The organism is Vibrio chagasii, from assembly GCF_024347355.1.
GTDB lineage: Bacteria > Pseudomonadota > Gammaproteobacteria > Enterobacterales > Vibrionaceae > Vibrio > Vibrio chagasii.
On sequence record NZ_AP025466.1, the window covers coordinates 173,015 to 230,685 of the forward strand.

Sequence of the window (57,671 nt, forward strand, 5' to 3'; positions counted from 1 at the left end):
AAGCGGTTTCAATTGGTGTAGCTGAAGTTGGCCTTTCTCTTGCTAAATACCAAACCTTTATGGGCCAACACATCTCTTTTGGTATTACTCCTAAGATTCAACGCATCTACACATACAACTACATTGCATCGGTTAACGATTACGATCTCTCTGACGTAAGAGAAAACAGCAATGGTGAAACTGCATTTAACATGGATGCAGGTGCGCTTTGGTTCTTCGGACCGTTCCGAGTAGGTGTTGCTGCAACCAACTTGTTCTCAAGAGATATTGAGACGAAAGATACAACCCGAACGTTAACTAGCAGCACAAGTGGTGCCACTCACCAAGTTGGTGGTAAATACGCTTATCAGCTTGAGCCAGTTTACACTGTAGGTGCGGGTATCGTGTCTGACTACTTCTCGTTAAGTGTCGATTACGATTTGAATGAAACTGAAAAGTTTACTTCGTTTGATGACAATGAGCAGATGATTCGTGTTGGTACTGAAGTTGACCTATTGCGTCAAATGCAGCTAAGGGCAGGGTACTACAAGAACCTCGCTTACTCTGATTCAGAAGGGACCATCACAGCGGGTATCGGTTTGTCGCCTCTTAATTTGTTTCAGTTAGATCTAAGTGCTAACTACACAAACGAAAATGCAATGGGTGCATCTATCAATTTCCTTGCTAGTTACTAACAGTCCTTATATAGTTCTGCTCCTAAACAAAGGAGCAGAGCATGCTAAACGACTTACCAACCCTTTCTCACGAAGAGCAACAGAAAGCTGTTGAGCGAATTCAAGAAATGATGACCCAAGGTGTCAGCACAGCACAAGCTATCAAAATCGTTGCTGAGCAAATTCGTGAAGAAATGAGTAATAAAGAAGAGTAGGGCATTAGCCCTTCTTTTTTACGCGTTTAATGCACTATAACTAAATATATTACACTGTAGTATATTCTCTCGTTCATACCAACACTTTATTCGTCCTGAATTTTCACCTATCCAAAACGCTTAAGTTAAGTTTATTCAGTAAGTTACATCAGAGTAATCAACTTTAAGGGCTTTTTGGGGTTTCTAACTGTAATTAAATTACAGTAAGATCTGAAAGTTAAACAACTGGCATGTCCGGTGTCAGCATTTATGTCACCAGGCATGGGTTGTTCAATATTCGAGCTTTTTCAACGATCGTGACGCTGTGAATTCAATTCTTAGCGAATAGATTAAGGTAAGCCTCATGAGTAAGGTTTTGTGGTTTGAATGTGGGAGTGTTTGTTACAAGCACCGATATTAAGATATTCAGCGACAGATCTGTGCATCTATCGCTGTTTAGACTTAAATACGCATACTTCAAGTGCAGCAGAACGCATTAGCTGAGGGGGCTTTAGTACGTCAAATACAAGGTTTGTGTTGAGGTGGATAGTGATTTATTTAAGTGTGTGGTTTGAACTTAAAACAAGTTGGTTCACAGCCACTAGAGTGAGCAGGTAGATTAGAAGACTTGCCATGCAAAAGTGACGAGCATTAAGGGACTTAGATACGCGCAGGTGAAAAACGAAGAGGTGGAATCAAAACGTCACGACTTGTTTTCGTCCGTTGTTCTTTGCTTCATACAGTGCTTTGTCTGCTCGTTTGATTGCAGAACGTATAGACTCATCCTGCTTAAGCTGTGTGACACCAGTAGAAGCTGTCACAGTTAACCCGTTCGGCCATGCCTTTGTGTCCATTTCAAGGTATAAGTTATCGATTGATTCGTGACACTGTAGCGTTGTTTGTTCTAGACAAACAAGTAGAAACTCCTCACCGCCCCAGCGATAAAGTAAATACTGTTCACCAAGGGTTTCGTATGTGGTAGCGACAAACTGAACGAGAACTTTGTCGCCTATTTCATGGCCGTGTTGGTCGTTGATTTGTTTGAAATGGTCTAAGTCAAACAACGCGACGTGAATCATTTTTCCTTGTTGTGCTAACCATTCGAAATCATAGAAGGTATCTAGCGCTTCGGTTCTGTTTCTGCAGCCAGTCAACGGATCTGTTGTGGCCTTTACCTTTAACTCTTCAATCTCTTGGGTTAGATGGCGTTGTTGCCGTGCTAAGCGCCTTTTGTTTCGTCGAGCGATATGTAGAGCACAACAGACATAGTAGACGGCATATATTACCCATAGCCCAACTAAAAGCTCACCGAGTAAAGCCTTGCTGATGATTTTACCGTGGAACACAATGCTCGAGATATTAAGTGAATGATGTCCAGCAAGCGTGCTAGCACCAAGCCCGAGTTCAACAGATACCGCGTTCGTGATGTCTACCGCGCTATCAGAGACAGGGCGGTTATAATGATCAATCCACCAGAAAGGGACATTGAAGTAGCCTAAGTCAATGTGGCTTGCGTCAGGTAGCGAGAAGTCTAAGCGATTGAACTTGTTAGACATGGCATCGCCTTTCACACTATAACCTTCGTTGTAGTTCCGAATGTAGAAGCGAAATCTTGGGTTTTCTTGTCCTTTGTAATCCATGTTAATGGTTACCGAGTCGTACGTAGAGAGATCTAACCCTTTTCCTTCTTTCGATATAACGAATTCAACCTCACAGAAAGGCTTGCTGTAGATTCGCTTAAAGTCACACTGTAACTCAATTCCGCTGTTTGATTGATATAATGAGGCCACCGTACCGCCATCATGATCTCTGTCTGTATTGGCGAGTGTAGGGTATTTGTCTGGACTAATGACGTAGCTCTTGTTCATTAGTTTATCAAAAGAGACTAGCGACAATAGGGTGATTGCCAAGCAAAAAATCGAGAGGAATATGTTGAGTTTGCGGAATGCTTTGGCGCTCATGATGTTAATCCGTACACGTGATTCGAACCTAATACGAAATGCCTTAGAGTTGGCGTAATCGAAGATTAGAGTATTAGTATCGTTGGAATTGCTATACCTAAAACTGTTCTAGAAGTGACGGTTATACAGCAAACTGCGCCATTAGACCAAGATGAAGTTTAAAAATTGAACTCAGAGCATTGATTTTGAATGTAATTTACTCAGCAAGTACCGTTTTTACGGGTAGATAAATTTAACTGTATAAATATACAGTTAAATTTTGAGTGGATTTGTTTGTCGTGATTAGAGCGAATCTACGTCCTTTATGAGCTCGCCAAGTAGCGGACCATCAGCAAACTGTTCATTAGTTCTAATTCAACAATGTTGCACTGTCACTTTTAGGGTGTGTAACTTTAGTGAGTAAGTAGAACGTATGAAGATAACCACTAAACAAACACCTGAATTGTTGGCACTTATACACGATCGGAGCCCGATTTTTGTAGATTTGAGCGCTGGTCACGTTGAACATAGAGCTAATAGCTAGTGATAAACGAGATTTGGTAATGGCTAGGTTAAAGATCTTAAGTCTCCGCAGGTTCATAGGTACAGGTAGTACGAAGCGCAGTTTGCCAAAGAGTGTGCTCAAACCTGTAGACTCAAATGTGCTCGTAGATAGCTTTGGTATAGGCGTCTCCGCTGTTAAAGCTTGAAACAACCAAGCGCAGGAAGCATTGCATCACAATGGATAAAATTAAGTACGTAGATTTTGTTATGTAGTTGAAGCATTCGTGTATGTTAAATCTGAAAGCACAACAGCAGGATAACTTACAAAGTTTGCACACAGGAATCTTTAGCCATTGTTGTAAGTTAGGAGGAATTAAACGTTTTAAAAATTCAGTGGTTAACATCAGATGAGAATTTCTTTTTCGTGAACAAAGCAATGCAATGGTTCTAACATTAGAAATTGGGTTAAAGGCGACTTGAACAGGTGCGCTGGGTTTAGAGCCTATAAGGTTGTTTTACTGGCGTAATGAAAATGGTGTGAATTATATGGAGCTAACGTGTATCCAAATTCAAAAGTGCTTAAACGAATGAAACTAAGCAGCGCGTATGTAAAATCTGCCAGGAATAAGGCACTGAACCCCCTCAGATTTTAATGTTTATTACTGCGTATTATGTACGTTATGTTAAATTGAATTCGTTGTTTACAAGGCAGGACTCTTTGTGTGATGCCCTGCCTTTGTATAGTGTCGGTATTCTTTAAATTATACTGTGTATTTAACCATACTGGTTATTTACCATAAAATACCTAATATCCAGTGATAATAATCTTCGATTTTACCCCTGATATTAGTTAGAGATTAACCGCCAGCAAATTTAACTTTATAGCCTTTCTTTTCAAGGTGCGCTTTGATCTTATCGCGCGCGTCGCCTTGAATTTCGATGTTGCCATCTTTTACTGAGCCACCACAGCCACAAACTTTCTTTAGTTCTGCTGCCATTAATTTTAATGGCGCGTCATCTAGATCTAAGCCAATTACCACAGAAACGCCTTTGCCTTTACGGCCTTTGGTTTCTTTTTGGATTCGAACGATACCATCGCCTTTTGGACGTTGGACTTTCTCTTCTTCAGGTTTAATACGACCTGTTTCTGTTGAATATACAAGGCTCATAATTTACTTCTTTTGTTGCTCGGCTTTTTGTTTAGCGATTAAGTAAGCTTCGATATGACGCTGTATTGCCGTTTTCCCGCCTTTGATAAGACGGCCGTTAAACATGCAATACCATGCGTTGGGTTCACCAGTGTCATTTTTGATTTGGTAACCATTGAAATTTTCAGTTTGGCCACCAGTCCCTCTAGACTTACTTAATGCTGTGAACTCTTTTGGGTCAATAATAGATGCAGTATCAATCCACCAATCGATACTCTTTTTTACGGCTGCTAAGTTACCTTGAATAACGTGGTTTTTTAATTTAGTACGCCAAATTGTGTTTGTGGAATCGGTCGATTGCAGATGGATCCCACGGTAAATTGAATTAGCCATATCAATTGATCATCTTTTTGTTTTCACTGCATTAATCATAAGTATACTAATAACGATAGCAAGCATAATATGGCAAAAACACCTGTCGAGGTACGGTAATTTGAGAAAAAATGTCCCTATTTTAACGGACTCTGCGATAATCAATTCGTTTGTTGAAAAATTAAACAGAGAAGCTTCGATTGATGTTATCGACGAGTTAACAGGTTATCAATATTCTCGTAATTCACTGTTGGGTATCTACAGTGACTGGAATCGCTACCATGCTTTCTGCACCAAGCTCCGCATCAATACACTCCCTGCGTCAATTACTGCAGTTCGTCGTTTTTTAGAAACTGAGTCTAATAATAGAAAGTTCGCGTCATTAAAACGTTACACTGCAACGCTTAGCTTGTTACATACTGTGTTTAACTTCCCCAACCCTATTAAGCATAGGCAAGTTCGCTTCACCCTGCTCCATTTACAAGCTCAAATGGCTGGTGACGCTAAACAAACAAACGCGATGACATCTTCACACCTTAGTCAATTAAACACCTTGCTTGCACATGAAAAGGCAACGCTAAAAGAGATCCGTGACATAGCGATTTATAACGTAATGTTCGAGTGTGTTTTAAAGCGCTCGGAACTTAAGTCATTATCATCGAGCGATGTTGAGAGTGTCGATGGTGTTTATGAAATCGCGATCAAAGACTCGCTTTACAAGCTTTCACCAGCTGCAAGTTCTTCACTTGAACGTTGGCTCAGTTTTACAGGGCTCGAAGATGGGTTAACTCTGTTTCGGGCAATTGATAAGCATGAAAATATTGGCCTTCAACCACTAGATGATTCATCAATCTATAGAATACTAAGGCGTGCTAGTGACTTACTCGGTTTGGCAGAAAATCATCACTTTTCAGGGAATTCGATACGAGTTGGCGCGGCGCAAGAGCTTTCTAAACAAGGGCTAAAGATAAGAGAGATTCAGGACTTTGGACGTTGGCTTAGCCCTGCAATGCCGGCCCAGTATGTAGGTTATTTGAATACGGCTGAAAGTGAAAAAATGAAGTTTAAGGCACTAACACCATGGCAGTAAGACATTGCAACTAGTCAATAGATTGAAAAGACGGAAGTAAAAAAGCGGCTTGGGAGTAATCCAAGCCGCTTTTTATTGTGAATTGGTTATACGAAACCTCAGAAAATCCCCTTAAGAAAGGCTGGTTCTTACGCAGTTTTCTAGGAACTGAGCGAACTTATGTCCGTTGTGTTCAACCATTTTAGGGAACATCGAAATTGGTGTCATACCTGGGAAGGTATTAACTTCGTTTAGGTAGATCTCGTTATCCTGCGTTAAGAAGAAGTCGATGCGAGACAAGTGGCGAAGCTTCATTTGTGTAAACACTTTGCGAGCGCTGTCCGCAATCAGTTGACGTTGTTCATCAGTAAGATTACTTGCTTCAACTTCTGTGATCGAGTGGCTATCTGCGCTGTATTTTTCTTCGTAAGAGTAGAATGCGCCATTCGGTGCAATCACCTCGCCTGGCTTGCTGATGTGCAGCTGGCCGTCGATTTCGTAAGCCGCAACTTCCAGCTCTCTTGGCACCACTGACTTTTCAACAAGCACTTGATCTGAATAAGTAAATGCTTTGTTGATCGCTTCACTCAAGTCTTCCATTTGATTGACTTGATAACAGCCAACAGAAGAGCCTTGGCGTGCCGCTTTCACGAATACTTTGCCCCACTTTTCAAAAGCTTGAGTTGCTTGTGAATGTGCTTCGTCTGTATTGTCAGATAGGAATAGATATGGCGTGTTTGGAATGCTCAGTGCGTCATACCAAAGCTTTGACGTAATTTTGTTGAAGCTGTTATTGCTAGCTTCAGAACCACAGCCTAAGTACGGGATTTTCGCCATTTCGAACAGTGATTGGATATCACCGGTTTCACCTGGGAAACCATGAATACATGGAACGATGAAATCAACTTTTGATTCTAGATCATCACCACGTAGCGTTTGATTATTGATATCAAGATATACTAATTCGCCCGAATCTAGACACCAGCCTTCGCTCTTAATCTCAACTCTTACAACGTTAAAGTCTTCAACGCTCTTAAGTTGATCAAAAAGGTAATTGGCTGAAACTAAAGACACTTCGTGCTCTGAAGATCCACCGCCGCATAGTAGAAGAATGTTTGTGGTGTTCATGGGTAAATTCGGTCCTTGAAACTAGGAATACTGACTTCAATGATAAACAAAAGTCGAAATAGGTACAGTGTTTTGATTGTTAAAATTGCGTCCGAAAGAACGAGCGATTAACTATTAGACAAAACGGTTCGTCTTAAAACAAAAGAAGGAGCATTTGCTCCTTCTTTATGATTCAAAACTTAGTTTAACTTGTTAAGCGTTGGGTATTCAGAGTTCTTGATGTCATCAATACTCTTCACGAATGGCTTCAAGTTTTTAAGTGAACTCGGTAGTGTTGAGATAGCCTTTTTCGCTTCTAAACGCGTTGCGTAGTCACCGTAAAGTACCGTGAACCACTTAGTGCCGTTGACCATCTTGTAGTTTTCCCAAACTGGCTGAGAAGTCGTTGGTAGCATTTTCACGAAAGAGTCGACTTTGCTTTGGCTGCCAACCGCAACAACTTGAACTGTGTAACCAAAACGCTGGTTCATGTCTTGTTGCTTCTTAGTTGGACCTTTCACTGCCGCAACTGCCTTAGCCTGAGTTGTTTGAGTGACTTTCTGCTCAACAGGTTCTGTTCTGATAACGTTAACAACATTCTCTTCAACAACGCCTGATTGCTGTGATTGAGACACAACTGGAGCTTCAACTTTGGCAGTTTTGTACTCTTCTTGATAACTATCTGAAGTCACATCCGTGATGTAGTTTTCAGATACACACGCAGCCAAGAGCAGTGGCAAAGTCGCAATTGCAATTTTTTTCATGGAAAGCTCTATATCCTTAATAATAATTACTATAAATCATGCCGATACGTCGGTTTAGAATCAAGTTAACTTTGAGATTATACACCATTAGTGGGTGACCTATTTCACAAACTTAATGCAGTGTTTGCTTATTCATCTTAATTCGGTGAATTTGCCATCAACCTGTCATCGAAAAGTAAGTTACGATGAACCTACGTGCATTGCTAGGATATGTCTATGAATCATCTTGATCCCCTACTGAAACCCCGTTCGATTGCCGTTGTTGGTGCTTCTCAGCGAGAAAATCGAGCAGGCTACATTGTTATGAATAATCTTTTGCATGGGGATTTTAAGGGGGCGGTAATGCCAGTTACGCCCAAATATGATTCGGTGGCGGGTGTACTTTCCTACAAAAACATTTTGTCGCTCCCGATCGTCCCTGATCTTGCGATTCTTTGTACCAACGCGACTCGCAATATAGCTATCTTTGAGGAGTTAGCGGAGAAAGGCATTGCGTCTGTCATTGTTCTATCTTCAGACATGCAACAGCCGATTGATAACGGTGAAACATACGATTCAAGATGCCTAGCGATTGCGAAAAAGCACAATATAAGAATGCTTGGTTCAAACAGTTTAGGCGTGATAATCCCTTGGCTTAATCTCAATGCATCCTTCTCTCCTGTTACCGCACTACCCGGCAAGATTGCGTTTGTTTCTCAATCTGCAGCGGTGTGTACCACGATACTTGATTGGGCGAATGATAAAGAGATCGGTTTCTCTGCTTTTATCTCAATTGGTAACGGCACGGATATCGAGTTTTCTGAACTGTTGGATTACCTGAGTACCGACTCCCATACTGAAGCGATATTGCTTTATGTAGATAGCATTAAAGACGCACGACGTTTCATTTCAGCTGCCCGAGCCGCCTCACGTAACCGGAGAATACTAGTGTTAAAAGGTGGCCGGACCGCCAAAGGCCGAGCTGCAGCAATGGTACATACTGGTGGTGCGGATACGCTCGATATTATTTACGACTCGGCTATCCGTCGTAGTGGCATGCTGCGAGTTAAGAACCTGCACGAACTGTTTGCTGCCGTAGAAACTTTGACTCACTCGGTCCCATTACGTGGAGAGCGACTGGCGATTGTCACGAATGGTGGTGGCCCTGCGATTATGGCTGTTGATACGTTATTCGAACGTGGCGGCAAACTCGCTGAGTTATCGGAAGAGACGCTTGAAAAGCTTAATAAAGTGCTACCTTCAAGTTGGTCACATAGCAATCCTATCGATATTGTGGGTGATGCAGGTGATCAACGTTATATTGATACGATTAACACACTGCTCGATGGTGATGAGGCAGATGCTATTCTCATCATGCATAGCCCTTCTGCTATCGCACACTCTGCTCAAACTGCTGAGCGCATCATCGAAGCGATTAAAAAGCACCCTCGCCATAAGCGATTCAATATTCTTACCAATTGGTCTGGTGAGCTTACGGCAAGGCCTGCTAGAAAGCTGTTCACTGAAGCTGGTATTCCAACCTATCGAACACCAGAGAGCTCTGTTGTCGCATTCATGCACTTGGTCGAGTACCGACGCAACCAACGTCAGCTTATGGAGACGCCAACCACGGCTGAGAAAGTCCATATTGAAGATTTAGCCGATGCCAGAAATTGGATAGAACGCCAATTACTGGATAAAGATACAGTTAGCCTTGATACCCATCAAAACAGTCAGTTTTTCAAACACTTCAACCTAGATGTGCTGCCTACTTGGATCGCTTCAGATCCTAGTGAAGCGGTACATATTGCAGAAACGATTGGTTATCCTGTCGCAGTTAAACTCCGCTCACCAGATATCGCGCATAAATCTGACGTTCAAGGCGTAATGCTTAATTTAAGAAACAGCAGTGAAGTCGCAAATGCGGCTCAAGCGATTCTTGATCGTTCTCAATTGTCGTTTCCTACAGCACATATTCATGGCTTGCTGGTACAAGGCATGGCGAAACTCGCAGGCGGACAAGAGCTTCGCGTGAAAGTTACAACCGATGAAACGTTCGGCCCTATTATTCTACTCGGTCAAGGCGGTTCCGAATGGGATGAGTCGATTGATGCGGCAGCTGCTTTCCCTCCGCTTAACATGACGCTGGCTCGTTACTTGATCATTCGAGCGATAAAGAGTGGCAAGATTCGCTTACAAAAGCTCCCTAATCCTATTGATATAGAAGGCTTGTCTGAGTTGCTGGTTCGTATTTCTCAAATGGTGGTTGATTGCCCTGAAATATACGATCTGGATATACATCCAGTACTTGCGAATGGCGATAAGTTCACGATATTGGATGCCGATATCATATTGAAAGCTTACGAGGGGGATCCACAAGAAAGACTGGCGATTCGCCCATACCCTGTAGAGCTTGAAGAACGTATCCAGTTAAAAGATGGCACAGAAGTACTGCTACGCCCTATTCTTCCTGAAGACGAACCACTTCATGCCGACTTCATTAACCGAGTCTCAAAAGAGGATCTCTACAAACGCTTCTTTAGTGATGTGGGTGAATTCAATCATGAAGCGTTAGCTAATTTCACTCAGATTGATTTCGATAGAGAGATTGCTTTTGTTGTGGTGCGTGAAGAGCAATGCGTACCGGCAATCATTGGCGTGTCTCGGGCTTTGATCAACCCAGAGAATACGGATGCCGAATTCGCGATATTAATTCGCTCTGATCTTAAAGGCGTAGGTTTAGGTCGAATTCTTATGACTAAGGTTATTGATTACTGCCGTGCCAAGCAGACTAAACAGATGTCGGGAATGACGATGCCAACCAATAGAGGAATGCTGACACTAGCTCAAAAACTTGGTTTCAAACTAGACATCTGTTTTGAAGACGGCACGGCAGATATGGTGCTTCCGTTACTTGAGTGACCATGTTTTTTTAAGGTGTTGTATGCACCATGATTTGGCGTCGCCCATTTTATTGCGTCGCCAAGCCATAACGATGTCGATTGGCTGGGGTTCAGTACCTTCGATCTGCTTTAAAACACCAGATTCAATTAATGGACTAGCAACACTACAAGGTAATGTGCCAATACCTAAACCGTTGGTTAATGCTTCGACTTTTGCCGGAAAGCTTGTCACCGTTAAACGCGGCTGCTTCTCTAATATATTGATGCTTAATGCTGGCTGATCGCGTGCCGTATCTGCGATCGCAATCACCCTGTAACTTTCTCTAGCCTTTTGGTCAAAATCGCCAGAACGCTTGTGAACATAATGATTGGATGCTGCTACCCAAACCATTTCCATTTTACCAATCACGTCACTTTTTAGGTCATTAGGAATAGTATCGACTTTCGGGCAAACAAGAAGGTCGGCGCGGCCATCTGAGAGTGACTCCCAACACCCCGCTAAGATCTCCTCTTGTAAACGAACACGCGTTTTACTGATTTTCCCTAGCTCATCGACAAGTGGGAAGAAATTAGCAATCGGGATAATGCCATCAAAAGCGATAGTTAAATCCAACTCCCACCCATTAGCTAGAATGCTTGCTTCGTTGACGAGCCTTTCTGTCGCACCAAGAATCACCCTACCTTGTTCAAGTATCAATTGACCGGCCTCTGTAAAGTTTGCGCGATGGCCAGAGCGGTCAAAAATCATGATATCTAAGTCTTGTTCAAGCTTTTGAATTTGGTAGCTGAGTGACGAAGGCGCGCGGTCCATTTCATTTGCTGCAGCAGCAAAACTTCCACGTCTATCGATGGCGTCTAGGATGTGTAACGCTTCAAGTGTTATTGGGCTATGCATCAGTTTTCTACTTTCTAAATGAGATTTTGATCACAAAAATGGAAGCATTCACCAGGTGAATGGAACCATTAAAGGTCGTTTAATACAATGAGTTATACGGTTTGTCCGAGCTTTTAATGATAAAAACACAAATAAATTGAAATGCAAATAATAGTAATTATCATTTAGATCCAATATTATCTTTCGCGAAATCAAGATAATACTATGGAATTAAGGTAACTATCAGATGTATAAGCAATCCCTACTCTCTGCTTCAATCGTTTTAGCGCTTTCATCAACCTCAGCCTTAGCTGAAAATTATGCCCTATTTGACGAGGTTGTTGTATCTTCGACTCGTACGAATCAAACACTTATCAATACTGCTGCTTCTGTCACCGTCATCTCTGATAAGCAAATTGAAGAGAATATGGCAAAAGACGTTAATGAGATTTTCGAATACACGCCAGGTGTTACGATGAACTCAAGCTCTCGCCAAGGTGCCCAAACGATTAATATCCGTGGCATGGAAGGTAAACGCGTTAAGATTCTTGTAGATGGCTCATCGCAACCTGGTTCATTTGATGGTGGTCCTTACGCCTTCATTAATTCTAGCGGTATTTCTATCGACCCTGATATGTTAAAAAGTGTCGAAATCATCAAAGGTGCTGCTTCAAGTTTACACGGAAGTGATGCAATTGGCGGTGTTGTTGCTTTTGAAACTAAAGATCCTTCTGACTTCTTGAAAGATGGCAAAGACTTCGGCGGTCAAGCTAAGCTCTCCTACTCTTCTGAAGACAATTCATTCAGTGAACATGTTGCATTAGCTAATCGTTTTGGCGATTTAGAAACTCTGGTTGCTTATACTCGCCGTGATGGTGAAGAGCTTCAAAACTTTCGTAACTCGGGTGATTTAGAGAACTACGCAGTAGAAAATCAAGACACATCAGCAGATAACCTATTGGTAAAACTTCAATACCAACTGAATGAAAGCCATCGCATTGAGTTTCTAGCAGAGCTTATTAAAGATACCTCTGATTCAGACATCTACCACTCTAGTTATGATAGCTACACTGGTGAAGATGACACTAAACAAACCCGATTCGCAATCAAGCACATTTGGTTTTCAGATGGCGCGATTGTTGACACTGTGACGAGCAAAGTATCGTACATTTCTAAAGAAGAGCATGGTGTAACGAAGCGCTTTAAACCTGCAGGCACGAATTGGATGGGTCGACCGACTAATGCGAATAACCAGGTTAAAGATTACGATTACACCGAAGATAAGCTTGAGATAGAGACTCAACTAGACAAAGAGATTAACAATCACTACCTAGTTTATGGTGCGACTTATACACATAGCGACATCAGTAACACCAATATGGAGTACAACTCAGATCCAGCGACTGACGATCAACTTTACGTGTACACGCCTGATGCGAAAGAGCAGAAGTTTGGTTTGTTTGTTCAGGACGAAATCAGCCTAATGAACAATAAACTGGTTGTGACTCCTGGTGTTCGTTTCGACTACTTCTCTACAGACCCTGGTAAAAACACTGGCGAATCTCTAACTGACTTCTCGGATTCTGCGGTAACAGGCCGTTTAGGTACAACATACAAGCTTACTGATGCAGGTACTGTATTCGGTCAAATTAGCCAAGGCTTCAGGGCGCCGTCGTTCGACGAACTGTATTATACGTATGACAACCTAGCAAATCATGGAACCCCATACGTAAATGATCCGAATCCTAATCTTAAGTCAGAGACAAGTATCTCGTACGAGCTTGGTTACCGTCATATTACACAGGCTTCATCGTCTGAGATTGCAGCTTACTACAGTGATTACGATGATTTCATTGAAACCGTAGTAACGAAAAAAGTCGGTCGAACAAAACACTTCTCTAACGTTAACTTAGAGTCAGCAACGATCAAGGGTATTGAGTTTTCGAACACCTTACTTTGGGATGTACTAGTGGGTGCACCAAAGGGTATCTCGACTCACTTTGTGGCCTCATACACAGACGGTGAAGACGGAAACGGCAATGCGCTAAACAGTGTTAACCCATGGAACGCTGTGTTAGGTCTGAACTACGATGCACCGAACCAAAATTGGGGGACAAGTCTTAAGTTAAATTACACAGCTGAGAAATCTGGGTCAGACATTAACTTCGATGATGAGAATGGCGGTAACGCTGGTCAAGTTGAAATCTCAAGCGCAACGGTTGTTGATTTAACGGCTTATTACAAACCAATGAAAGATTTGACGATTCGTGGTGGTGTGTTCAACTTAACTAATGAAGAATACTACCGCTGGAATGACGTTCGTGGCGATGATGAGCTTTACAAAGAGAACTCTCAAGCTGAAAGGAACTACGGTATTTCAGCTAAGTACGAATTCTAAATCGATACAAGCCTGAACTACAGAAACTAAAAAGCCAGCTATAAGCCTGTCTCTTATACACAAATCCCTAAGCCACGCTTGGGGATTTTTTTTGAACTATTTTTAGGTTTCATGATCTGATCATCTAAGTAATGACAAGGATGATTATCATGACCTATATAGAGCCAACCCTTTGGGCACAAAAACAGTTCGGTCAAGCCCACCTTAATGACCCTAGACGCACTCAAAGACTCGTTGCTCTCGCAGCCTCACTGGCCGAGCAGCCTGGCGTACCCGTCTCGAAACTCATTATATCCCCTGCTGAAATGGAAGGGGCTTATCGCTTCATCCGTAATGAGCAAATCAAAGCAGAAGATATCGCAGAAGCGGGTTTTTATGTCACCGCACAAGAAGCATTAGAGCAACAAACACTTCTTGCCTTAGAAGACACCACTTCTCTCAGTTACTCCCATCGCAGCATTCGAGATGAACTCGGGCACTCTAATCAAGGCAATCGACATCGCGCCATGTTTGTACACTCAACCTTACTTTTTGCTCCCGACACTCAATCTGTTATTGGTTTAATTGAACAACAGCGCTGGACTCGTGATATAGAAAAGCGAGGTCAAAGGCACCAGCATGCGACTCGACCATACAAAGAGAAAGAAAGTTATAAGTGGGAACAAGCCTCTCGCCATGTCGCTGAGCGACTTGGCGATAAAATTTCGGATGTCATTTCTGTGTGCGATAGAGAAGCCGACCTATTTGAATACCTCACTTACAAGCGAGAGCAACAACAAAGGTTCCTCGTTCGCTCAATGCAAAGCCGCTGTATTGAAGAGCACGATAATCGTCTTTATAGCTATGCTTCTACCCTGTTATCAGCCGGAGAGAAAGTGCTCGAAATACCGCAAAAAGGCGGTCGTAAAGCTCGCAAGGCTCATTTAGATATCAAATATGCCCCCGTGACACTCAAGTCTCCTGCTAACAAGAAAGAGTTCGATAACATTCCGCTTTACTACGTGGGATGTATAGAACAAGGAGAGAGTGGTAATAAGCTCGCATGGCACTTACTGACTTCAGAGCCGATAACGAGCAAGGAAGAGGCACTCAAAATCGTCAGTTATTATGAGCGGCGCTGGCTGATAGAAGATTTTCATAAAGTCTGGAAAAGTGAAGGGACTGAAGTTGAGCAACTGAGAATGCAAAGTAAGGATAACTTAGAAAGGCTCAGCGTCGTTTTGGCTTTTATCGCGACTCGGTTACTCCAGTTGAGGTTTATGAATGAATCAGACGAGTTATCTAAGAGCAGTTGTGAGCAGATATTAAAAGGCAAAGCGTGGAAGTTAATGTGGCTCAAGTTGGAGAGCAAAAAACTACCGAAAGAAGCGCCTAATATATCATGGGCTTACAACGGTATTGCTCGGTTAGGTGGTTGGAAGAATACCAAGCGAACAGGTCGCGCTTCTATAAAGACGTTATGGCAAGGATGGCTTAGGTTACAAACCATCCTTGAAGGGTATGAACTCGCCAAGTCTCTTGATTAACCAGACTTGTGATCAAGAGACAGGCTATAAGCTGGCTTTTTCAATTTCACTAAAAATTGTATCAAAAAGGAATAAAGTGAAATTACTTCTCTGCCATTTCTTTCTTAACCATTACTGCTGCAGCAACGATGAAAGTGATGATCAGGCCTAGTTCCATGATTAACTCCAAAGAAAATTAACATTAAACATATAATTCGCGTGCATAGTAACACAATGAATACAGAATGATACTTTTTAACCACTAATTTACTTTTTATTCGATTTAGATCAAAAAAGATGCCCTAGAGCATCTTTTTATAAGTTAACCATTCATGGAACAACTAGATTAGCCTGGGAAACCATTAGGGTTTGTGGACTGCCAGCGCCATGTATCTTCTGTCATTTCTGTCAGTGTACGTGTCGCGTTCCAACCAAGTTCTTTTTGAGCTTTAGCAGGATCTGCCCAGCATTCTGCGATGTCACCAGCACGTCGCTCAACAAGTTTATAAGGGATTTCCTTACCACTTGCTTGTTCAAACGCCTTAACCATGTCTAAAACACTAGAACCGTTACCTGTACCAAGGTTGTAGATGTGAAGACCATCTTTGCGCCCAACTTTCTCAAGTGCCGCGATGTGGCCGTCAGACAGATCCATAACGTGGATGTAATCACGAACACCGGTACCATCTTTCGTTGGATAGTCGCTGCCAAATACAGACAAGAACTCGCGTCGGCCAACGGCAACTTGAGAAACAAACGGCATCAAGTTGTTTGGAATGCCTTGTGGATCTTCACCTAGTTCGCCACTTGGGTGTGAACCTACTGGGTTAAAGTAACGAAGTAGCGTGATGCTCCAATCTGGATTCGCTTTTTGGAAATCGGTGAGACACTCTTCGACCATTAATTTACTGCGACCATAAGGGTTGGTTGCGCTAGTCGGGAAATCTTCAGTGATAGGCACACTTGCAGGGTCACCATATACTGTTGCTGATGAGCTGAATACTAACGTTTTAACATTCGCTTCGCGCATTGCATCAACGAGAACCAAAGTGCCGTTTACATTGTTGTCATAGTATTCAAGAGGCTTCTCAACTGATTCACCCACAGCTTTTAAGCCTGCAAAGTGAATAACGGCTTCGATGTCGTGTTGCTTCAATGTTTCAGTTAACAGTGCTTTATTACGAATGTCACCTTCAACGAATATAGGGCGAACGCCAGACACTTTTTCAATACGCTCTAGAACGCTTGGCTTACTGTTGTACAAGTTATCAAAAAGTACAGGTGTCATACCTGCGTTGATCATTTGGATACTTGTATGACTGCCGATATAGCCCATGCCACCGGTTACTAAAACATTCATGTTTAGACCTTTTAATTATGAATACTCAATCTATCGCTTATGATACAACAACTTAGTGCGAGGTCATACCCCACAGAGCAATCAAACGTCACTTGAGAACACAAATTGCCCTTTCCCTTGGTGTTTCGCGTGATACATGGCTTCATCAGCCATTTGTAAGATTACGTCGATATTACTTTCAGAACCTTCGACTAAATGAATACCAATACTCGCGCCTACGTGCAGTTCGCGCTGTTTATAACTCACTTGCTGCTCAATAAGCCGCAACAAGCGCTCGGCCAATTTACCAAGCAAGATCTTGTCGGTTTGTTTAATAATAAGAACAAATTCGTTACCCGACAAACGAGCAACAAGATCGCCGGCTCTTACTTGAGATAACAGCCTATTTGAGACTTCTTTAAGGATTTCGTCACCCGCGTCATGCCCATAGGTATCATTTACGTGTTTAAATCCATCTAAATCCAAATATATGACCGCAAAATGCTTGTTTGAATACTGGTTCGATGAGATAGCATCATCAAGAAATTTATACAGTTGCGCTCTGTTCGCCAGGCCTGTCAATGCATCGTGATGAGGTAAATGCTCAAGCCTTTCCATCTCTTTGACATTGGATAAGTCAGATAGTGTTAACACCATATCGAACGCGCCTCTGTTGTTGTCTGACGTGACTCGGTTAACCTTTATGAACATCGGAACTAAGGTGCCTGAAACGTTTTTCTCCGATACCTCTCCCTGCCATTGACCATAATTCTCTAGTGAGGTGCGAATAGTTGGCATCAACGACGAGAGTTGTTGCCAAGAAAAAACTTCGAACGGAGTTTTACCCACCAGCAGATCCGAGTGATAACCAAGCATCTGAGTGACGGCGGGGTTAACCATGGTAATGATATTGGATGAATTAACTACGATGAGTCCATCTTTACTGTTTTCAAATACACCGGCTGCGATACGTTGGCGACTCATCGCTGTTTCGATGTCGGTCACATCTTGGATCGCGAACAAGGTGTTGCCATTCTTTGATAAAGATCGGCTGCTGATCTGTAGCCATTGCTTATTATGAAATAGATCAGTTGCTTCAATTAACTCGTCATTCAGCTCAATATTGGAATCGATAACCCCTTTTAAGAACCCCTGTTGCTTGGTTTGAATAAGCTCTTGTATGGATAGGCTTTCGAGAAATGCTTCGCTGCACTTGAAGATATCGCGTGTTGCCATGTTGGCATGTACGATCGCCCCTTTGCTATCGACCACCAGCAAAGAGTGTTGCACCGTTTCGATCACTTCATTCGCAAATGCTTTCTCTTCTTGTAATTTATCAAGCGTAAAATGAACCTGGCTGTCGCGCTGCTTTAATCGTTGTAGCATGGTGTTAAATGCACGAACCAACTCACCTATTTCATCATTGTTCGAAGTGACCAATCTTGGCTGCTCAGCACGTCTTTCCACAAACGCTTGCATTGCTTCGTTGAGTTCAAACATTGGGTCGATGATAAAGCGTTGAATTAATTTAACGAGCACAGCGCCTAAAATAACCAGCAGTACGAAATAGATCCCAGCGACCTTAATAATATTGGTTAAGATCTTCTCAAATGTTTTCTTTGAAATGGTGACACGTAGATTCGCGATAATTTCGTTGTCGAGAACCACAGGAACCAATAAATAGATGTACTGCTTTGAAATCGCAAATTGTTGAGATGCGATATCTTCACGCTCTTCGCTAGTGGGCCTAGGAATATTTGAGTCCCCTATTTGATAACTGGCAAAGAGCTGTTCTTGAGTGTCGAATAGCTTTACTCGAACGATATCTTCGTCCGCGACAAATGCGGATAAGATTTCGTTAGCTGACGCTTTGTCTTCGAACAATATTGCAGCTTGCAGGTTGTACGCAACCCCTTGAGCAAGCACTTTAACACGTTGTATCAGGTTCTGTTTCTCTCGCTCGAACGTGACAATGTAACTTATTGATTGAATAGTCACAAAGGCAACCGATACAAACAGAATGATCGGTAAGATAAGCTTGTTTTTTATCGAGATATTATTGATGAAAGACAGCATTATTTACCCTCCACTACAGATATACGAAGGAGGTTTGAGCCTATGATGTAATTACCTTTTTTAGCATTGGTGAGATTGATTTTAGGCTTAAGTTTGTTGTCAACGTGCATAAGCTCGATCACGCCGCCCCTTTGGGTAAAATCGTCGTCGTCGCTAATAGTGACCATATTCGGTGAGTAAGTCTGTTTATTTAGCTGACCATTCACATCAGACAAATAAGTGATATTGCACTGTGGCGTTAGCGTTTGGTGGACTTGGATTGGCAGTGAACGGAGCGTCTTTTGGTTAGTAATGGAAACAAGCGCATCGTTTATTTTTTGGTTCCCAAGTACACAGAAGTGAACCGTATCCATCAAGTTTTCATCATTCCACTGAATAAAGTTGGCAATTCTGAAGAGGTAGACCGCTTTCACTTCATAGGGCTGGAAACCTGCAGCCCTATGAAGTGAAAGCGGTGAATAAGGGAAATGCAAGAGCGATACACGAAACGACTCGCTTGGCTGAGCGTCTAAAATTCATGAGAAACCCTTACATAAACAGACTCTTCATTAACACTCTTTGGTGAAGTGAGCTCAGCCTGGTAGCCACTGCCTTTTCCAATGTTTTCAATCACTACTTCAACTAATGGCGCGGCATGAGATTTTTTCCATGCTAGACGTGCATCAAAGACGAGTTCATGTGGGTAAGATTGCCATGAGTATTGAGTGCCATCTTCCGCAACCCAGTAATTTGGGTAGTTCACGTTGATGTATTGACCAATAACATCAAATTGCCAACTGTCGGTAATGCTCCACATGAGTTGTACTGTGGCTAAATGTTGATTGTCGATATCGTAATAGACACTGGTTTGAGCGCTTGAGTTCGGATCATCGCCTTTACGCTTACCTTCTAGTGTCGAATAGGCATATCCGAAATAGCTGCTGAGGTCTCTGGATAGTAGCTGTTAAAGTAATAGGCTGCATTGCTGTCCATATAAGATGGTGCGACTACCGCTTTACTTACCCCTGCCCAAAGTGAATGGCTAAGATTCAACTTGTATAACCCACGCACTTGAGGTGAAACCTCTGTTGAGTCATTTTGAGTGAAATGCTCTAACTTTGCACCAAGGGTAACGGACAGTGCTTCAGTCCATTGTACCTGTGATTGTATAAATGCATTGGCGATGTAATCGTTGGCGCTCTCTACGTCATAGGCACGCCCGCAGTAATCAGGATTGTACCAATCAACCTCGTTAACCTGACTCGACGAAAAATCTAGATACAGGTATTGCAACCCACCACCAACAGTGATTTGATGAGTCGCCGACAGTTGCTTGATAAGTGTCGAATCAAAATCGACCGTGGTATAGCTCCCAGGTGCATCCGGTGCGTTATCTTCATTGTATTCCCCCCACAACGAATATGAGAAGGTCGAGGTATCGCTTATGCTTCGAGAGTCGTTAAATTGCAGATAAAAAGAGTGGCTTTCATTATCAAAATCATTAGCTTGGTAATCAACGAGCGTACCAGATCTATCGTATTGGACGGAATACAACTCTGATTCGGAAAAGCTCTTTTCAGCGCCGATTCTTAGTGACCATTGTTGATCACTGTCGCTTGGTTGAAACACCATACCAGCGGACTGCGCTTTCCATTTCTCGGATTCATTAGAACGATACGTTGGCTCTTCTCGGTATTTTTAGAAGGCTTTCGCATTGACACTAGCGTTAAAGCTAAGCCCTTGCCTGACACTGAACTCATATTGTCAGTATTCGAGGTAAGACCTGAGATATAAGTACCTTGGGTTTCACTGGCTGATTTCGTGATAATGTTAACGACGCCATTAGCCGCATTACCACCCCAAATTGTTCCTCCAGGCCCTTTTAATACTTCAATTCGTTCAATGTCGGCAAGAACATAGTCAACGTCGCTCCAATACGTACCGCCATACACTGGGCTAAATAAACTTCGTCCATCCATCATTACCAGCATTTTGTTGTATAAGCCATCATGAAAGCCACGAGCAGATACAAACCATGAAGTTTCGTTGAACTTAGTGACTTTTAGACCCGGCACGAGCTTCAACGCTTCCGCAATGGTCTTAGCACCGCTACGTTGAATACGCTCATTCGAAAGCACATACACGGACGACGGAATATCCGTGAGCTTTTGAGTCACTTTTGATGCCGTTTCCATCTCAACGTCTAACATCGACAATTCTTCAAGGCTCATCGACATGAGTTGATCTAAAGAGTTCCCCTGAGCCACCACACAGGCCGATGTGGTTAATGCTAGTCCTAAGCTAATTGGGCGGGAAATCATGCGTTCACCTAATATAAAGATAAAATGGTTCTTCTTTGTTGATGGATGAACCATATATGAAGTAGCGTACCAATAAATGCAAAGTAGCAAAAATTTGAATCAGGTCACTGTTTCATTTCGTCATTTGTACGAGTGTCGTTAGATATCTAAACCTAAAGGAATGACGGCAAGTGACAACGAAGATATTGCTTAATTGCGACATGGGAGAAAGTTTCGGCAATTGGAAGATGGGCGATGATGAATCGGTCATGGAATGGGTAGATATGGCCAACATTGCCTGTGGCTTTCATGCGTCCGATCCACACGTCATGTCGAAAACGATAAAGCTTGCTCAGCACTACCATACTCAAATTGGTGCTCATCCGGGTTATCAAGATCTTGTCGGATTCGGTCGTAGATCTATCCCACATACTATGGAGCAGATCAGTGAGCTCGTTTGTTATCAAGTGGGCGCATTACAAGCCCTGTGCCGTTATCACCATACTACCGTTGGTTACGTAAAGCCTCATGGTGCGCTTTATAACGATATGATGTCGAGCACCGATATTTTTAATGCGGTGGCGCAAGCGGTAGCTGAATTTAATATCCCACTGATGATCCTCTCTTCCTCTGACAACCAACAATATCTAGATATTGCCGACGACCACGATCTCCCCCTTTTATTCGAAGCGTTTGCAGATCGTGCATACCTAAATAACGGCCACCTCGCACCACGAACACAAAAAGGTTCGGTGTACGTGAATCAAGACGATATCTATAACCAAGTGATGCAAATCGTCAATTACGGCTCGGTAACGACTATCGAAGGTGAAAGACTACCTATTGAAGCCGATACGATTTGCGTCCATGGTGATAACCCCCAATCCATCGCATTAATTAGAAAAATTCGCCAAGACCTTAACGCATTTAATTAGTATCAGTATGGCGTGAGTGTGCTCTTGCTCTTTGACTGAGACAAGTCGACATTCTCATGCCTCGCTAAACACGGACGTTGAAATAGAACGTATGGAAAGGAAATGACGAATAATCAGATAGAATTTAATATCACGCCCGTCGCTGAGTGCAGCGTACTTGTTACGTTACTGCCTTCAGTAAATCGTTCAAGCGTGGTTAGCGCTCAATACATGGCCCACTTTTCAGATGCTATTCGCCAGAGCTTAGCCACAGTATTGATGAATGTCACGCCAGCCTATAACACGTTACTGATCGATTACTTACCCTATCGAATCTCCGAGCAACACCTCATTGCTCAACTCAATTCGATGCTGAAAGAGGCAGTTACTACGCTTTCGATAACAAGTAATACGCGTAATGCAATCGAACTCCCTGCTTACTACTCTACTGACACTGCCCTTGATTTAGATAAGTACCAAGCGAAAGGCTTATCGCTGGACGATATCATTCAATATCATACCTCTCAGATCTACAGTGTTAGCGCTATCGGATTCATTCCTGGATTTGCATTCATGTCAGATGTTGTTGAGCCGTTGGTATTACCTCGTCATTCCACTCCACGGCTATGTGTGCCCAAAGGCAGTATCGGGATAGCAGACTCAAAAACTGCGGTTTACCCATCTGACTCACCAGGTGGCTGGAACATTATTGGTAACTGCCCTTTGTCATTGTTTGATCATAGCCAGCTCGACGGTAGCCAACAGCATGGTTCACGTAATCCACAAGGACAACTCTCGTTACTCAATGTAGGTGATTCTGTTCGTTTTAAAGCAATTTCAAGGCAAGAATTCATTGAACTTGGAGGAGATGTCGGCAATGGCTAAATCAATCAATAAGGCGACACTCACCGTTATTAAACCGGGACCTTTAAGTTTGATTCAAGATTTCGGACGTTTTGGCGTTTCTCATCTAGGTTTAACACAAGGTGGACCCGTAGATGATTATTCCTACAGTTGGGCTAATCATTTATTAGCAAATCCTGTTAATCGTGCAGCCTTAGAAATCACTCTTGGCCAATGCACGCTAAAGGTTAATGACGATTGCGAGATGGCGATTTGCGGTGGAGATCTACAGGCGACTTTGGATGGAAAACCGCTGGCCAACTGGAGTACATTTCAAGCGTTTAAAGGGCAAATGCTTTCGTTTGGCTTACCAAAGAATGGATTAAGAGCTTATCTCGCAATTAAAGGGGGCTTTGATGTTCCCGTCGTACTCAACAGTTGTGCAACGGTAACTCGTGAAAAAATCGGTGGATTAACTCAAGACGGTGAAGCGTGCCAATCTGGGTACCAATTAGGCTTCACTAAGCACCCTCTTGCAAAGCACTTTAGACCTCTCTGTGTAACTTTTCGATACACACCAGATTACAACCTACCGGTCAATTTGAGAGTGATTGAAGGCTATCAGAGCGAACAATTTTCTGAATTAGCTAAAGAGACATTTTATAGCTCTCTTTATACTGTGGACCAAAACTCGAATCGCATGGGTTATCGTCTTAGTGGTGAATCGGTTCACTCTCCAGATATCTCACTGTTATCCGAAGGCATTGCGCTGGGTGCGATCCAGGTACCACAAGATGGGCAACCTATTGTTCTGCTTAATGATAGGCAGATAATTGGCGGTTATCCAAAGATCGGGTGTGTTGCAAGAATTGACTTGCCGCGTTTAGCGCAAGCAAAGCCTGGGCATCAGATTTCATTTAGTAAGGGGGATCGCTTGGGGTTGCAAGATGTGTGGTGTCAGTGGGCACGATTCTTCGGTTATTGATAATGAGCTTTCAGCCACCGTTCACAGTGGTGATTGTCAAAGGATAAAAAATCGGCTTACCTAAGTAAGCCGATTCTTCGTTTTAGTGGTGGCCTTGGCCTGAAACTTTCGCCAGCGCATTTGGGTATCCACGCTCTTGGGTCAACCCTATCGCTTTATTTTCAATATCGTTTAAATTAAGTGACATTGTCACTGAGTGTGTATCTTCAATCGAGTCAGACTCGGGAATATCGAACCAGTGTTGAGCCACCTTTTGCGCTGCTTCTAATGTTGAAGACGCCTTTACTACCTCAAGCCTTGCATAACGCTCGCCGCAGAAAGAGACATCTGAAGCGCGTAGGCTTGGGTCGGTCCCCGGAATTTGCTGCGCTCCAAATAGAGGCTTACCACCAACTTGTGCAGAGCTAAAGCTTGGTATGAACTGAGACATATGGGTAATCGCCGCACGTGTTCTTAGCTCTAGCTGTTCTTCACTCCAACCAGATACGATTTTCTTCAGTAGCTTAGAAGGCAGCTGAGGCTGTGAAGAGCCTGTAGAAGATGAAACCAAGCCGCCTTCAAACAGAGTGATCCCTTCCGTCATACCATGAAGCTGGAATACTCCATCGGCGTATGGTGTTAATTGAGCCATACCTTGTGGTGTGCCTCGTGGGCCATGAAAGATAACCTCAGGCCACTCTTCCTTACATTCTTGGGAATATGGCCACTTCGTCACATAAGCGGCTTTAAACTCAACAAGTCGCTGCTGTTTCGAACCTACAAAGTCATCTACGATGCCGGTTTCAAAGCCGCTGGCATTAATCAAATAATCGGTGGTTAGTGTGCGGCTTTTGTTATCAATGTCCGTGTAGGTTAATGACCAACCTTGTCCCGTAGATTGAACCGATTGTAAGCGGCTGTTGGTCAACACTGTACAATTTGGCTGTTGTTCTAACGAGAGTTGAGCCGTCGCAGACAGTCGGAATACACTCCAACCATACTCTTGAACCATAGCAACGGGATATTTAAGCGTTTCTAAATCAGTATGTTTGGCGAAAGGAATACACCACTCATCAAGCGTTGTTGGCTTCAGTGGCTGCGTTAGTTTAGCTAGTGCCAATAACTCATCTTTGTCATAAAGCTTGTAGTACTCTTCAGGGTCCCCAAGTACTTGATTGTTTTTGTCTTGCTTTACGAGTTCAGCATAAGCGTCTTTTATTATCTTGAGACGAGGAAGCAAGTCCAATGGCTCCCCACCATCGCTGTGTGGAACGGCTATGACAGTTGGACGAATATTGATCGTGTGAGGGAACAAACGGACGGTGTCAATTGATTGTGTGAGCAATTGGAGACACTGCTCTACAGAAATATCTCGATACAAATTGCCGCCAGCATGTAGGTGGCAAATCGGTGGACCATTAACCAAACTTGGCCCTTTTTCCAATATAGTGACCTTAAAACCCAACTCACTGAAGTGAATAGCGCTTGTTGTTCCGGCTATACCACCGCCGACAATGGCAATAGAAGCTTGATTTGTATCCGTTTTGTTGTGGTTCATCGTGTTCTGTAGAATAAGATTAACTGCCACTATTCTACTTTTGTTCGACGATGAATTAAAACACATTTTTATCAAGGTCTTAGCTTGGTGGTTCGTTGAACTTATGTAAAAAACTTAAATAATCTCTTGACTCAATAACTCCCAATACTGTTTTCGAGGTTATTCTAACAGTCAAATTTGTCCTAAGTGACGCCACACAAAGGCTGCCTCAGTACTCTTAAAACAAACATGTTAACTTATCCCTAAAGTTATCCACCGTTTTTGTGGATAACTGTTGATAACGTTCATGCTAAGTTGCGCAAACCCTTTGTTTACAGGGACTAACCGCTGTTCATTTAATCGACACAAATACACAATACGTTTCAAATAATGCTAAAAAATGTCAATTTTAAAGTGCTAAATGCCTATGTTGTGCTAGCCGTTGGTCAAATAAAAAACGGCCTAACCGTGAATTCTATAAATAGCTTTCGCCTTAGTATAAAAATTCACAATCAGACCGTTTCAACAATCTATTTAAGGTTTTCTATCTCAACTATCCAAAATCCTTGTTTACAGGAGCCAATAGACGCTTAATTAAGCTGTTCACAACAGCGGCCAGTGTGATAAAGGTCAGCACAGGTAAAACAACCCACAACATCGGATGAAGCGAAGGCGAGAGTTCAAAGCCGAAACTCATCACACCTGCCACGCTCATTTCAGAACCTAGCGCAGCAATTGAGCCTGCTACCAGTGCCATTAGCCCATATTCACACCAGATAGTGTTAAGGATCCTTTTCTTGCTTGCCCCTAACGTACGGTACAAACGTATCTCTTGTTGCCTTTGAGATAAGCTAAGACGTAAGAGCGTAAAAATAAGCAATAATCCTGCAACGACGCCAAGTGCTGCCAACACGGTAATCGACCAAACAATCTGTTTAAGCAGCTCTTGGATCTTGCTGCCCATTACACGGATATCCATCAAACTCACGGTTGGATGATTCCGTGAGAGCTCGTTGAGCATTTGGTTGTGCTGATCTTCGACTCTAAAGCTCACTAACCAAGTCGAAGGAATGGAGCTCAAGACGTCTGGAGTAAAGATGAAGTAGAAATTTGGCTTCATTTCACGCCATTCTACTTTACGGATACTGTTAACCTTCGCTGATACCTTTTGACTATTGATGGTGAAAGCGAGCTCGTCTCCAATTTCCAAACCTAGTTGTTCTGCTACATCAGATTCAACAGACACGCCCTGCTCTTTCGTCCAAGTGCCATCAAGCACTTCATTATACTCTGGTAGTGAGTCGCCCCACGTGAAGTTGATTTCACGGCTTAGCGCATCAGTTCGTTCAGATGTCTCGCTATATTCAGATGCTACGACACCATTGATTGTTGTTAGTCGCCCACGAATGATCGGGAAAGCTTGAGTACGCTCGACTCCGTTAGCATCAATGGTTTCCAAATAGCTGTCTTTCTCATAACTGGCGATATTCAGTGCAAATGCATTGGGTGCATTCTCAGGCAGGGTTTGTTGCCAGTCTGACAACAGATCGCTTCTCACCAACCAGATAATCGACAGCAACATCAACGAAAGCGCTAACGAGCCAAATTGTATGCCCGTTGCAAGCGGCGTACGATTAATTCGACTTAAAGCTAAGCGCATTGATGTCGATGTCGGAAGCTTGCCAAACAGGCGCAGTACAAACGTACTAACTAGGGCCAGAACCAAAAATAGGCACGCAATACCGGCTAAAACAATCCACACCAATAAATTGTCACCATACATCAACATCATTGGGATGATAGGCACCAACAGCAAAGCGAATTTCTTATAGCTATCGCGTGTCTTATGGCTTGATTGAATCACGCTAATCGCAGAGGTATTTACCAACCCAATCAACGGAATGCCAAGTGCAGGCACACCAATTAAAACACTGGATAAGATTGCAAGAATAGCAGGCTCGATACCATAGCTAGGAAGCGGAGAAGGCAATAAGTCACCAAGCGGAATACGAAGAAGAAACTCTAGTCCGATACCAATCGCGATACCTAGGACGGCACCAATAGCGACCAGTAGTGAAACTTGTACTGATAGCCACTTAATGATCCATGGTTTGCTTGCGCCCAAACTCTTCAGCATGGCGATGGTCTTGCGGCGGCTAGCTACATAATGTTGGCACGTCAATACCAAGGTAGTCGCAGCCATAATCACGACAATAGCGACCGTTAGTGATAAGTATTGGGTGGTGCTTTCAAACATATCATTAGTGCGGCTTGCTGAATCTTGCGTACGCCAACGATCGCTTGGCGTTAATTCGATACTGTCTTGAGCTGCTTTAAGTTTTGCATCATCACCGTTTAAGAACAGTCTGAAACTTACACGGCTTCCCGGTTGAATAGCCCCTGTCGCGTCGATGTCATTATTATGAATCAGTACCGCAGGCATCTGTTGGAATGGGTTGAAGCTTAACCCTGGCTCTTGGGTGATTCGTCCTGTTATGGTTAAGTCGGCATCTCCAATAGTGACGTTGTCACCTATTTCAACTTCCAACTGCGCGAAAATACGTTCGTCCAGCCACAACTCACCGGGTTCAACGTGATTGCTCGATGCATTGTCTGCACCTTCTAGTAACATTTCACCACGCAATGGATAGTTGCTCTCCACCGCTTTAACTGTCACCAACTGCATCGAGTTATCGCTAAATGCCATAGTTGAAAAGCGGGTTAATTGAGAGCTTTCTAACGGCTCAACTTGAGTGACATCTAATAATGCTTGCGGGATTGGGTTTGCTGAGATGAACACGCTGTCAGCAGTCAGTGCATCTTTCCCCTGTTTTACGATGACCTGTTCCATGCGCTCAGCCAATGCTGATAATGCGAAAACACAGGCAATGATCAGTGTTAAAGCGATCGATACCGGCCATAGTTGACCATGTCGAATCTCTTCAATGCTCCATGAAAACAGGCGCTTGTTAAGTCCGTTTGATGAATTCAATTTAGACTTCCTCTATCTGTCCGACATGCATCTTAAGCGTTCGTTGACATCGTTGTGCTAGCTTAGGATCGTGTGTCACCAGTACTAGTGTGGTGCCGTGAGAAGAGTTCAGTTCGAACAGTAGCTCGACGATTTTGGCCGCGGTTTGTTGGTCCAGGTTACCAGTTGGTTCGTCAGCAAATAGGATTTTGGGCTTGATCATGAACGCACGTGCCAAAGCTACACGCTGCTGTTCTCCACCTGATAGCTGAGATGGTAGATGATCGAGCCTGTCTTTTAAGCCAACCGACTCAAGTAACGCAGTTGCGCGTTCAATGTCTTCATCTTCGCCTTTTAGTAAGCATGGTAGTGTCACGTTTTGCAGCGCTGATAAGCTCGGAATCAATAAGAAACTTTGAAAAACAAATCCTACCGATTCACTTCGGATTTTCGCCCTGGCTTCATCATCTAGCTGTGAAAGTGGTTGTCCCAATAAATGGATTTCGCCTTTGGTAGGGACATCAAGGCCAGCCAGCAGAGTCATCAAGGTCGATTTACCTGCCCCAGATGTACCGACAATCGCGACTGTTTCACCTTCACGAATATCAATATCGACGTGCTCTAGGATTGTTAAATGTTCTTGATTAGTAGACACTGTCTTGGAAACAGCTTCTGCTTTAATGATGGATGTATGCATGACTCGACTAATTTCCTTTTTATTATTTATATTCTTTTCTACTACTTCTTTGGCTCAAGGGTCTGCGTCAGCTCAAGATTCGAAGTTACTGATACTTGGTGACAGCTTGAGTGCTGGTTACAACATGGATATCAAACAGAGTTGGCCAAGTTTGTTACCAGATGCGTTAGCGAAACATGATAAAGCGGTTACCGTGGTCAACGGCAGTATCTCTGGCGACACAACAGGTAACGGTTTAGCTCGTTTACCCCAGCTACTAGAGGAACACGCTCCAGACACCGTCCTTATTGAGCTTGGAGCCAACGATGGTCTTCGTGGCTTCCCACCGAAGCTGATGTCTTCAAACTTAGATCAAATCATCGAGCAGATAAAAGCGGCGGGTGCGAGACCAATTATGATGCAAATTAAAATCCCACCTAATTATGGCAAGCGTTACAACCAGCAGTTTGAATACGTGTTTGCAGCGTTGGCTGATCAACAAAATGTACCCCTGCTTCCATTTTTCCTAGAGCACATCATCCTAAAACCGGAGTGGATGATGAACGATGGTTTGCATCCTAAACCAGAAGCTCAACCTTGGATTGCTGAATTTGTCGCCGAAGAATTATATCAGTATCTTTAGGTTTTAATGGTCTAGCTCAATAAATTTTACACAGCTTTACGTTAGCCTGAGTGCATATCACCGTTAACTGTAAGGTTATTTATGCTGATCGAACCTATTATCAAGGGTGTGGTAGCAAAAAGCGCTCACCCTCTTGGCTGTCAAGAAGCCGTAAAGCAACAAATTAGATTCGTTAAGAGTGCGCCGCAAATCAAAGATGGCCCTAAACGAGTATTGATCATCGGCGCTTCTTCAGGCTTTGGCCTTGCCGCTCGTATCGCCCTTACCTTTGGCGGTGCTCAAGCCGCCACCATTGGCGTTTCATTCGAACGTGGCCCAAACGAAAAATCTCTTGGTAGTGCCGGCTGGTACAACAACATCTACTTCAAAAAAGAAGCGGAACGTGAGCAGCGCACCGCTATTAACATCGTAGGCGATGCCTTTTCCCAAGAAACCCGCGCACAAGTTGTTGAAGCCATCGAAACTTATTTCGAAGGTGAAGTCGATCTCGTGATCTACAGTCTGGCTGCGGGTGTACGTCCCAAGCCCAATTCTGATGAATTCTGGCGTTCTGCGACTAAACCTATTGGTGAAAGCGTAACTGGCGCAACCATTTCTCTTGAGCACGATAATTGGGTGACCAACACGCTTGAAGCTGCCACTGAAGAGGAAGCAAAAAGCACACTCAAAGTGATGGGGGGCGAAGATTGGGAAAGTTGGATCGACGAACTCATCAATGCCGAATCTATCGCTCCCGGCTGTAAGACTATCGCTTTCTCTTATGTTGGCCCTGAAGTCACACACCCTATCTATCTCGATGGTACACTAGGTCGTGCAAAAATCGATCTTCATCAAACCAGTCATGCGCTTAACCTTGAATTAGCTAACTTTGAAGGCAACGCTTATGCGACTGTGTGTAAGGCGTTGGTTACCAAAGCAAGCGTATTCATCCCGGGCTTAAGCCCCTACTTGCTTGCGTTGTACAAAGTGATGAAAGAGAAACAGACGCATGAAGGGTGTATCGAACAAATGCAGCGCCTGTTTAGCACTAAGCTGTACGGTCAATCTAAAGTACCACTTGATGGCGAACGGTTGATACGAATGGACGACTGGGAACTAGACCCAGAGACACAAGCCCATGTGACAGAGTTGCTCAACAAGATGGATGAAAATAACTTCCAAACTCTGGGTGATTACCAAGGATTTAAAGATGAATTCTTGCAACTAAACGGTTTTGCACAACCATCGGTAGACTACAGTAAGAAATTGAATAGCGAAGACTTTATAAAATTAAAGCCCTAGTCGAAATTTATCTCATTACTGAGACCCGTATTCACATTTGAAAACCTCTGTAAAATTGCCGAGGTTTTTTTGTGCAACATTTCTTATACTTAATTAACTTAAGATTCACAGTTTATTTGGTTCATCATAATTAACACAGGATGTGTTGATGCATTTAGCATAATTGACTCGGAGTCATATGAAGAAAATAAAAACTCTCGATTTAGATATTCCAGACGATATGGAGCACGGTTGGCAGAACATCGTTGATCTGTTGGCTCAAATAACGCAAGTGCCAGCAGCACTTATTATGCGTGTTCATTCCAATTACATCGAAGTCTTTTCCACTAGTCGTAGCGAGAACAACCCATACAATAAGGGCGATTCTGAAACATTAGGCAACGGGCTGTATTGTGAAACCGTTATGGAGTCTCAGCGGCAACTTCTTGTCCCCAATGCTCTCGCTGACCCGGCATGGGAAAACAATCCTGACATCAAGCTAGGGTTGATATCCTATTGTGGTATCCCTCTGCTTTGGCCGAATGGTGAGCTTTTCGGCACCATTTGTATCTTGGACTCTAAAGAAAATCACTACACACCGACTTACATTAAACTTCTGGAAAGCTTTCGGACCTCAATAGAGTCCCAGCTTAAAACCCTCTTTCAGCACGCCAAACTGACTCAAATGAATCGTGACCTCAAAAACCGGGTGTATACACGAACCAAAGATCTCGCCAGTTTGAATTACTCCTTGAATCAAGAAATTGATAAGCGAAAAGCCGCTGAACAAAAAATCAATTTCCAAAAGAATCATGATCTAGGAACTGGCTTTTTAAATCGTAGTGCATTTGAGTCGCGTTTAAACCACAAGCTCTCTTCTCAACGAAGGCTGACGGATTGCTCATTTGCTGTCATTCACATCGGTTTTACCAACGGCAGACGTATACAAGCTCGATACGGCTATACAGCACTGGACCAAGTATTAGTTGAATACCGAAAACGTATCGATAGCATTGCCGATATCGAGGTGTTAACCGCGCGCCCTACTTCTGTGGATCTTGTGTTAGCGTTCAGTGTTAAAGATTTGCATCATCGCCTCGAAGAGCTTTGCCAAACTCTAGTAAAAGTCGGTCACTCTGAATTTGCTATCGAAAATGATAAGGTTCACCTGCACGCATTTATCGGAATTGCTACTACTAATAACGAAGACGATGCTGAGAGTATTCTGCAGAAATCGTCAGAGGCTATGCTGGCCTGCAAGGATTCCGGGCAAAAGTTTGCTTATTACTCCCAATCTCACACTGAAGAGCAAAGTCATATCAACAAGATCGAAGGTTACTTGCTGCAAGCGGTACGTAACGATGACTTAATGCTCTACTTCCAACCCAAAGTATGCCCGCTAACCCATCGTTGGGTCGGTGCTGAAGCATTGCTCCGCTGGCGTCACCCCGTTTTGGGAGACATATCCAATGAAACCTTGATTCACATGGCCGAGCAGAACGGATTGATTTTCGAAGTCGGAAGCTTCGTACTGCGTAATGCGATTGAAAAAGCCAAAGAATGGTCTGAATACGTTGAAGATTTTAAGATGGCGGTTAATGTGTCCGCGGTGCAGCTCAAGAACGCGCACTTTGCCGAGCAAGTCGTCCATTTACTGGAAACCTATCACCTTGAACCTCATTTCTTAGAGCTCGAAGTGACAGAAAGCGGACTCATTGCTGATGAAGTGGTGGCAAAGAACACGCTTGAAACATTGCATGACATAGGCGTGACATTGTCACTGGATGACTTTGGAACCGGCTACGCGTCATTCAGTTATCTTAAGAAGTTCCCATTTGATGCAATCAAGATTGATAAGAGTTTCATCGACCAGATGCTCGACTCGAGTGAAGACTCTGAGATTGTCCGTTCCATCGTCCAGATCGCGAAAAAGTTGGATCTGAAAGTGATGATTGAAGGGATTGAATCAGAAGTTCAGGAGCAGTTTATTATTGATGAGGGCTGTGACGTTGGCCAGGGTTACCTTTATGGCAGACCAATGCCATGCCAAGAATTCGAGCATAGCTTAGTCAATCAAAACTATTTAGGGACAACTCGTTACGCTTAAAGTGAAAAATAGCCGTTAGTTTTGGATTTAAACCTAGTTTCTCTTTACTCTATAGGTGGTGATTTTTATAATCGCAGCCTTTCTGTTTTTATCTTTCCCCTTTATATAGGCATTCCTCGTTATGGATCAGTTGACTGCAAAGCTTAAAAAGCTCGAAAAACAAAACTACCGTGCATATCAACAAATTAAAGGTCAATACGACTTTGCTGATTTTGAATTACACATCGACCACATTCAAGGTGACCCGTACGCGTCAGCCTCTCGTTTTCGTGCAACACGCGCGTGGTCGTTGACCGGGTTAGATTGGCTGAAAGAAAAATCTTACGAATACCAAGTAGCAGCTCGTGATTTTATTGCTCGCAGCTTTGCTGAGTTCGCAAAACAAGAAGCGACCGTTTCTATCGCATTAACGGGTCAAACAGTACTCGACAACACTGCAGTCGTGTTTACTGAGCACGGTATCGAAATTCGTTTCCGTATTAACCTGCCTGCTGATGGTCGTAGCATTCTTGCGAAGAAAGCAAACAACATCATCACATTCTACTTGCCGAAGTTTATCCGTCGCGCAACGCTTGAGCGTGAGCTAAACATAGACGCAATGATCAAGCACTGTGAAACAATCGAAGACCAAGAAGCGCTGCGTGCACAGCTAGATGAGCACAACCTATCGGCATTTGTGGCAAATGGCAGTGTATTACCACGTATCGCGGGTAACTGTGATCTTCCAATGAAAGATGCGGTTCCATTTACAGCGCCAGAGTCACTGAGCGTTACGTTAAACACGCCAAACCAAGGTGATGTAACAGGCTTGGGTATTCCTAAAGGGATTACATTAATCGTTGGTGGTGGTTTCCACGGTAAATCGACACTATTGAATGCGGTTGAACGCTCTATCTACAATCATATTCCTGGTGATGGCCGTGAAGGCATCGTGACTGCCATTGATACAATGAAGATTCGCGCTGAAGATGGCCGATGTGTGCACAGCTTAAATCTGTCAAACTACATCAATCATCTTCCAATGAAGAAAGATACCTCTGATTTCAGTACTCAAGATGCTTCGGGCTCTACTTCTCAAGCGGCTTGGCTACAAGAGTCGATTGAAGCCGGTGTTCAAACCCTATTGATTGACGAAGATACGTCAGCGACTAACTTCATGATCCGTGATGAGCGTATGCAGGCATTGGTTTCAAAAGGTGACGAGCCCATTACTCCGCTTGTTGACCGTATTGGCCAGCTACGTGATGAAATGGAAATCTCTACTATCGTCGTTATGGGTGGCTCGGGTGATTACCTAGATGTAGCAGACACCGTGATCCAAATGCACGACTACCAAGCGGTAGATGTGACAGATAAAGCAAAAGATGTTATTGCTCAGCACCCTACCCAACGTACTAACGAGTGCGAAACACCGTTGGAGATGTTTGTTCCTCGCTCACTGAACCGTGCTTCACTAATGAACATTCTTACTGATGGAAAGTTCCGCGTGAGTGCTAAAGGTAAGGAATCTCTGCGTTTTGGTAAAGAGTTTGCCGACCTTTCTGCTCTTGAGCAGCTAGAGTCAACTTCTGAAGTCAACGCGATTGGTTGGGCTTGGTTCCAGTTTGCACAAACGCCTGGTTGGTCAAATAATCCAGCAAAAGAGTTTAACGCGATTCTAGATAACGATTGGCACCAAAATATGCCTAACTACGGTGACCTAGCGAAACCAAGAACGTTGGATGTTATGGCTGCTCTTAACCGCATGCGCAAATCTCAGTTCAAGCCTTCGAACTAAGTTTTACTCAACTAAACACAACTTTTCGGCCCCACAAATGGGGCCGTTTTTATTTCTACTCGTCCTAGAAAGCGTTCTATCAAACCACAAATGTTAAGTAACGAACTTTGTGCACGATAAATAAGCTGGTTATCGCCCTTCACTTCCTTTCCCATAATTTATATAACTCTGGTTATCTTTGAGAAGCTCATAAAACATGACATTATTTTTACGAAGCTATGGTAAAGTCCGCCTAAACAAGTGTAACTAAATGTAACAGGCTAAGATTTGATGTACCACAAACGCGTAAAAATGCGTGATCATAAAAGTGAAGTAAACCTGTTTAGAAACCGTGTTATTGTCGCATTCATAGGTATTCTGCTTTTCACTCTCGTCTTAGTCGGTAACCTATACCGACTTCAAGTTCAAAACTTTGATAGCTACCAAACCCGCGCCGACGGGAACCGAATTAAAGTGCTCCCGATTGCCCCTACGCGAGGGTTAATTTACGACAGAAATGGTGTGTTGCTGGCTGAAAACAAACTGGTCTTTTCTCTCACCATGATCCCAGAGCAAACAAAAGATGTGGATGAGATGCTCAGCAAACTCAACGAGTACATCCCGCTGAATAAAGAACAAATTACGCGTTTTAAAAAGCGTTACCGCAATACCCGCCGCTTTAAGCCCGTTACCCTGTTAGAGAACCTGACGGAAAAAGAGATCGCAAAATTCTCGGTTCACCAATACTTGTTTCCAGGACTGACAATCGATACCAGCTTAAAGCGTTTCTACCCTAACGGTGAAGTACTGACCCATGTATTAGGCTACGTTGCACACATCAATGACAACGATTTAAGAAAACTGGAAGAACAAGGTAAAGAAGCGAATTATCAAGCGACGACTATCATTGGTAAGCTCGGCGTTGAGCGATACTATGAAGACATACTTCATGGACAAAAAGGCTATCAAGAGGTTGAGGTAAATAGCCGAGGCCGCATCGTCAGAACGATAAAGTACGTTCCGCCTGTTGCTGGTAAAGACATCGTACTCAACATTGATCTTGAACTGCAAAAGTATGTGTTCGAACAACTTGATCATCGCACTGGCAGTGCTGTTGTCCTAGACCCGAAAGACAACAGTGTTTTGGCTATGGCATCAAGCCCGAGTTACGACCCTAACCTATTCGTTGATGGCATTTCTAGCAAGAATTATCAAACACTTCTTAATGACCCTGCTCATCCATTGGTAAACAGAGCGACGTTAGGTGTTTATCCGCCCGCTTCTACTGTTAAGCCGTTTATCGCTGTTGCGGGCTTGGAAGAACATGTTATTTCTGAAAATACCATCCGTAATGACCACGGCGTATGGCGCATTCCTGGGTCTAAATCTAACTCTAAAGCCTGGCGCGACTGGAAGCGTTGGGGGCACGGTCCTGTTGATGTGACACAAGCGATTGAAGAGTCGGTCGATTCCTTTTTCTATCAAATGGCTTTCGACCTAGGCATCGACCGTATTAGCACGTGGATGAACCGTTTTGGTTTTGGTAAACCATCGGGCATCGACATCTACGAAGAGAGTAACGCCAACATGCCTACACGAGATTGGAAGATGATGCGCTACCGCACTCCTTGGTATCAAGGTGACACGGTACCGATCGGTATTGGACAAGGATACTGGACCTCGACTCCCTTACAACTTGCTAAAGCGACCTCTGTGTTAGTCAATCATGGCAAGGTGATGCCTCCGCATATCCTACGAGCAACACTCGATCACGGTGAAGACTTAGAGACTCAACTGCTAATAGAACCTAAACAAATGTCATCCATCGATGAAGTCCCAGACAAGATTTGGGATGTACCAATTAATGCGATGAGATTAGTGAACCACGGTAGTCGTGGTAGTGGTAGAAGAGCGTTTAAAGGAACAAAATACACGAGTGGTGGTAAATCTGGTACCTCTCAAGTATTTGGCTTAGCAAAAGATCAGGTGTACAACTCGAAAGAGTTAGAAAGGCACTTGCTTGATCACGCACTCTACACTGCTTTTGCTCCGTATGAACACCCGGATTACGTTGCAACTGTCGTTATTGAACATGGTAATGGTGGCTCTAAGGTCGGTGCTCCTTACATTCGTAAAGTGCTTGATTACGCATTCGAACATAAAAGCGGTGTGAGTAAAGACAACTCATAACTGACAAAACGTACAAAGCCCCACTCGTCTAAAGTGGGGCTTTGTCGTTCATAAACCACAATACATCTAACTGAGAACTTTAGCTTCGCAACACATGCCAAGCTTCACACAAGGTTTGAAATTGGGCGGTGTTACCCTCATCTCTATCTGGGTGCCAACGAAGCGCAAGCCTTCTCCACTGTTTACGTATTTCTTCCGGTGAAGCGTCTAGTGGTAACTCAAACAAGCTCAATGCTCGGTTTCGGTCCATGTCTGTTTCACTACCACCAACAAACTTCTTATAGCGGGTCCAAAACTCATTCAATAGTCGCTTAACTTCACCCTCTTCGGCTTCATAGTTCAACCAATCAATGTAGTACTCACGCAACGGGTCTTGGTGGTCAATAGCGTGTGTACTTCCGTGATATCGACCACACATTAGTTCTATCTCCATCGCTTGAACTTGCAGCCAATTATCTGGGTATAGCGTCTCTTGCAGTTGGTAAAGCGCGTTCATGATTAAGAAGTTCTTCTTGAATAACTCCTTCTCTGGAACCGGATCAAGGGCAGGAATAAAGCCGAGCTCGTTGAGATGCGTAGCCAAGGTGTGCACTTTCCACCCCGTCGGCTTTTGTTTGAGCACTTCCATGATTGGCCAAAGCAACGGGTTTTCCATTTGTGCTTGAAACTGGCAACTAATATTTTGATGACTCGATGAGTCTAGGTTGTCTGACATAATTAATTGAGCCCGCAGCCATATGCATGTGTGTATATAATTAATTGATAAGCGATCTGTCGTGGTTTGTCGAGTTTCAAACTAAATAAATTTCAACCAGTTATGTATTTACAAAGCAAAAAGGCCAGCATTATGCTGACCTTTAGTATACGAAAACAGACGAATTAGATAACGCCAAGCTCTCTTAGGCGCTCCATTAGGTACTCGTTTGCTGTGTACTTTTCAGAAAGAACCACTTCTGGTTTCGGGTGCAAGAAAAGTGGCAGTGAGATGCGAGACTTTTCTTGGCGTGCGCCAGTTGGGTTGATAACACGGTGAGTCGTCGATGGGAAGTAACCGCCAGATGCTTCTTGCAGCATGTCACCGATGTTGATGATCATGTTGCCGAAGTCACACGGTACATCTAGCCACTCGTCATTTTGAGACTTAACTTGTAGTCCAGGCTCGTTTGCCGCAGGTAGAACAGTAAGAAGGTTAATGTCTTCGTGTGCTGCAGCGCGGATTGCTCCTGGTTCTTCATCACCTTGCATTGGTGGGTAGTGAAGTACGCGAAGCAGAGTTTGTTCGCTACCGTTGATCATTTCTGATAGAGCGATAGAGAACTTCTCTTGCACTTCTTGAGGTGCGTGCGCTTCAACCCAACCTAATAGCTCTTGAGCAAAAGCATTAGCACGTTGGTAGTAGTCTAGAATCTGTTGTTTAAGCTGCTCAGGAATTTGACCCCAAGGATATACGTGGAAGTACTCTTTGATGTCTTTTACTGTGTGGCCCTTTGCAACTTCAGATACTGAAGGTGGAAAATATCCATCTTGTGTTTCAACATTGAAGTGGAAGTTTTCTTTCTCTTCAGAGATGAAGAATTGGTACCAGTTCTCGTAAATTGACTCAACAAGCTCTTTTGGGATTGGGTGATTTTTCAGTACGCCAAATCCAGTTTCACGTAAAGAGAGAACAAATTGTTCTGCTGCGTCGTTAGCAAGATAATCGACAGTTTCCAGTTTCATGACTTTCTTTCTTGTTATGTAGTGATACGGGGATTTTATGGTCCGCTTTGTTGTAAATCAAACTTTAGTGAAACTCTCGCAACCGTTTGTCTAGATACTGGGCGATAACGCTACTTTTCAACAAATTTGGTAATCAAAACCCAATTGAACGGTGTTCATTATTGTGTAACTATACATAAAACTTATATAGGATCTGATGATGACAATTACGCCACTTGCTCAAAATAGACCTCTACTTTCGCTCACTATTTTGTATCTCGTTGTTTTTCTTTTCTCAGCGTTTGCTCCCTCTTCGAGAGCTGTATGGGTTGCGGAAATCGTACCTGCATTAATGATTCTTATCGGTATTTGGTGGCTATCCACTAAATTAACATTTTCAAAAACCGCTTATGTTTTGATGTTCATTTGGTTGGCACTGCACACGATTGGCGCTAAGTACACTTTTGCGCAGGTACCGTTCGATTGGTTTAATCAGTTAATTGGCTCTGAGCGCAACAATTTTGACAGAGTCGCGCACTTTTCTATCGGGCTTTATGCCTACCCACTCACTGAATATCTTATTCGGAAGAAATTGGCTCAACCCGTGATTGCGTGCTTCTTTGCACTGTTTGCCATCATGAGTGTTGCGGCAGGTTATGAAATTATTGAGTGGTGGTATGCTGAAATCGCAGGTGGTGATGAAGGTATCGCTTTCCTTGGTTCACAAGGTGATATTTGGGATGCGCAAAAAGACATGCTATGTGATACGACCGGAGCTATCGTCTCACTGCTGCTTCTAAAGCTTCAAGGACGTACCAAAGTTTAGCCAAACACTTCGTTAACTCAGTTTATTCAAGACTCACTTTCAAATGCCACACGTGCTATACGATGTGGCATTTTTGTGTTTTAGCTTCAAGGCTATTTCATAGTGACCTTACCACCCACGAACTTAAATGCGGGTGTGCCTCGTACTAACGTATCTCGAGCAAACTCAATTCCACATTCAGGGCAAACGCACGGCTCTGTAGTAAAGTCTTCGACAATCCTTTCCTTAAAACATTTTACGAGCGCACCCTTACCGCCTTTTCGATATTTGAATAACTGTGTTTTGCATTTCGCACAAAATATTTGAACGGTTTTCGTGGGTTGCTTCTTGTTTGGTTTCGCCATAAAGGTAACGTGTTGATTCTTATTGTTTAAGTTTAGGCGCTACAAGCACTAAGCTTATGCCGACTAATATGATGGTTGATGAAATAACAAATTGCATGGTGACAGGCTCCGAGAGCAACAGTACGCCGCCGAGCGTCGCAATAACCGGAACCGAAAGCTGTGCGATTGATGCCACGACAGTATTGAGCTTCTTCACTACGTAGTACCACAAACTGTAACCAACCCCTGAAGCTAAAGAGCCAGACAATACGGCATAAATGAACCCTTGTTCAGACATCGAAATATCAAGAGCTGAACTTGGTACTACGAGCCATGGTGAGATAAACACCAAGACAATCAATGAACAGAACCCAAAGTTGGCCGTTGTTGACAGCAAAGCATTTGAAGATCGCTTTCCGGCCAAGGTATAAATACCCCACCCGATACCTGCCAATGACATTAGCGCAATTGAAACTAAATCAGGTGTATTGGTTGTGCTGGTCGGCATTAACAAATAAACAAGTCCTAAAACAGAGAGCAAACAACCCGCCCACTCAATCAAGGACATCTTATTACCTGAGATGAGATGAGCCGTAATCATGGTAAATTGTACCGCAACAAACAACACTAACGCGCCAAGCCCGGCTCCCAGTTCAAAATATGCAAACGAGAATCCGAACATATAAACGATCAATGGCACGACTGAGACTAGACTGAATTGAGATTTGAGCTTAGAAAATAGCGATGTAGGGCTAAGTTCAGCTGTGTTATTGCTATTGTGGGACGCTATACCTAGCAAAATCAATAGAGTAAACGCGCCAGATAAAATGCGTATAACAGAAAAACTCAAAGGATCGATGGTTTGATCCATCAATGCCCATCGACAAAGCACGGAATTTGCCGCAAAGGCCACCAGCGTAATTAATGTCACTAAGACGGTTTGCATTATTATTCCCTTGCTGAAACTATCCACGTACTAATCAACGTCAGGTTTAACCCAAACTTGGCTAAAATCGAACCAACCAAGCGCATTACACTTCGCGTTTTGTAAGGTACCGCACTGGTCTTTATTTACTCCTAACCAACAGTGGAACATAGGTATCAACTGGTTGCTTTGTACCAGTTGTTTACCAAGCTGCCTTGCCGGGAATTGTTCAAATTCACCTGAGCGCCAACGATCAATCATATGACACCATTGATCAAAGTCTTCTGCCGGGCTCGATTCATCAAGAAAACTGTAATCCATAAGCCAGCATGCCAACGCATCGTCTCTGTTATTTGCAATTCCCATAGGGTTAATCCAAATATCCACGTCATCCGCATGTGGTGGATCGGTTTCATAGCCGAAAAGCTCCACATCGACGTTATATTGCTTGAGTACCGTAACAATGGCCTTGGCAAGCGTAGGAAACATAGGGTGTTGGCATTGATATGCTAATTTAACTGCAGGCTTAGTATCGGCTGGTGGACATACTGGGACTTTTAACTTGATATCGTACCAACCTGGTTTGATGCCGTAAGCATGCAATACGCCCAAATCAATAACTGTCTCTTTGGGGATATGCACAAAAAGATCGGCAGCATTTAAAGCATTAGACAAAAACTCAGCCCATGCTGGGTCCTTCGCTATACCTTTCTTTCTATTGAGTAGTAGATAGGTACATCCCGGGTCTAGTTCTACCTCATCACTATCACCGCGATCAGCGATAACCGGCTTGGAAAGGCTTGGATAAACCATGGACGAATAGGCTTCATCCACGACCCATACCTCGACACGATCAATCAGCGGCCTAAAGCCAAAGTAGCCATTGAAAGCGGTTAATACGAGTTGTTTTTCGTCATTCTTTTCAATGCGATATGGACCAGTACCAATTGGACGAATATCGTAGTCCTCGCCACGTAAAATCATCGGCAACGTCACTTTTGCGACGGATTCTGTAAGCGCGAGTGGGAAGTATTTATCCGGGCGCGTTAGAAAGACATCAACGACGCAATTGGCCGGAGATGATACGTCTTTAATATGGGAGAACATATTAAGTGGCTCGAGTGCTAGCAGTGTATCAACGACGTGATTGGTCATGAGTGGCTCACCATTATGGAAGCGCACACCGGGTCTCAAGAAAAACCGCCATTGATAGTCACTGATTTGCTGCCAAGAGTGGGCAAGATCAGGCTGTAACTGGTCGTTTTCATCCAAGCGAGTCAAACCACTAAACACTTGGCAGGCTATGTGTTGCTCTGAACGACGCATCGACTTAGTCGGGTTAAGCATGGAGAGCGGACGATAATAAGGCAAACGGATAACCTGTTCGCCCTCTTGGTACTGAACGCCCAAGTAGTTTTGGATGACTTGAGTTAGCTTCGCGGCATTTTGATCAAGAACAGACAATGCCTGTCCAATCTTACCTTCTTCTAAGTAGCGTCTTGCCAAGTTTTCGCTAACGTCACAACGATTCTGCTTGAAGATGAGTTGGGATAACTTACCTCGACCAGCTGCAGGTAGCCACTCTACCCACCCCTCTTCTTCGAGTTTGTTGAGTACCATTCTAGCATTTCGACGGGTACAACAGAGCACATCTGTTATGTCATCAAGCTGAACATCAGAGTCTTTACCATCGAAGTATTCAAATAGGGTTTCGAATTGAACGCGAAGTCTAGGGCTACTCATAAAGAGGAAAACTTAATCAAGGGATATTGAATTCAGTTTCCTCATTTTATAAGAGAAAATCAATCTAACTGATAATGTTTTTACACAGAATTATCGAATTTAGGCAGGCCTACTCAAACATAGAGAAGTGACAAGCACCAAAAGTACTCAGACGCTCTAGAGTTACATGACATCACAGCCTATTTCGTTAGCAATATCTCGAAGTTGGTGATCGTCATCGAGTTTTATTGACCACTTACACTCAGAGCCATTTGCGGAGATGACATTTGCCCCTTTTCCGATCAGTTGAATGGCATCAACCTGTGCTTGTAGCGTGACTCTATGCTCACCATCTAAACGCACAACAAGCTCATGTGCTGTTGCAATGACTTTTCCACTTTTAAAGGTTATGACCATGGATTTCTCAAACTAGGATTATGGTTGGATAATGGCGTTAAAACCGGAGACCACAATGGGCCTAACAGTCTGACGAGTTATCGCTTGTGTTTTTTTACCGCAATGGTGAGACGACTTGTGCAAACTAAGCGTTGACGCTCGTCAGTGATGTTTATCTGCCATACTTGTGTCGATACGCCAAGGTGAATAGGCTCGGCGGTACCGATTACATGCCCTTCACGCATCGACCTTACATGATTCGCGTTGATATCGAGTCCGACACAGTAGTAGCCTTCTGGCACACAGAAATTTGCTGCTAATGAGCCTAGCGTTTCTGCAAGAACAACGGAAGCGCCACCATGAAGCATACCAAGTGGTTGGTGAGTGAAGTGACAAACGGGCATCGTTGCCACTAATGAATTGTCGTTTACCTCGGTATAAACAATGTTGAGGTGCTCAATTAAGGTATTCTTTGAGGTTGCGTTGAAGGTATCTAGGTCAACAGGCTTTTTCCAAATGGTCATGCAGGTTCCTTAATTATTGATATCGTTATCGCTTGAGCAGATTTCGCTATTGGTGTCTGTTCGAGTCTTACATCTAACAAGTTATCTTATAGCTATTAGCCATTATGCAAGTTGATGTTAACATGCATAAAAACCGAATACACAGAGGATATTTTATGATGTCATGGATGAAGTTTGCCTCGCTTCTCACACTCGCAGGCTTAACCGCGTGCAGCGCTTCCCCAACGGGAAGAAATCAATTGCTGCTCTTTTCAGACAAAGATATGTCTCAGCTTGGTGCACAATCTTTCGAACAGATGAAGAAAGAGCAACCTCTCAGTAAAGATGCAAAGACCAACGCTTATGTACAATGTGTAGCAAATAGCATTACTCAACATATCCCTAAGCAAGATTTCAGCGAATGGGAAGTGGTTGTTTTTGATAGTGACCAAGTCAACGCGTTTGCCTTACCTGGCGGTAAAATCGGTGTGTATACTGGGCTACTTAACGTAGCTGTAAATCAAGATCAACTAGCGACCGTTATAGGGCACGAAGTCGCACACGTTTTAGCTGATCACAGTAACGAACGTTTGTCCCAATCACAGATCGCCAATACAGGTTTATCGATTACGAGTGTTGCTTTGGGTTCATCTGAATACAAGCAATATCAAGGTGTAACCATGGCTGCGTTAGGTTTAGGTGTTCAGTATGGCGTGATTTTACCCTATGGTCGTACACAAGAGTCTGAGGCCGACATAGTTGGTTTAGAGTACATGGCACAAGCCGGTTTCGACCCAGGGCAGAGTGTCGACTTATGGCAAAACATGGCGAAAGCATCTGGCGGTAGCCAACCACCAGAATTACTATCGACACACCCTTCCCACAGTACTCGAATCAAAGATCTACAGTCCAAGATCACGACGTTGCCAAAATCAAAAGCCTCGAGGCCAAACTGCAAAGCCTAGTATCAATGCGAAGAGTACTCCCCATAGCAGAGCTCGACTTACACCTGATAAAAAAACGCCCTATCCAAATGGTTAGGGCGTTTTTCGTTTCGTCAGCTTCTGCGCTGACATTTACTGTATAACAAGGTACTAAGTACCAAGGATCTGTAACGGTAGGCTTAATAGCTGGTCTCCCGTAGATGCGAAATACCAAATAACGCCGATCAAACTAGACACTAGACCTACATACCAAAGGAAAGAAACTACTTGCCCATATCTATCTAGTGGTAATAAATGGCTATGGTGGCGCCCTCTCCATTCAAACAGGATTTCAACACTACCCATAATCAATAAGAAACCAAACAGAGTTAGATTTAGCTGATAGCTAAGAACAACTCCAGCAACCGCGGCTGCGACACACAGAACGATGCCGAGCACGCTGTTCATTGAAAAGCTAATACTTTTTAGAACATGACCGCCATCGAGAGGCAAAATTGGCAGCAAGTTGAATAAGTTGAGTAAGGCATTAAATACCGCAAGGCCAGCAAAGAACATTTCGCCTGTCACCCAATACAAAACGGTAAACACAAGCGACAATATCAGCCCAAACAAAGGCCCCATGATTGAGATAACGACATCTTGCCATCGTGTATTAATCTTTTCATCAGAGAGAGCTAAACCACCGAGGAAGGGGATAAGATAAATACCTTTTGTTTTCATACCAAAGTATTTCATGGCTCTAATATGTCCGTATTCATGGAACATCAAGCAAGCGATCAAAGCGAGAGCGAACTGGATAGAAAATAGCCACGAATATGCCGCTAAACTTGCAGATGCAAGTACTACTTTAATCAACTTAGCGCTCTTGAGCGCTTTCATTCCAAGTGATATTAACCCAATCAGGCTAAAGCGCTTTTCAGGTTTAGGTGCCACAACCGGAGTTTGCTGCTCGATGTCTTTAGTATTACGGCTTCCTTCGGTGACGACTTGTCCGTTAACCAGCGCCTTATAAGCCATCTCAAAAGGTTGCCACTGAACCATAGACTCAACGTGACACTGCAACGTTTCTTCGCCAGAACGAAGCAAAAATGTGTGTGTACGCACATCACCGTCTTCCGAAGTCGCATCTAATTGAGACACTAATGTGTTGTCCCAAAATAGCTGCTGCCATCCTGCCATCGATCCTTCTAAACGAAGCGGTTTACCAAGAAACTCTATCGCGAGTAATTCCAAACTATAAATTCCAATTAAATGACCATCAAAATGAGCCGATATTATGCCGATTTAGGGAATGTCGGTAAACAGAAACAAAATCGTTACATAGTGAGCTATTGAACACTATTTATACCGTAAAGGTGCATAAACACTCTGGTCACACCTCCAACCACAAATAAACCATTGATTGTATTTATGATATTGATGTTAAAGTGCCGCCCCTCAAAAATATAAGTTCACAAAATAACAACTCTTTCTTTGACTTTATATAAAACATGAATTTAACATGCTGTTTACATTGGAGCTTCAACACCAAAAATGCTCAGTGTGTTTTCAAACCATAATAACGAAATTCGATGCCCTAGGAGGGTCAAGGATGAAAACAATACAACGCTCTCTCATTTCACTTTCGGTGCTATTTGCATGTAATTCACTTGCCGCTGGTTTCCAAGTTGCTGAGCATTCTGCCTCAGGCCTTGGTCGCTCGTTTTCAGGTGAAGGTGCAGTAGCTGACAACGCGAGTGTATTAGCGAGAAACCCCGCCGCAATGACCCTATTTGATACTGCCCAATTTTCAGGCGCGGTTTCTATCGTCGATCCTGAGGTTAATGTTACTCAGACAAAAATTAATGATGATGCTTTCAATCAAAAGTCTTCCGATGTCGCTCCCCTACAAGTAGTACCAGCGGCTTACTATATAAGCCCAATTAATGAAAAGTGGGCGTGGGGTGTGGGTATGTTCACAAACTATGGCGTTGCGACTGATTACCCAGACGACATATATGGCGGCGATCTTGCCGGTGATACGTCTCTAGTGTCAGTAAACTTAAACCCCAATATTGCTTACAGAATCAATGATAGTTTTAGCGTTGGTGCAGGAGTCAACTTCGTTTATGCAGAAGCTGAGCTGAACAGGCATAAAGGCAGTCTTACTGCCGGTGGTTCACCTAGCGATAAACTCATTTCTATGACGGGGGAAACCTTCGCTTTTGGTTGGAATGTCGGTGCCTTGTATGAACTGAACCAGCACAACCGTTTTGGTTTTGGTTACCGGTCATCTGTAGAGCTAGATTTCGATGACGGTGAGTTCACAGATTACACGGGCTTGAAGATGGCGAATAGCGCACCAGGAAAAACAACCGGTCGTTTAGAAATCGAACTTCCTGATATTTTCGAACTGTCTGCTTTCCACCAACTTAATGATGCTTGGGCTATACACTATGGTTGGCAATTAACTAAATGGAGTAAGTTTGAGGAGCTAAAAGCGACGAGCTCTGATTGTAAAAACAATGAATGCTTCTTGAAGAAAGAGCATTACGAAGACAACCAGAGATGGTCTGTTGGTACAACTTATATGGTTAACTCAAATTGGATGCTACGTGCAGGTATGGCTTATGACGAACAAGCTGGCGAAGCAACATTAAGCATCCCTGATAGTGACCGTATGTGGTACTCAGCCGGTCTAACGTATTCTGTATCAGAAAATATGACTTTGGATGCCGCGTTCGCATTAGTACAAAGTAAAAGTGGCTCATTTACAGAAACCGATGCGTTAGGAAATAAGTTTACATTTGAAGCCGAGGGAGTTGCTTACCTTTCAGCGATTCAGCTTAACTACACCTTCAACTAACCGTACGGGATTATACACATGAACAACAAATTTTCTTTATCTCTCGTATGCTCGGCACTACTACTTGCTGGCTGTGGGGACAACAGTAAAAGCTCTGGTGATTCAACAGCTGCACCTTATTCAGACGCTATTAATCAATCGTTAGCTAGAAGTTCAAAGATTAGCTTCACGCTTTTAGGTAGTGAAGCGGATGTTCCTCTTCCCTCTTTCTTTTTGTTCGATACCAATGATCACACATTGAATATTCCATTAGATGCAAACTCCACTGGTCTACTGAATGATCCAAAAGTAGCAATGGGAGAAGTTGATGGTTGGAGTACTATCATGCCATTCACTATTAATGTGAACCTTCCAATTGATAGAACGCTGAAGAATGATGTCGTGATGAACGAGACGACACCGTTTAGCGCACACTTAAATGATGGTGTAAAATTGGCTAAGGTAGATGTAGACCTAAGCACAGGTGTCATGTCTAACTTTACCGCACTAACGGCTGGTGTTGACTACTTAGTGGTCTCTAGGGACTTCAAAACCATAAATATTTTACCGCTTAAAGGGTTAGACCCTAGCTCAGATTATATATACGCATTAACCGACTCAATTGTTGATAGCGCAGATGAGCCTCTCGGTACTTCTAGTTCTTATGCGGCGTTAAAAACGACTGATATTGATCAAGCAGGTTCACTCGATTTACCACAAAAAATTATCCATCAAGTAGAGGCGTTGTTTGCTGGCTATGGTGAAGTGTCAAGTTCAGACGAGATCATCTATTCATCTTGGTTTACGACTGCTTCTGCGGGTAACGTGATGCAAAAGACTAAAGCAGCTATTGCAACTTCAATTAACCCGGAAATAAAGCCAGACGGGGTATGGAAAGGCACTGCTAACCCTAACAACATTTCAAAAGATGACTTGAATAGCCTATACGCCATTGATGCCGATGATACTGGCGTTAATTTCGGTGATGCCGTAACAAACGATCCTCTATTTTCAAGTGCGTTTGGAACCGATAGCGCGGTTCTTTTGAAAGATAATTATGATGAGCTGCTGACTAAGGCTTCAAATCTAGACTCTATTGAAGTCTATCGTGGAACCGTAAAACTTCCTTATTTCCTAAGCGATCAAGTTGATGGCGATGCATGGAAAATGCAGCCATGGCGAAGTGGTATGCCTAGCATTTTCAAGATCCTTAACACTCTAAGTTCAGGTTCCGATGCTGATAAAGCTGCAATTTCTGAACAACTGATTGCATTAGGCTTTACGTCATTGCCGGATCAACTTTTGATTCCTCAATATCAGGCCTTACTGGTTGGCTCGGAATTGACGCTAGCTAATGGTAATCAACTAGACGCAGAGCGAATTCTTACACAATATAGTGCGGTTCCTCAAATTAGAGCAGTAAAAGAAGTACCTTTCATCATGTTCGTACCAAAAGGTATAGGTACTGACAACGTACCATTACTTCAGTACCAGCATGGGATTACAAACCTTAAAGAAAGCGCATATGCTTTAGCTCTGAGTCATATCAGCACTGCAGTGCAAACTGGCAAGACCCCGTATGCTTTAATAGCTATTGACCAACCTCTGCATGGTCAGCGAGGTCTATCTGAAGAAATCGTTACTACGCCATCCAACCCTACTGTTTTCATGAACCTAGAATATCTTCCTGTTGCGCGCGATAACATTCGTCAAGGTGCAATAGATGGAATGGGATTAAGATATGCAATGAATTATGTGGCGCCATCAGAAGCAGCATTTTCGACTGTGAATGAGGATAATGTGTCACTAATTGGTCATTCAATTGGCGCTATTACGGGTATCAGTTCATACGCTGTTGCAAATACTTCACTTAACAACCCAGTTGACCCAATGTTTAGCTATACAACAGCAACATTAGCAAACCCAGGGGGCGGCATTGCACCATTCCTACTCGAATCTGGAGAATTCGCTCCTGTCATTAAACATAGTGTCGTAGCGTCTTCCATAGAAGAGTATGCAATTTACTGGGAAACAAAATGTATCGCAGATAGACTGAAACCTGGAGACTGTTTTAACAAGTTCTATGGTGATGTCGCTAATAAATCTACAAAAAGTATTATTGATGAAACCTTGGCTTCTTTTACTTACGCAGCGCAGACAGTCCTAGATAATGTCGATCCTCTCAACATGGCATCTCAAGTTACCGGTTCAGTTTTAGGTATCCAAGCTAATGGTGATTCAACAATACCAAACCAAGTATCTACGACTCCGACGGCCGGCACTGAACCTCTATTTAAGAAATTAGGTTTAGTAAATAGTACGTCCGATACGTCGGGCACTCGTGTTGCTTCATACTTTGATGAGTCTTCAAACGCTAAACACTCTACGGTAATCACTCCGGGCTCAGCAGCTGAGGGTCTCGCTCATGCAGAAATGAGTTCGCAAATTGTTCAGTTTACCTTAACGAACGGTAATAGTGATGGTAGTTTATCCGTCACATCTGGCTTATTGGACGCAAGCAAATAAGTACGATTTAACATACCAAAGCCCAGTTTCGACTGGGCTTTTTCGTTTCTACGTGTTCAAACCCTCAGTTACTTCCTCTGCTATAGTTAAATCGCTGTCTTTATCGAACTCACTTGTTTGAAAAGGAAAACTCTATACGCGTATTGACTGTGATTGACACTGTATTACATCTTTCTGGCTAATATTTTATATCAGCACATCTCTAGAGTTAGAATTTTGTAGAATCTCGCTTTTAATTCTCCAATCCCCTTTAATTTTTCAGGATAAAGTGGATAATACCGCCACCAAAAACATTAATAATGTGAGTCCATTATGTCTTCTGAAGCTACTATGCTAGAACGCTGCCAATCTAAATGTGAACTATGTGGTTCTGATTCTTCTCTTACTGCATACGCAGTACCGCCACACAGCCACGTAACAGTGGATCACGGCATCATGGTATGTGACAAATGTCTTGGTGAGATTGACGAGCCTAAAGATATTAACCACTGGCGCTGCCTAACTGACAGCATGTGGAGTCAAGAAGCCCCTGTTCAAGTAACAGCATGGCGCCAACTAACTCGTCTTAACTCAGAGAGCTGGGCTCAAGACGCGCTAGATATGATGTACATGGAAGAAGAAACATCTGTTTGGGCTCAGATCGGCATGTCTGCTGATGACAAACCGCTTGATGTAAACGGCGTTGAATTGAAGAAAGGTGACGACGTAACAGTCATCAAAGACCTTCCAGTTAAAGGTACTAACCAAGTAATTAAGCAAGGTACTGTTATCCGCGGTATTAGCGTTGGTGACGACCCTAAGCTTGTTTCTGGTAAAACAAACGGCGGTCAATCAATGTACGTAATCGCTGAGTTCTGTCGTAAGAAGTAATCTCGCATTAAGTATCCGATAAAAATGAAAAGGCGCTCGATTGAGCGCCTTCCTTGTATCTACTATCTAACTATTTTCAATTTAGTTATTTTTCAGCCACACATCTTGGTTTTGTGCCGCTTTCTTCTTCTTTTTCTTCTTGCCTGTGCCAGCAGGCGGCGCAACAGGTTTAAGCGCTGCAATCAGTTCAGCTACCGCTTCTACATCGACTTCAAAGCCTTCGATTTGCTCACGCTCAAGACGAATCTTGTTCTTCTTCTCGATGATTTTGAAATGATGGTAGTCTTCGTGATCGATCAGAGATAGCGCTAAGCCAACCTCACCGGCACGACCACTTCGGCCAATACGGTGCATGTAATCTGATGGGCTACGCGGTAAATCAAAGTTGATAACAACTGGAAGTTTTTCGATATCCAGACCACGTGCTGCGATGTCTGTCGCGATCAAAACGTCGATCTCGCCAGATTTGAAATCTTCTAGGATACGAGTACGAGAACCCTGCCCTTTATCGCCGTGAAAGACTTCTGCAATAATACCGCGCTTATAAAGCTTGTCTGCTAGGTGTTCACAGCTGTTCTTTGCATTCACGAAGATCAGAGCTTGGCGCCATTCGTGTTGCTTGATTAAATGCGCTAATAGAGCGGTTTTACGACCTTTCTCTACTTCGAATACACGCTGAACCAGTGTACTTGCGTTCGCGCTTTGCAGTTGAACTTCTAGAGGGGCATTAAGTAGCTCTTCAGTTAGAGCTTGAACTTGCTCCGGGAAAGTTGCAGAGAACAACAGAGTTTGCTTCTTGTTTGGCAATAGCTTCAAGACAGCGCCTAGTTCTTCTGTAAAACCAAGGCTTAACATACGGTCGGCTTCATCAAGCACTAGTGTTTTCACTTTATCAAGCTTGATGGCGTTGCTTGAGATTAGGTCAAGCAGACGGCCTGGCGTCGCCACTAAGATATCCGTACCACCGCGTAACGCTTGCATCTGCGTGTTCACCGACACACCACCAAATACACAAACGGTCTTAATCGCGCCGTTAAAGTGAACAGCGTAAGACTTAACGCTGTCAGCAACTTGCTTCGCCAGTTCACGAGTAGGAACTAAGATAAGACCAGAAACGAAGTTACCTTTGCCCGAACGACGGTCTAAAGGTGCGCCTTCGTGGATCTGTTGTAACAGAGGAAGTGCAAATGCAGCGGTTTTACCAGAGCCAGTATTCGCGCCTGCAATTAAATCGCGTCCTGCTAACACACTAGGAATAACTTGCGCTTGGATGGGTGTTGGCTGTTGATATTCAAGCTCACTCAGGCGAGCCATCAGTGGAGAAATTAAGCCAAGATCAGAGAAGTTGGTTGGTGTCGTGGTGTTAGTCATTAATTGCAGGAACTCAAAGCTAAAATAATAGCGCGCTATATTAACGTACTTCAGCGCTATTACGTAACTAAATCGCCTCTTTCTCAGCAGTTACGGCAAATAAAACCAATTCACACTCTATGAAGAACGACAGCGCGACCAACTTTATCGTCTCCATAGGTTGTTTGCCGTAGATTTGCTTTACGCAGACCTAGTTTAACCACCCTGCTACCGTTTGTTCAGGTGCATACGAGTTGAGCTCTGTTAGCCACACTGCAATGGCATCGGGTTTGGCGACTAACGGCGTGAAATCCACATTAAATTGCCATTTCGATTCACCACGCTGGTAACCATCGTAAACTACGACAAAATCGTGCTCTAACTTCTTACCTCTGTTTTCACCAGCTTTAACACTCGTGACTTCATTCATCGCCAATAGAACGATATGAGCCACGTAGTCACCTTTACCTTCATAACTGACGCTGAAGGTCTCACCTTTATGAATTACCGTCAGCTTGGGATTATTTTGTTGTGGGAGTGAAGGCAATGTACGGTCGAGCCAGTTGAAGTAGCCACGCCACTCCTTACCGTCAACAACAAAACCCGGCCTATAGACCCCGCTTGTTACCCCGTATGCTTTGTATAGTCGTTGTTTCTGACTAAAGGCCGTACTCGCGAATTTATCTCCCCACCCTAAGTAATCCCAATAGTCGACGTGATACGCGAGAGGAATAACTTGTGTCCAAAGTGCTGGGTCGTCTTCAAATGTACTTAGATACGCATCTGCGGGAGGACAACTAGAACAACCTTCTGACGTGAACAGTTCAATAACCTTTGCTGGTTGCCCTTCGTGGCTCCAAGTTTGCGCTGCCGACACTGTAGAGTAAAAGCCGATCGGTAAGGCAAATAAGCAGAGTTTAATCAATCGTGAGTTGTATTTGGCGTGTGACATACCGTGATCCTTATAGAAGCTACTTATCTAAAGACCGCGGCACATAACTCTTTCTTTCAGAAACCAAGTTATTTAGATACAAAAACGCCAGCTTGAGGAGCTGGCGTTTTTAAATTCTTTATTTCTTTTATTCTATGCGTTTACGCTTAGATTAACGGTTAATACCGATATCGCGCTGCATGTGACCAGATAGGTCGCTTGCGTAGTAACTACGTGGAGAGTTGTCTACGAAAAGAATATCAAAAATGTGTGCAATCAATCCTTTGAAGTTAACCGAGTAGGTCTTCTTATCCATAGAGTTAAGAACAGCGATAGTATTCATTTGTACTGCTTGAGCCATGATTGCCTCTCTATAAATTTGTTTGTATGTTTCGTTCTGATGACAAGAATAATAAGTGATCTTTTGCAGGTTAAAAAATGACTAAATTTAGATTTTAAGATTAGTTTTTCTAATGAAACAAACCATTAACAAGCCCCCAAAATACCCATTCAGTAACGGTGAGTAATAATTCATTATAATGCTTAAATCATGCATTTAGTCTAAAAAGACCACAAACAAAAGTGGTCAATGTCACATAAAATTTACATAAATAAATTTCTTGCTTCATTGACCACGTGTTAGTTATCGAGTTTTCGATAAGTTATATTTGTTTTAATTTACTTGTCCAATAGCTGGCTTCTTTGCATAAATCGACGCTATAACCGCAATCGTCATGGTAGAAACCAATACCGCTAAAGACCAGTATGTCGGGATAGCCCACTCGCTATCAACCAATAGCATTTTCACACCAATGAACACCATGATGAATGAAAGTGCAGGCTTCAAGTAGATGAACTTGTCCATCATTCCTTGCAGTACAAAGTACAAAGAACGTAAGCCAAGCAATGCAAACACGTTAGCTGCAAGTACCAAGAATGGTTCTTGTGTTACCGCGAAGATCGCTGGGATAGAGTCCAAAGCGAACATTACGTCCATAACCGCTATCGCACCTATCACCAACATCATTGGTGTAAGCACCCATTTTGCACCTTGTTTGATCATCAATGCCGGGCCATGGAAATCTTCTGTCACTGGCATAATTTTGCGAAGTAGCTTTTCAGGTAGTGTATTCACACTCTCCTCTTCGCCCTTGTCTAATGCTAGTTTGATACCTGTACCAATCAGAAACGCAGCAAACACATAAAGCACCCAGTGGTATTCAGCGAGTAATTGCGCGCCTAACGCGATCATGATTGCACGTAACACCAATGCGCCAATAACACCCCAAAGAAGCGCACGAGGTCTTAGATGTTCAGGAACCTGGTATTGAGCAAAGATCATCGCGAATACAAACAGGTTGTCTACGCTCAATGATTTCTCTAGCAAATAACCCGTGATGAATGACACTGTCGCCTTTTGCGCGGTGTAATCACTATTTGGTGCGTACACATCCCAAAACAGGTAGATAGAACCTGCAAACAAGAATGCTAGCAAAAACCAAAAAACACTCCAGATCGCCGCTTTTCTGATTGTGACGTTACCACCGCGAGTCTGATAGATATCAATAGAGACGAGAATAACCGTCAGCAGGAAAAATCCCGCATACGTCGTCATGATTGGCGATGAAAAAAAGGATTCACTATTGGTAGATAATAGAGATTGAGTTGAGTTCATTATTCCTCCGGGCGGAAGAACTGTTCAAAGACCTTCCGCAAACAAAACATATCAAGCTCCACGACGGATCTTGATTGTGATTGCGTTGGTCTCGTTGAAGTGAAATATGGGATTTCACCTTTACGCACCGGATAGACACTTGGCCTAACGAGATGACGATACGTAAACTTGCGCTAACTACTCCCCAAACGCGTGGATAATATTCCGCAAACTTTGTTTCGTCTAGATAAATTTTCAGGAATTAATAAAAAAGGAGCAAAGCGCTCCTTTTTTATTTGCGCCCGTCTGTCAATAAGAGACTCGTATTGATTCCGACAATACCACTCATGGCGATAGCTTGCTCTGAAGCCTGCTAACAACACGTTAAATACCATTCGTTCAGTTATTGAGCCTCGTTAAGATGCTGAGCCTAGGTATGCTATATGCCCGCCATTGGAACGAGATATACCAATGCAGACCAAACAGAAACCCAGCCAACAACAGCGGCTGCATCCAACCAATCTTTCCTATTCATGCTTTGCCTCCACAGGAACTTGCCCTAGAAACTAAGCATAAACAGTGCCAATTTTATAAATGGTTCATTTTGCGAATGTTTACCTAAAACACTCCATGCAATTTAGTGGCTCTTTATATTTTAGTGACTCTGGATTGTCTTGTAAGAACGCAATAAAACAATCGGCCATCGAGTAAGTCGTTACGATACCGTCACCAATCATATCCAGTACAGCGTTGTAACCCTCTTTTCCTTTCATTGTGTAAGCCGAAGATACACCTCGGTAAATACGTTCACGGGAAACTGGCTGCCAACCTGACTCTTCTGAATGAATTTCCAAGTGATGGATACGATGCCCGATTGGCGCTTCTTTGTGGTAACAAAACCTTAAGTTATGGGTGTAAGGGAAACTCCCCGATCCTGTGCCTACCACACCGTTATCCAGTGCGTTATTGATGGCACCTTCCAACATACCAGCTATCGTTTCACCTCTGACTTCATACACGCCAATAGGTACGGCAAACGGTAGTAGCTTTCCGGCAATATCGGCAACCGAAACATCGCCGCTATTAAGGGAGTTCCTTACACCACCAGAGTTATGGATCGCAAAATCTACCTGATGTCCTTTTTGGTTCATTAAGTAGTGGAATGATTGAGCAACGAGCGGTGCAAGCTGGCTTGGCCCATTTTCATCAGGGATACGGACATGGCGTAACTTAGTGTCGGCATGCGCTACTACTTGCTGCTGAAGTTTACGGACTCTAGGCTGATACTTGTCTGTCAGAATACTCTGTAGCTCAGGATCTTTCTTACACACTGCGATGTTTGGGTGATTGTTCAAAAAATCACACGCCATATCATGTGCATCGTCTTGCCCTACTTCACTCAATTTCGCATCGATAAAGAGGCGTCGACCTAATAACAGTTCATTCTTGCCATTAAAGTGCGTCACTTTACCTTGAGCGTCGAACTCGATTTCGCAGTGGCCTAGGCTCATTGCGTGGAAGCCCGCTTGTACGACATAGGTATCACCCACTTTCACGCCATAGTCATCGTCTTTTACCAAGCCAATATCTGAGAAATCACCTTGCAAGCGGTGGCTATGACCGCCAACGATCACTCCAATGCCAGAGACATTTGCCGCGAGCTCTAAATCGGCTTCGTAACCAAGGTGACTGAGCAATACAATTTTATTGATACCTGCTTTGTGAATTTGCTCTATGGTTGCTTTCGCTGTTTCTAGGGCATTTTCAAATGGAGTATCTAAGTCTGGGTTGGCAATACTCGACATCTTATCGATGCTTAAGCCAAAAATAGCGACCTTCTGACCATCGAACTCTTTCGTTATGTAAGAAGCACTTCGTGTTTCGGGTTGATAAGGCTTAACAATGTCATTGTCTGCTAAGGTATGAGTTTTATTGATATCTTCATTCGACAAGTTCCAGTTACCGGCCAATAGCGGAAATTGGATTTTCTTTGCGAACATAGCAACGGGTTCATTACCCATGTCTAGTTCGTGATTGCCGAGAGTCATAGCGTCAATATTCAGTGCATTAAGCAGATCGGCGTTGGCTTTCCCCTTGAACAGAGAAAAGTACAGGGTCCCTTGAAAGCAGTCCCCAGCATGCAGGAACAGGGTTTCGACCTTTTGTCGTTGGGCATCTTGCTCTATTTGTTTAAAGCGTGTTGCGATTCGAGCGAAACCACCAGCACTGACATAAGGTTCAATGATGTGGTTGTTCATTTTAAGTGATAGCTGTAATGACGTTGGTTCAAAGTATGAGTGGGTATCGTTGATGTGTGCCAACACAATTTTTGTCGGCTTATTCTTTTTAGTCATATTGTCTTCTCTCTTTGTCCCTTCATACTAGGTCGGGAATCATGACAGAATCGTGAATTTTATGAAACTGCACTGCAAAAAAATACTCGATATAGATCAAAAACCTGATTTTACGGCGTATAAACAAAGAGTGGGTTTTGTGACAGACGAGCATTCCGATTATCTATTTTTCGATTATGATTAAAGATATCTGTTAGCTTTCAAACAATTAGCAGAGCCTTCCGTTAGGAGTAAGCCTATGCAACTAGAAAGAATCGAGATTTCTGGCTTTCGAGGTATCAAGCGCATGTCATTGGCGTTTGACGAGCTAACCACGCTTATTGGTGAAAATACTTGGGGTAAGTCTTCATTACTGGATGCCCTTTCCGTCGTTCTTCCTTCAGACGGTGTGCCATACCACTTTGAAATGACCGATTTTCATGTCGATTACTCAGTTTCACACCCGCAGTCTCAACACTTACAAATTGTCCTTTCGCTTAAAGCTAACGACAAGAGCGAATTGAATGCAGGCCGTTACCGCAAGCTCAAGCCCATCTGGGTCCAAGACGAATTTGGTGTTTATCGCATTTATTACCGAATCAGCGCGACGTTGGATCAATACGAAACCACCACCCACTATGCATTCTTGGGGTTAGATGGTAATCCTCTCAAACTGCACCATTCAGAAAAGCTTGCACAAGAATTGATGACCTTGCATCCGGTCATTCGCTTACGTGATGCAAGGCATTTTGATCGTCCTTTCAACGCTAAGTCGGTCACGCCAAACGGCAACGGAAATTCGAACAATGGCAATGGCAATGGCAATGGCACTAATGGTAACGCGCGCCAAGCCAGAATCGAAAAACGAATCGATAATACCT

General features: G+C 43.3%; 48 protein-coding genes (2 of these 48 running past the window's edge). 20 read left to right on the top strand and 28 right to left on the bottom strand.

Features of this window, described 5'->3' with window-relative positions; all coding sequences use genetic code 11:
- Positions 1-674 carry the 3' portion of a conjugal transfer protein TraF gene (locus OCV52_RS16700; RefSeq protein WP_137407386.1) on the top strand. It extends 475 nt beyond the left edge of the window, so the window shows 674 of its 1,149 coding nt (coding positions 476-1,149); its start codon lies beyond the left edge, outside the window; its stop codon occupies positions 672-674.
- A 41-nt stretch (positions 675-715) separates the two neighbouring features.
- Positions 716-868 carry a YoaH family protein gene (locus OCV52_RS16705; RefSeq protein WP_008224757.1) on the top strand — a complete coding sequence of 51 codons (153 nt, stop codon included), beginning with the start codon at positions 716-718 and terminating at the stop codon, positions 866-868.
- Between the two features lie 674 nt (positions 869-1,542).
- Here the strand turns inward: OCV52_RS16705 and OCV52_RS16710 are convergent.
- The 3 genes from OCV52_RS16710 to OCV52_RS16720 form a co-directional block, all read right to left on the bottom strand.
- Positions 1,543-2,808: a GGDEF domain-containing protein gene (locus tag OCV52_RS16710; RefSeq protein ID WP_137407385.1), complete on the bottom strand. Its 1,266-nt coding sequence runs from the start codon at positions 2,806-2,808 to the stop codon at positions 1,543-1,545.
- Positions 2,809-4,148: 1,340 nt separating this feature from the next.
- The gene (gene yciH, locus OCV52_RS16715) at positions 4,149-4,460 is read right to left on the bottom strand and encodes a stress response translation initiation inhibitor YciH (RefSeq protein ID WP_137407384.1); all 312 of its coding nucleotides are present in this window, start codon (positions 4,458-4,460) and stop codon (positions 4,149-4,151) included.
- 3 nt (positions 4,461-4,463) lie between these two features.
- Entirely contained in the window at positions 4,464-4,832 is a 369-nt protein-coding gene (locus tag OCV52_RS16720; protein WP_102425134.1) for a DUF3319 domain-containing protein, read from the bottom strand.
- Positions 4,833-4,932: 100 nt separating this feature from the next.
- Here OCV52_RS16720 and OCV52_RS16725 point away from each other — a divergent pair, with 100 nt between their 5' ends.
- Complete coding sequence (locus tag OCV52_RS16725; protein WP_137407383.1) at positions 4,933-5,901, top strand: tyrosine-type recombinase/integrase; 969 nt, start codon at positions 4,933-4,935, stop codon at positions 5,899-5,901.
- Positions 5,902-6,012: 111 nt separating this feature from the next.
- Here the strand turns inward: OCV52_RS16725 and OCV52_RS16730 are convergent, their stop codons facing one another.
- Together OCV52_RS16730 and OCV52_RS16735 are read right to left on the bottom strand one after the other, a co-directional pair.
- A complete protein-coding gene (locus OCV52_RS16730) occupies positions 6,013-7,008 on the bottom strand; it encodes a D-alanine--D-alanine ligase (RefSeq protein WP_137407382.1) in 996 nt (331 codons plus the stop codon).
- 179 nt (positions 7,009-7,187) lie between these two features.
- Positions 7,188-7,751 (bottom strand): SPOR domain-containing protein, encoded by a 564-nt coding sequence (locus OCV52_RS16735; protein ID WP_137407381.1) that lies wholly within the window; start codon positions 7,749-7,751, stop codon positions 7,188-7,190.
- Between the two features lie 216 nt (positions 7,752-7,967).
- On the opposite strand from OCV52_RS16735, the gene OCV52_RS16740 reads away from it, so the two are divergent.
- Positions 7,968-10,652 carry a bifunctional acetate--CoA ligase family protein/GNAT family N-acetyltransferase gene (locus OCV52_RS16740; protein WP_137407380.1) on the top strand — a complete coding sequence of 895 codons (2,685 nt, stop codon included), beginning with the start codon at positions 7,968-7,970 and terminating at the stop codon, positions 10,650-10,652.
- Here OCV52_RS16740 and OCV52_RS16745 read toward each other — a convergent pair.
- Positions 10,641-11,528: a LysR family transcriptional regulator gene (locus tag OCV52_RS16745; protein ID WP_137407379.1), complete on the bottom strand. Its 888-nt coding sequence runs from the start codon at positions 11,526-11,528 to the stop codon at positions 10,641-10,643. The genes OCV52_RS16740 and OCV52_RS16745 overlap by 12 nt on opposite strands.
- A 226-nt stretch (positions 11,529-11,754) precedes the next feature.
- On the opposite strand from OCV52_RS16745, the gene OCV52_RS16750 reads away from it, so the two are divergent.
- Positions 11,755-13,905, top strand: coding sequence for a TonB-dependent hemoglobin/transferrin/lactoferrin family receptor (locus OCV52_RS16750; protein WP_137407378.1), 2,151 nt, complete (start codon positions 11,755-11,757; stop codon positions 13,903-13,905).
- A 149-nt stretch (positions 13,906-14,054) separates the two neighbouring features.
- Positions 14,055-15,431, top strand: coding sequence for an IS4 family transposase (locus tag OCV52_RS16755; RefSeq protein ID WP_261900842.1), 1,377 nt, complete (start codon positions 14,055-14,057; stop codon positions 15,429-15,431).
- A gap of 325 nt (positions 15,432-15,756) precedes the next feature.
- Here the strand turns inward: OCV52_RS16755 and galE are convergent, their stop codons facing one another.
- From galE to OCV52_RS16785, 6 genes are all read right to left on the bottom strand, one after another.
- On the bottom strand, positions 15,757-16,770 hold the full coding sequence (galE, locus tag OCV52_RS16760) for a UDP-glucose 4-epimerase GalE (RefSeq protein ID WP_137407975.1): 1,014 nt from the start codon (positions 16,768-16,770) through the stop codon (positions 15,757-15,759).
- A gap of 81 nt (positions 16,771-16,851) precedes the next feature.
- The gene (locus OCV52_RS16765; RefSeq protein ID WP_137407976.1) at positions 16,852-18,825 is read right to left on the bottom strand and encodes a diguanylate cyclase domain-containing protein; all 1,974 of its coding nucleotides are present in this window, start codon (positions 18,823-18,825) and stop codon (positions 16,852-16,854) included.
- Positions 18,825-19,298 (bottom strand): YfiR family protein, encoded by a 474-nt coding sequence (locus tag OCV52_RS16770; RefSeq protein WP_240700682.1) that lies wholly within the window; start codon positions 19,296-19,298, stop codon positions 18,825-18,827. Before OCV52_RS16770 ends, OCV52_RS16765 begins: the two co-directional genes overlap by 1 nt.
- Before the next feature lie 35 nt (positions 19,299-19,333).
- Complete coding sequence (locus tag OCV52_RS16775; protein WP_233090308.1) at positions 19,334-19,621, bottom strand: hypothetical protein; 288 nt, start codon at positions 19,619-19,621, stop codon at positions 19,334-19,336.
- A 92-nt stretch (positions 19,622-19,713) separates the two neighbouring features.
- Positions 19,714-20,436: a TonB-dependent receptor gene (locus tag OCV52_RS16780; RefSeq protein WP_240700683.1), complete on the bottom strand. Its 723-nt coding sequence runs from the start codon at positions 20,434-20,436 to the stop codon at positions 19,714-19,716.
- Complete coding sequence (locus OCV52_RS16785) at positions 20,394-21,125, bottom strand: TonB-dependent receptor plug domain-containing protein (protein WP_240700684.1); 732 nt, start codon at positions 21,123-21,125, stop codon at positions 20,394-20,396. The genes OCV52_RS16780 and OCV52_RS16785 overlap by 43 nt, the downstream gene beginning before the upstream one ends.
- A 170-nt stretch (positions 21,126-21,295) precedes the next feature.
- On the opposite strand from OCV52_RS16785, the gene OCV52_RS16790 reads away from it, so the two are divergent.
- The 3 genes from OCV52_RS16790 (at position 21,296) to OCV52_RS16800 (ending at position 23,846) form a co-directional block, all read left to right on the top strand.
- The gene (locus OCV52_RS16790) at positions 21,296-22,039 is read left to right on the top strand and encodes a 5-oxoprolinase subunit PxpA (RefSeq protein ID WP_105058197.1); all 744 of its coding nucleotides are present in this window, start codon (positions 21,296-21,298) and stop codon (positions 22,037-22,039) included.
- Between the two features lie 102 nt (positions 22,040-22,141).
- Positions 22,142-22,903 (top strand): 5-oxoprolinase subunit B family protein, encoded by a 762-nt coding sequence (locus OCV52_RS16795; protein ID WP_137407978.1) that lies wholly within the window; start codon positions 22,142-22,144, stop codon positions 22,901-22,903.
- Positions 22,896-23,846 (top strand): 5-oxoprolinase subunit C family protein, encoded by a 951-nt coding sequence (locus OCV52_RS16800; RefSeq protein WP_137407979.1) that lies wholly within the window; start codon positions 22,896-22,898, stop codon positions 23,844-23,846. Before OCV52_RS16795 ends, OCV52_RS16800 begins: the two co-directional genes overlap by 8 nt.
- A gap of 82 nt (positions 23,847-23,928) precedes the next feature.
- On the opposite strand, the gene OCV52_RS16805 is transcribed toward OCV52_RS16800, so the two are convergent.
- The 3 genes from OCV52_RS16805 to OCV52_RS16815 form a co-directional block, all read right to left on the bottom strand.
- Complete coding sequence (locus tag OCV52_RS16805) at positions 23,929-25,383, bottom strand: FAD-dependent oxidoreductase (protein WP_137408012.1); 1,455 nt, start codon at positions 25,381-25,383, stop codon at positions 23,929-23,931.
- Positions 25,384-25,915: 532 nt separating this feature from the next.
- The gene (locus OCV52_RS16810) at positions 25,916-28,354 is read right to left on the bottom strand and encodes an ABC transporter permease (protein WP_137407980.1); all 2,439 of its coding nucleotides are present in this window, start codon (positions 28,352-28,354) and stop codon (positions 25,916-25,918) included.
- A 1-nt stretch (position 28,355) separates the two neighbouring features.
- The gene (locus tag OCV52_RS16815) at positions 28,356-29,030 is read right to left on the bottom strand and encodes an ABC transporter ATP-binding protein (protein ID WP_004738017.1); all 675 of its coding nucleotides are present in this window, start codon (positions 29,028-29,030) and stop codon (positions 28,356-28,358) included.
- Between OCV52_RS16815 and OCV52_RS16820 the strand changes: the two genes are divergently transcribed.
- The 5 genes from OCV52_RS16820 to mrdA all read left to right on the top strand — a co-directional run bounded on the left by OCV52_RS16820 (position 29,029) and on the right by mrdA (position 36,965).
- Complete coding sequence (locus tag OCV52_RS16820) at positions 29,029-29,652, top strand: arylesterase (RefSeq protein ID WP_137407981.1); 624 nt, start codon at positions 29,029-29,031, stop codon at positions 29,650-29,652. The two genes, OCV52_RS16815 and OCV52_RS16820, sit on opposite strands and share 2 nt — an antisense overlap.
- Positions 29,653-29,733: 81 nt before the next feature.
- On the top strand, positions 29,734-30,933 hold the full coding sequence (gene fabV / locus OCV52_RS16825; protein ID WP_137407982.1) for an enoyl-ACP reductase FabV: 1,200 nt from the start codon (positions 29,734-29,736) through the stop codon (positions 30,931-30,933).
- A gap of 178 nt (positions 30,934-31,111) precedes the next feature.
- A complete protein-coding gene (locus OCV52_RS16830; protein WP_137407983.1) occupies positions 31,112-33,019 on the top strand; it encodes a bifunctional diguanylate cyclase/phosphodiesterase in 1,908 nt (635 codons plus the stop codon).
- Positions 33,020-33,140: 121 nt separating this feature from the next.
- Positions 33,141-34,796: an ABC-ATPase domain-containing protein gene (locus OCV52_RS16835; protein WP_137407984.1), complete on the top strand. Its 1,656-nt coding sequence runs from the start codon at positions 33,141-33,143 to the stop codon at positions 34,794-34,796.
- 270 nt (positions 34,797-35,066) lie between these two features.
- A complete protein-coding gene (gene mrdA, locus OCV52_RS16840; protein ID WP_137407985.1) occupies positions 35,067-36,965 on the top strand; it encodes a penicillin-binding protein 2 in 1,899 nt (632 codons plus the stop codon).
- A gap of 79 nt (positions 36,966-37,044) precedes the next feature.
- Here mrdA and OCV52_RS16845 read toward each other — a convergent pair whose 3' ends face one another.
- Both OCV52_RS16845 and OCV52_RS16850 read right to left on the bottom strand, forming a co-directional pair.
- A complete protein-coding gene (locus tag OCV52_RS16845; RefSeq protein ID WP_137407986.1) occupies positions 37,045-37,680 on the bottom strand; it encodes a DNA-J related domain-containing protein in 636 nt (211 codons plus the stop codon).
- A gap of 164 nt (positions 37,681-37,844) precedes the next feature.
- Complete coding sequence (locus OCV52_RS16850; RefSeq protein WP_137407987.1) at positions 37,845-38,684, bottom strand: isopenicillin N synthase family dioxygenase; 840 nt, start codon at positions 38,682-38,684, stop codon at positions 37,845-37,847.
- A 199-nt stretch (positions 38,685-38,883) separates the two neighbouring features.
- Here OCV52_RS16850 and OCV52_RS16855 point away from each other — a divergent pair, with 199 nt between their 5' ends.
- Positions 38,884-39,489, top strand: coding sequence for a DUF2238 domain-containing protein (locus OCV52_RS16855; protein ID WP_137408013.1), 606 nt, complete (start codon positions 38,884-38,886; stop codon positions 39,487-39,489).
- A gap of 92 nt (positions 39,490-39,581) precedes the next feature.
- Here the strand turns inward: OCV52_RS16855 and OCV52_RS16860 are convergent, their stop codons facing one another.
- The 5 genes from OCV52_RS16860 to OCV52_RS16880 all read right to left on the bottom strand — a co-directional run bounded on the left by OCV52_RS16860 (position 39,582) and on the right by OCV52_RS16880 (position 43,379).
- Entirely contained in the window at positions 39,582-39,833 is a 252-nt protein-coding gene (locus OCV52_RS16860; RefSeq protein WP_008221456.1) for a hypothetical protein, read from the bottom strand.
- Positions 39,834-39,852: 19 nt separating this feature from the next.
- Complete coding sequence (locus OCV52_RS16865) at positions 39,853-40,758, bottom strand: DMT family transporter (RefSeq protein ID WP_137407988.1); 906 nt, start codon at positions 40,756-40,758, stop codon at positions 39,853-39,855.
- Positions 40,759-40,788: 30 nt separating this feature from the next.
- Entirely contained in the window at positions 40,789-42,480 is a 1,692-nt protein-coding gene (locus OCV52_RS16870) for an SgrR family transcriptional regulator (protein WP_137407989.1), read from the bottom strand.
- A 162-nt stretch (positions 42,481-42,642) separates the two neighbouring features.
- Positions 42,643-42,876: a DUF3389 domain-containing protein gene (locus tag OCV52_RS16875; protein ID WP_137407990.1), complete on the bottom strand. Its 234-nt coding sequence runs from the start codon at positions 42,874-42,876 to the stop codon at positions 42,643-42,645.
- Between the two features lie 77 nt (positions 42,877-42,953).
- Complete coding sequence (locus OCV52_RS16880) at positions 42,954-43,379, bottom strand: hotdog fold thioesterase (protein WP_004738033.1); 426 nt, start codon at positions 43,377-43,379, stop codon at positions 42,954-42,956.
- Between the two features lie 155 nt (positions 43,380-43,534).
- Here OCV52_RS16880 and OCV52_RS16885 point away from each other — a divergent pair, with 155 nt between their 5' ends.
- Positions 43,535-44,323 (top strand): M48 family metallopeptidase, encoded by a 789-nt coding sequence (locus OCV52_RS16885; RefSeq protein WP_137407991.1) that lies wholly within the window; start codon positions 43,535-43,537, stop codon positions 44,321-44,323.
- 129 nt (positions 44,324-44,452) lie between these two features.
- On the opposite strand, the gene OCV52_RS16890 is transcribed toward OCV52_RS16885, so the two are convergent.
- Positions 44,453-45,535 (bottom strand): site-2 protease family protein, encoded by a 1,083-nt coding sequence (locus tag OCV52_RS16890; protein ID WP_137407992.1) that lies wholly within the window; start codon positions 45,533-45,535, stop codon positions 44,453-44,455.
- A gap of 358 nt (positions 45,536-45,893) precedes the next feature.
- Between OCV52_RS16890 and OCV52_RS16895 the strand changes: the two genes are divergently transcribed.
- From OCV52_RS16895 to OCV52_RS16905, 3 genes are all read left to right on the top strand, one after another.
- Positions 45,894-47,147, top strand: coding sequence for an outer membrane protein transport protein (locus tag OCV52_RS16895; RefSeq protein WP_137407993.1), 1,254 nt, complete (start codon positions 45,894-45,896; stop codon positions 47,145-47,147).
- Between the two features lie 18 nt (positions 47,148-47,165).
- Complete coding sequence (locus OCV52_RS16900; RefSeq protein ID WP_137407994.1) at positions 47,166-49,652, top strand: VolA/Pla-1 family phospholipase; 2,487 nt, start codon at positions 47,166-47,168, stop codon at positions 49,650-49,652.
- Positions 49,653-49,964: 312 nt separating this feature from the next.
- Positions 49,965-50,522: a PhnA domain-containing protein gene (locus OCV52_RS16905; RefSeq protein ID WP_063521976.1), complete on the top strand. Its 558-nt coding sequence runs from the start codon at positions 49,965-49,967 to the stop codon at positions 50,520-50,522.
- Positions 50,523-50,603: 81 nt separating this feature from the next.
- On the opposite strand, the gene OCV52_RS16910 is transcribed toward OCV52_RS16905, so the two are convergent.
- The 5 genes from OCV52_RS16910 to OCV52_RS16930 all read right to left on the bottom strand — a co-directional run bounded on the left by OCV52_RS16910 (position 50,604) and on the right by OCV52_RS16930 (position 56,811).
- Positions 50,604-51,893: a DEAD/DEAH box helicase gene (locus tag OCV52_RS16910; protein ID WP_137407995.1), complete on the bottom strand. Its 1,290-nt coding sequence runs from the start codon at positions 51,891-51,893 to the stop codon at positions 50,604-50,606.
- Between the two features lie 190 nt (positions 51,894-52,083).
- Positions 52,084-52,824: a DUF1223 domain-containing protein gene (locus OCV52_RS16915; protein WP_137407996.1), complete on the bottom strand. Its 741-nt coding sequence runs from the start codon at positions 52,822-52,824 to the stop codon at positions 52,084-52,086.
- Between the two features lie 151 nt (positions 52,825-52,975).
- The gene (locus OCV52_RS16920; RefSeq protein ID WP_004738060.1) at positions 52,976-53,164 is read right to left on the bottom strand and encodes a hypothetical protein; all 189 of its coding nucleotides are present in this window, start codon (positions 53,162-53,164) and stop codon (positions 52,976-52,978) included.
- Positions 53,165-53,476: 312 nt separating this feature from the next.
- Positions 53,477-54,478, bottom strand: a complete 1,002-nt coding sequence (locus OCV52_RS16925) for a TerC/Alx family metal homeostasis membrane protein (RefSeq protein WP_137407997.1) — start codon at positions 54,476-54,478, stop codon at positions 53,477-53,479.
- A gap of 593 nt (positions 54,479-55,071) precedes the next feature.
- Positions 55,072-56,811: a bifunctional metallophosphatase/5'-nucleotidase gene (locus OCV52_RS16930; RefSeq protein WP_137407998.1), complete on the bottom strand. Its 1,740-nt coding sequence runs from the start codon at positions 56,809-56,811 to the stop codon at positions 55,072-55,074.
- A 238-nt stretch (positions 56,812-57,049) separates the two neighbouring features.
- Between OCV52_RS16930 and OCV52_RS16935 the strand changes: the two genes are divergently transcribed.
- A protein-coding gene (locus tag OCV52_RS16935; protein ID WP_137407999.1) for an ATP-dependent endonuclease crosses the window boundary here: on the top strand, positions 57,050-57,671 show its start. It continues 1,076 nt past the right edge of the window; only the first 622 of its 1,698 coding nucleotides appear in the window; the start codon lies at positions 57,050-57,052; its stop codon lies off the right edge, out of view.

What these genes read in the sequence shown, in the direction of transcription:
- OCV52_RS16895 (WP_137407993.1), top strand. Translation starts at nt 45,894, where the DNA reads ATGAAAACAATACAACGCTCTCTCATTTCACTTTCGGTGCTATTTGCA.
- mrdA (WP_137407985.1), top strand. Translation starts at nt 35,067, where the DNA reads ATGTACCACAAACGCGTAAAAATGCGTGATCATAAAAGTGAAGTAAAC.
- OCV52_RS16775 (WP_233090308.1), bottom strand. Translation starts at nt 19,621, where the DNA reads ATGTGGAGCATTACCGACAGTTGGCAATTTGATGTTATTGGTCAATAC.
- OCV52_RS16800 (WP_137407979.1), top strand. Translation starts at nt 22,896, where the DNA reads ATGGCTAAATCAATCAATAAGGCGACACTCACCGTTATTAAACCGGGA.
- OCV52_RS16785 (WP_240700684.1), bottom strand. Translation starts at nt 21,125, where the DNA reads ATGATTTCCCGCCCAATTAGCTTAGGACTAGCATTAACCACATCGGCC.
- OCV52_RS16855 (WP_137408013.1), top strand. Translation starts at nt 38,884, where the DNA reads ATGACAATTACGCCACTTGCTCAAAATAGACCTCTACTTTCGCTCACT.
- OCV52_RS16845 (WP_137407986.1), bottom strand. Translation starts at nt 37,680, where the DNA reads ATGTCAGACAACCTAGACTCATCGAGTCATCAAAATATTAGTTGCCAG.
- OCV52_RS16835 (WP_137407984.1), top strand. Translation starts at nt 33,141, where the DNA reads ATGGATCAGTTGACTGCAAAGCTTAAAAAGCTCGAAAAACAAAACTAC.
- OCV52_RS16905 (WP_063521976.1), top strand. Translation starts at nt 49,965, where the DNA reads ATGTCTTCTGAAGCTACTATGCTAGAACGCTGCCAATCTAAATGTGAA.
- OCV52_RS16755 (WP_261900842.1), top strand. Translation starts at nt 14,055, where the DNA reads ATGACCTATATAGAGCCAACCCTTTGGGCACAAAAACAGTTCGGTCAA.
- OCV52_RS16850 (WP_137407987.1), bottom strand. Translation starts at nt 38,684, where the DNA reads ATGAAACTGGAAACTGTCGATTATCTTGCTAACGACGCAGCAGAACAA.
- OCV52_RS16900 (WP_137407994.1), top strand. Translation starts at nt 47,166, where the DNA reads ATGAACAACAAATTTTCTTTATCTCTCGTATGCTCGGCACTACTACTT.
- OCV52_RS16805 (WP_137408012.1), bottom strand. Translation starts at nt 25,383, where the DNA reads ATGAACCACAACAAAACGGATACAAATCAAGCTTCTATTGCCATTGTC.
- OCV52_RS16885 (WP_137407991.1), top strand. Translation starts at nt 43,535, where the DNA reads ATGATGTCATGGATGAAGTTTGCCTCGCTTCTCACACTCGCAGGCTTA.
- OCV52_RS16750 (WP_137407378.1), top strand. Translation starts at nt 11,755, where the DNA reads ATGTATAAGCAATCCCTACTCTCTGCTTCAATCGTTTTAGCGCTTTCA.
- OCV52_RS16925 (WP_137407997.1), bottom strand. Translation starts at nt 54,478, where the DNA reads ATGAACTCAACTCAATCTCTATTATCTACCAATAGTGAATCCTTTTTT.
- yciH (WP_137407384.1), bottom strand. Translation starts at nt 4,460, where the DNA reads ATGAGCCTTGTATATTCAACAGAAACAGGTCGTATTAAACCTGAAGAA.
- OCV52_RS16795 (WP_137407978.1), top strand. Translation starts at nt 22,142, where the DNA reads ATGACGAATAATCAGATAGAATTTAATATCACGCCCGTCGCTGAGTGC.
- OCV52_RS16920 (WP_004738060.1), bottom strand. Translation starts at nt 53,164, where the DNA reads ATGGCTCAAGCAGTACAAATGAATACTATCGCTGTTCTTAACTCTATG.
- OCV52_RS16735 (WP_137407381.1), bottom strand. Translation starts at nt 7,751, where the DNA reads ATGAAAAAAATTGCAATTGCGACTTTGCCACTGCTCTTGGCTGCGTGT.
- OCV52_RS16870 (WP_137407989.1), bottom strand. Translation starts at nt 42,480, where the DNA reads ATGAGTAGCCCTAGACTTCGCGTTCAATTCGAAACCCTATTTGAATAC.
- OCV52_RS16815 (WP_004738017.1), bottom strand. Translation starts at nt 29,030, where the DNA reads ATGCATACATCCATCATTAAAGCAGAAGCTGTTTCCAAGACAGTGTCT.
- OCV52_RS16865 (WP_137407988.1), bottom strand. Translation starts at nt 40,758, where the DNA reads ATGCAAACCGTCTTAGTGACATTAATTACGCTGGTGGCCTTTGCGGCA.
- OCV52_RS16830 (WP_137407983.1), top strand. Translation starts at nt 31,112, where the DNA reads ATGAAGAAAATAAAAACTCTCGATTTAGATATTCCAGACGATATGGAG.
- OCV52_RS16745 (WP_137407379.1), bottom strand. Translation starts at nt 11,528, where the DNA reads ATGCATAGCCCAATAACACTTGAAGCGTTACACATCCTAGACGCCATC.
- galE (WP_137407975.1), bottom strand. Translation starts at nt 16,770, where the DNA reads ATGAATGTTTTAGTAACCGGTGGCATGGGCTATATCGGCAGTCATACA.
- fabV (WP_137407982.1), top strand. Translation starts at nt 29,734, where the DNA reads ATGCTGATCGAACCTATTATCAAGGGTGTGGTAGCAAAAAGCGCTCAC.
- OCV52_RS16730 (WP_137407382.1), bottom strand. Translation starts at nt 7,008, where the DNA reads ATGAACACCACAAACATTCTTCTACTATGCGGCGGTGGATCTTCAGAG.
- OCV52_RS16910 (WP_137407995.1), bottom strand. Translation starts at nt 51,893, where the DNA reads ATGACTAACACCACGACACCAACCAACTTCTCTGATCTTGGCTTAATT.
- OCV52_RS16780 (WP_240700683.1), bottom strand. Translation starts at nt 20,436, where the DNA reads ATGGTGTTTCAACCAAGCGACAGTGATCAACAATGGTCACTAAGAATC.
- OCV52_RS16710 (WP_137407385.1), bottom strand. Translation starts at nt 2,808, where the DNA reads ATGAGCGCCAAAGCATTCCGCAAACTCAACATATTCCTCTCGATTTTT.
- OCV52_RS16740 (WP_137407380.1), top strand. Translation starts at nt 7,968, where the DNA reads ATGAATCATCTTGATCCCCTACTGAAACCCCGTTCGATTGCCGTTGTT.
- OCV52_RS16765 (WP_137407976.1), bottom strand. Translation starts at nt 18,825, where the DNA reads ATGCTGTCTTTCATCAATAATATCTCGATAAAAAACAAGCTTATCTTA.
- OCV52_RS16915 (WP_137407996.1), bottom strand. Translation starts at nt 52,824, where the DNA reads ATGTCACACGCCAAATACAACTCACGATTGATTAAACTCTGCTTATTT.
- OCV52_RS16880 (WP_004738033.1), bottom strand. Translation starts at nt 43,379, where the DNA reads ATGACCATTTGGAAAAAGCCTGTTGACCTAGATACCTTCAACGCAACC.
- OCV52_RS16820 (WP_137407981.1), top strand. Translation starts at nt 29,029, where the DNA reads ATGACTCGACTAATTTCCTTTTTATTATTTATATTCTTTTCTACTACT.
- OCV52_RS16930 (WP_137407998.1), bottom strand. Translation starts at nt 56,811, where the DNA reads ATGACTAAAAAGAATAAGCCGACAAAAATTGTGTTGGCACACATCAAC.
- OCV52_RS16705 (WP_008224757.1), top strand. Translation starts at nt 716, where the DNA reads ATGCTAAACGACTTACCAACCCTTTCTCACGAAGAGCAACAGAAAGCT.
- OCV52_RS16720 (WP_102425134.1), bottom strand. Translation starts at nt 4,832, where the DNA reads ATGGCTAATTCAATTTACCGTGGGATCCATCTGCAATCGACCGATTCC.
- OCV52_RS16875 (WP_137407990.1), bottom strand. Translation starts at nt 42,876, where the DNA reads ATGGTCATAACCTTTAAAAGTGGAAAAGTCATTGCAACAGCACATGAG.
- OCV52_RS16860 (WP_008221456.1), bottom strand. Translation starts at nt 39,833, where the DNA reads ATGGCGAAACCAAACAAGAAGCAACCCACGAAAACCGTTCAAATATTT.